The sequence below is a fragment of the Paenarthrobacter sp. genome, from assembly GCF_031180005.1.
Lineage (GTDB): Bacteria > Actinomycetota > Actinomycetes > Actinomycetales > Micrococcaceae > Arthrobacter.
This window is the reverse complement of the sequence record NZ_JAPSHI010000007.1, coordinates 111034-167212: the sequence shown is the minus strand read 5'-3', so window position 1 is coordinate 167212 and position 56179 is coordinate 111034. Positions and strand designations below refer to the sequence as shown.

General features: G+C 62.9%; 55 protein-coding genes, 1 pseudogene and 1 riboswitch (1 of these 57 cut by a window edge). Of the genes and pseudogenes, 15 read left to right on the top strand and 41 right to left on the bottom strand.

The genetic code is table 11. The features are described from left to right. Nucleotides 1-216, top strand: a pseudogene (locus tag RIF72_RS07815) (cardiolipin synthase A); the annotation flags it as partial. Nucleotides 217-250: 34 nt separating this feature from the next. On the opposite strand, the gene RIF72_RS07810 reads toward RIF72_RS07815, so the two are convergent. Further along, nucleotides 251-895, bottom strand: coding sequence for a VTT domain-containing protein (locus RIF72_RS07810; RefSeq protein WP_309074268.1), 645 nt, complete (start codon nucleotides 893-895; stop codon nucleotides 251-253). Between the two features lie 81 nt (nucleotides 896-976). On the opposite strand from RIF72_RS07810, the gene RIF72_RS07805 reads away from it, so the two are divergent. Beyond that, nucleotides 977-3613, top strand: coding sequence for a LuxR C-terminal-related transcriptional regulator (locus tag RIF72_RS07805; protein ID WP_309074267.1), 2637 nt, complete (start codon nucleotides 977-979; stop codon nucleotides 3611-3613). Between the two features lie 229 nt (nucleotides 3614-3842). Here RIF72_RS07805 and RIF72_RS07800 read toward each other — a convergent pair whose 3' ends face one another. The 13 genes from RIF72_RS07800 to RIF72_RS07740 form a co-directional block, all read right to left on the bottom strand. Then, the gene (locus RIF72_RS07800) at nucleotides 3843-4103 is read right to left on the bottom strand and encodes a GlsB/YeaQ/YmgE family stress response membrane protein (protein ID WP_011776589.1); all 261 of its coding nucleotides are present in this window, start codon (nucleotides 4101-4103) and stop codon (nucleotides 3843-3845) included. A gap of 73 nt (nucleotides 4104-4176) precedes the next feature. After that, a complete protein-coding gene (locus tag RIF72_RS07795) occupies nucleotides 4177-5100 on the bottom strand; it encodes a serine/threonine-protein kinase (RefSeq protein WP_309074266.1) in 924 nt (307 codons plus the stop codon). After that, nucleotides 5097-5498 carry a hypothetical protein gene (locus RIF72_RS07790; protein ID WP_309074265.1) on the bottom strand — a complete coding sequence of 134 codons (402 nt, stop codon included), beginning with the start codon at nucleotides 5496-5498 and terminating at the stop codon, nucleotides 5097-5099. The genes RIF72_RS07795 and RIF72_RS07790 overlap by 4 nt, the downstream gene beginning before the upstream one ends. Before the next feature lie 79 nt (nucleotides 5499-5577). Further along, nucleotides 5578-6075 (bottom strand): MarR family transcriptional regulator, encoded by a 498-nt coding sequence (locus RIF72_RS07785; RefSeq protein ID WP_309074264.1) that lies wholly within the window; start codon nucleotides 6073-6075, stop codon nucleotides 5578-5580. 96 nt (nucleotides 6076-6171) lie between these two features. Continuing rightward, nucleotides 6172-7236, bottom strand: coding sequence for an FUSC family protein (locus RIF72_RS07780; protein ID WP_309074263.1), 1065 nt, complete (start codon nucleotides 7234-7236; stop codon nucleotides 6172-6174). Between the two features lie 264 nt (nucleotides 7237-7500). Further along, nucleotides 7501-7950, bottom strand: a complete 450-nt coding sequence (locus RIF72_RS07775) for a hypothetical protein (protein ID WP_309074262.1) — start codon at nucleotides 7948-7950, stop codon at nucleotides 7501-7503. Nucleotides 7951-7995: 45 nt separating this feature from the next. Then, nucleotides 7996-9003, bottom strand: coding sequence for a lipoyl synthase (gene lipA, locus RIF72_RS07770; RefSeq protein WP_011774451.1), 1008 nt, complete (start codon nucleotides 9001-9003; stop codon nucleotides 7996-7998). Between the two features lie 106 nt (nucleotides 9004-9109). Then, nucleotides 9110-10510 carry an L-serine ammonia-lyase gene (locus RIF72_RS07765; RefSeq protein WP_309074261.1) on the bottom strand — a complete coding sequence of 467 codons (1401 nt, stop codon included), beginning with the start codon at nucleotides 10508-10510 and terminating at the stop codon, nucleotides 9110-9112. A 443-nt stretch (nucleotides 10511-10953) separates the two neighbouring features. Continuing rightward, nucleotides 10954-12273 carry a serine hydroxymethyltransferase gene (gene glyA / locus RIF72_RS07760; RefSeq protein ID WP_309074260.1) on the bottom strand — a complete coding sequence of 440 codons (1320 nt, stop codon included), beginning with the start codon at nucleotides 12271-12273 and terminating at the stop codon, nucleotides 10954-10956. Next, nucleotides 12270-12653 carry a glycine cleavage system protein GcvH gene (gene gcvH, locus RIF72_RS07755; protein ID WP_309074259.1) on the bottom strand — a complete coding sequence of 128 codons (384 nt, stop codon included), beginning with the start codon at nucleotides 12651-12653 and terminating at the stop codon, nucleotides 12270-12272. The genes glyA and gcvH overlap by 4 nt, the downstream gene beginning before the upstream one ends. Nucleotides 12654-12783: 130 nt before the next feature. Then, nucleotides 12784-13920 (bottom strand): glycine cleavage system aminomethyltransferase GcvT, encoded by a 1137-nt coding sequence (gcvT, locus tag RIF72_RS07750; RefSeq protein WP_309074258.1) that lies wholly within the window; start codon nucleotides 13918-13920, stop codon nucleotides 12784-12786. Nucleotides 13921-13931: 11 nt separating this feature from the next. Further along, a complete protein-coding gene (gcvP, locus tag RIF72_RS07745) occupies nucleotides 13932-16784 on the bottom strand; it encodes an aminomethyl-transferring glycine dehydrogenase (RefSeq protein WP_309074257.1) in 2853 nt (950 codons plus the stop codon). Nucleotides 16785-16931: 147 nt separating this feature from the next. Beyond that, nucleotides 16932-17030, bottom strand: a riboswitch (glycine riboswitch). Between the two features lie 74 nt (nucleotides 17031-17104). After that, entirely contained in the window at nucleotides 17105-18634 is a 1530-nt protein-coding gene (locus RIF72_RS07740; protein WP_309074256.1) for a PucR family transcriptional regulator, read from the bottom strand. A 186-nt stretch (nucleotides 18635-18820) separates the two neighbouring features. Here RIF72_RS07740 and speB point away from each other — a divergent pair, with 186 nt between their 5' ends. The 6 genes from speB (at nucleotide 18821) to RIF72_RS07710 (ending at nucleotide 25847) form a co-directional block, all read left to right on the top strand. Beyond that, nucleotides 18821-19843: an agmatinase gene (gene speB / locus RIF72_RS07735; protein ID WP_309074255.1), complete on the top strand. Its 1023-nt coding sequence runs from the start codon at nucleotides 18821-18823 to the stop codon at nucleotides 19841-19843. Then, nucleotides 19840-21276: a cytosine permease gene (locus tag RIF72_RS07730; RefSeq protein ID WP_309074254.1), complete on the top strand. Its 1437-nt coding sequence runs from the start codon at nucleotides 19840-19842 to the stop codon at nucleotides 21274-21276. The genes speB and RIF72_RS07730 overlap by 4 nt, the downstream gene beginning before the upstream one ends. 42 nt (nucleotides 21277-21318) lie before the next feature. After that, nucleotides 21319-22836, top strand: a complete 1518-nt coding sequence (locus RIF72_RS07725) for an aminobutyraldehyde dehydrogenase (RefSeq protein ID WP_309074253.1) — start codon at nucleotides 21319-21321, stop codon at nucleotides 22834-22836. Nucleotides 22837-22865: 29 nt separating this feature from the next. Then, nucleotides 22866-24158, top strand: a complete 1293-nt coding sequence (locus tag RIF72_RS07720; RefSeq protein WP_309074252.1) for a D-arabinono-1,4-lactone oxidase — start codon at nucleotides 22866-22868, stop codon at nucleotides 24156-24158. A 192-nt stretch (nucleotides 24159-24350) separates the two neighbouring features. Further along, nucleotides 24351-24803: a large conductance mechanosensitive channel protein MscL gene (gene mscL, locus RIF72_RS07715; RefSeq protein ID WP_309074251.1), complete on the top strand. Its 453-nt coding sequence runs from the start codon at nucleotides 24351-24353 to the stop codon at nucleotides 24801-24803. Nucleotides 24804-24956: 153 nt separating this feature from the next. Next, a complete protein-coding gene (locus RIF72_RS07710) occupies nucleotides 24957-25847 on the top strand; it encodes an amino acid-binding protein (RefSeq protein WP_309074250.1) in 891 nt (296 codons plus the stop codon). Nucleotides 25848-25892: 45 nt separating this feature from the next. Here the strand turns inward: RIF72_RS07710 and RIF72_RS07705 are convergent, their stop codons facing one another. The 4 genes from RIF72_RS07705 to RIF72_RS07690 all read right to left on the bottom strand — a co-directional run bounded on the left by RIF72_RS07705 (nucleotide 25893) and on the right by RIF72_RS07690 (nucleotide 29318). Next, on the bottom strand, nucleotides 25893-26240 hold the full coding sequence (locus RIF72_RS07705) for a hypothetical protein (RefSeq protein WP_309074249.1): 348 nt from the start codon (nucleotides 26238-26240) through the stop codon (nucleotides 25893-25895). Between the two features lie 116 nt (nucleotides 26241-26356). Next, entirely contained in the window at nucleotides 26357-27730 is a 1374-nt protein-coding gene (locus RIF72_RS07700) for an NAD(P)(+) transhydrogenase (Re/Si-specific) subunit beta (protein WP_309074248.1), read from the bottom strand. Continuing rightward, a complete protein-coding gene (locus RIF72_RS07695) occupies nucleotides 27727-28092 on the bottom strand; it encodes an NAD(P) transhydrogenase subunit alpha (protein WP_309074247.1) in 366 nt (121 codons plus the stop codon). Before RIF72_RS07695 ends, RIF72_RS07700 begins: the two co-directional genes overlap by 4 nt. Beyond that, a complete protein-coding gene (locus tag RIF72_RS07690; RefSeq protein ID WP_309074246.1) occupies nucleotides 28092-29318 on the bottom strand; it encodes a Re/Si-specific NAD(P)(+) transhydrogenase subunit alpha in 1227 nt (408 codons plus the stop codon). Before RIF72_RS07690 ends, RIF72_RS07695 begins: the two co-directional genes overlap by 1 nt. A gap of 186 nt (nucleotides 29319-29504) precedes the next feature. On the opposite strand from RIF72_RS07690, the gene RIF72_RS07685 reads away from it, so the two are divergent. Beyond that, on the top strand, nucleotides 29505-30116 hold the full coding sequence (locus RIF72_RS07685; RefSeq protein WP_309074245.1) for an NADPH-dependent FMN reductase: 612 nt from the start codon (nucleotides 29505-29507) through the stop codon (nucleotides 30114-30116). A gap of 85 nt (nucleotides 30117-30201) precedes the next feature. Further along, a complete protein-coding gene (locus RIF72_RS07680; protein ID WP_309074244.1) occupies nucleotides 30202-30585 on the top strand; it encodes a hypothetical protein in 384 nt (127 codons plus the stop codon). 18 nt (nucleotides 30586-30603) lie between these two features. On the opposite strand, the gene RIF72_RS07675 is transcribed toward RIF72_RS07680, so the two are convergent. Together RIF72_RS07675 and RIF72_RS07670 are read right to left on the bottom strand one after the other, a co-directional pair. Then, complete coding sequence (locus RIF72_RS07675) at nucleotides 30604-31305, bottom strand: HAD family hydrolase (RefSeq protein WP_309074243.1); 702 nt, start codon at nucleotides 31303-31305, stop codon at nucleotides 30604-30606. Continuing rightward, a complete protein-coding gene (locus RIF72_RS07670) occupies nucleotides 31295-31618 on the bottom strand; it encodes a hypothetical protein (RefSeq protein ID WP_309074242.1) in 324 nt (107 codons plus the stop codon). Before RIF72_RS07670 ends, RIF72_RS07675 begins: the two co-directional genes overlap by 11 nt. 82 nt (nucleotides 31619-31700) lie before the next feature. On the opposite strand from RIF72_RS07670, the gene RIF72_RS07665 reads away from it, so the two are divergent. Together RIF72_RS07665 and RIF72_RS07660 are read left to right on the top strand one after the other, a co-directional pair. After that, a complete protein-coding gene (locus tag RIF72_RS07665; RefSeq protein ID WP_309074241.1) occupies nucleotides 31701-32342 on the top strand; it encodes an NAD(P)-binding domain-containing protein in 642 nt (213 codons plus the stop codon). 209 nt (nucleotides 32343-32551) lie between these two features. Beyond that, the gene (locus tag RIF72_RS07660; protein WP_309074240.1) at nucleotides 32552-33331 is read left to right on the top strand and encodes a VOC family protein; all 780 of its coding nucleotides are present in this window, start codon (nucleotides 32552-32554) and stop codon (nucleotides 33329-33331) included. Nucleotides 33332-33356: 25 nt separating this feature from the next. Here RIF72_RS07660 and RIF72_RS07655 read toward each other — a convergent pair whose 3' ends face one another. Further along, complete coding sequence (locus RIF72_RS07655) at nucleotides 33357-34241, bottom strand: PaaX family transcriptional regulator C-terminal domain-containing protein (RefSeq protein WP_309074239.1); 885 nt, start codon at nucleotides 34239-34241, stop codon at nucleotides 33357-33359. A 102-nt stretch (nucleotides 34242-34343) separates the two neighbouring features. Beyond that, nucleotides 34344-34724: a hypothetical protein gene (locus RIF72_RS07650; protein WP_309074238.1), complete on the bottom strand. Its 381-nt coding sequence runs from the start codon at nucleotides 34722-34724 to the stop codon at nucleotides 34344-34346. A 136-nt stretch (nucleotides 34725-34860) separates the two neighbouring features. Here RIF72_RS07650 and RIF72_RS07645 point away from each other — a divergent pair, with 136 nt between their 5' ends. After that, nucleotides 34861-35394 carry a hypothetical protein gene (locus tag RIF72_RS07645; protein ID WP_309074237.1) on the top strand — a complete coding sequence of 178 codons (534 nt, stop codon included), beginning with the start codon at nucleotides 34861-34863 and terminating at the stop codon, nucleotides 35392-35394. Between the two features lie 79 nt (nucleotides 35395-35473). Here the strand turns inward: RIF72_RS07645 and RIF72_RS07640 are convergent, their stop codons facing one another. The 7 genes from RIF72_RS07640 to RIF72_RS07610 are packed head-to-tail and all read right to left on the bottom strand — an operon-like array spanning nucleotide 35474 to nucleotide 43638. Then, nucleotides 35474-35881, bottom strand: a complete 408-nt coding sequence (locus tag RIF72_RS07640) for an acyl-CoA thioesterase (protein ID WP_309074236.1) — start codon at nucleotides 35879-35881, stop codon at nucleotides 35474-35476. Between the two features lie 7 nt (nucleotides 35882-35888). Beyond that, entirely contained in the window at nucleotides 35889-37247 is a 1359-nt protein-coding gene (locus RIF72_RS07635; protein WP_309074235.1) for an aromatic acid/H+ symport family MFS transporter, read from the bottom strand. 2 nt (nucleotides 37248-37249) lie between these two features. Next, nucleotides 37250-39640 carry a bifunctional salicylyl-CoA 5-hydroxylase/oxidoreductase gene (locus tag RIF72_RS07630; protein ID WP_309074234.1) on the bottom strand — a complete coding sequence of 797 codons (2391 nt, stop codon included), beginning with the start codon at nucleotides 39638-39640 and terminating at the stop codon, nucleotides 37250-37252. A gap of 15 nt (nucleotides 39641-39655) precedes the next feature. After that, entirely contained in the window at nucleotides 39656-41335 is a 1680-nt protein-coding gene (locus tag RIF72_RS07625; RefSeq protein WP_309074233.1) for an AMP-binding protein, read from the bottom strand. A gap of 57 nt (nucleotides 41336-41392) precedes the next feature. Continuing rightward, a complete protein-coding gene (locus tag RIF72_RS07620) occupies nucleotides 41393-42265 on the bottom strand; it encodes an acyl-CoA thioesterase domain-containing protein (RefSeq protein ID WP_309074232.1) in 873 nt (290 codons plus the stop codon). A gap of 3 nt (nucleotides 42266-42268) precedes the next feature. Further along, entirely contained in the window at nucleotides 42269-42751 is a 483-nt protein-coding gene (locus tag RIF72_RS07615) for a cupin domain-containing protein (protein WP_017197360.1), read from the bottom strand. A 32-nt stretch (nucleotides 42752-42783) separates the two neighbouring features. Continuing rightward, entirely contained in the window at nucleotides 42784-43638 is an 855-nt protein-coding gene (locus tag RIF72_RS07610) for a fumarylacetoacetate hydrolase family protein (protein WP_309074231.1), read from the bottom strand. A 137-nt stretch (nucleotides 43639-43775) separates the two neighbouring features. On the opposite strand from RIF72_RS07610, the gene RIF72_RS07605 reads away from it, so the two are divergent. Both RIF72_RS07605 and RIF72_RS07600 read left to right on the top strand, forming a co-directional pair. Continuing rightward, nucleotides 43776-44174 carry a RidA family protein gene (locus tag RIF72_RS07605; protein ID WP_309074230.1) on the top strand — a complete coding sequence of 133 codons (399 nt, stop codon included), beginning with the start codon at nucleotides 43776-43778 and terminating at the stop codon, nucleotides 44172-44174. 40 nt (nucleotides 44175-44214) lie between these two features. Then, entirely contained in the window at nucleotides 44215-44559 is a 345-nt protein-coding gene (locus tag RIF72_RS07600) for a DUF1801 domain-containing protein (RefSeq protein ID WP_309074229.1), read from the top strand. Between the two features lie 82 nt (nucleotides 44560-44641). Here the strand turns inward: RIF72_RS07600 and RIF72_RS07595 are convergent, their stop codons facing one another. The 12 genes from RIF72_RS07595 to RIF72_RS07540 form a co-directional block, all read right to left on the bottom strand. Continuing rightward, nucleotides 44642-45463 (bottom strand): IclR family transcriptional regulator C-terminal domain-containing protein, encoded by an 822-nt coding sequence (locus tag RIF72_RS07595; RefSeq protein ID WP_309074228.1) that lies wholly within the window; start codon nucleotides 45461-45463, stop codon nucleotides 44642-44644. Nucleotides 45464-45641: 178 nt separating this feature from the next. Then, nucleotides 45642-46310 carry a 3-oxoacid CoA-transferase subunit B gene (locus RIF72_RS07590; protein WP_309074227.1) on the bottom strand — a complete coding sequence of 223 codons (669 nt, stop codon included), beginning with the start codon at nucleotides 46308-46310 and terminating at the stop codon, nucleotides 45642-45644. A 2-nt stretch (nucleotides 46311-46312) separates the two neighbouring features. Next, nucleotides 46313-47017 (bottom strand): 3-oxoacid CoA-transferase subunit A, encoded by a 705-nt coding sequence (locus RIF72_RS07585; RefSeq protein ID WP_309074226.1) that lies wholly within the window; start codon nucleotides 47015-47017, stop codon nucleotides 46313-46315. Between the two features lie 14 nt (nucleotides 47018-47031). After that, on the bottom strand, nucleotides 47032-48246 hold the full coding sequence (locus tag RIF72_RS07580; RefSeq protein WP_309074225.1) for a thiolase family protein: 1215 nt from the start codon (nucleotides 48244-48246) through the stop codon (nucleotides 47032-47034). Between the two features lie 102 nt (nucleotides 48247-48348). Then, entirely contained in the window at nucleotides 48349-48810 is a 462-nt protein-coding gene (pcaC, locus tag RIF72_RS07575; RefSeq protein ID WP_309074224.1) for a 4-carboxymuconolactone decarboxylase, read from the bottom strand. Further along, a complete protein-coding gene (locus RIF72_RS07570; RefSeq protein WP_309074223.1) occupies nucleotides 48807-49610 on the bottom strand; it encodes an alpha/beta fold hydrolase in 804 nt (267 codons plus the stop codon). Before RIF72_RS07570 ends, pcaC begins: the two co-directional genes overlap by 4 nt. After that, entirely contained in the window at nucleotides 49603-51033 is a 1431-nt protein-coding gene (locus RIF72_RS07565; RefSeq protein WP_309074222.1) for a lyase family protein, read from the bottom strand. Before RIF72_RS07565 ends, RIF72_RS07570 begins: the two co-directional genes overlap by 8 nt. After that, nucleotides 51030-51644, bottom strand: a complete 615-nt coding sequence (gene pcaG, locus RIF72_RS07560) for a protocatechuate 3,4-dioxygenase subunit alpha (RefSeq protein ID WP_309074221.1) — start codon at nucleotides 51642-51644, stop codon at nucleotides 51030-51032. The genes RIF72_RS07565 and pcaG overlap by 4 nt, the downstream gene beginning before the upstream one ends. A gap of 4 nt (nucleotides 51645-51648) precedes the next feature. After that, the gene (gene pcaH / locus RIF72_RS07555; RefSeq protein WP_309074220.1) at nucleotides 51649-52521 is read right to left on the bottom strand and encodes a protocatechuate 3,4-dioxygenase subunit beta; all 873 of its coding nucleotides are present in this window, start codon (nucleotides 52519-52521) and stop codon (nucleotides 51649-51651) included. A gap of 40 nt (nucleotides 52522-52561) precedes the next feature. Next, complete coding sequence (locus RIF72_RS07550; protein ID WP_309074219.1) at nucleotides 52562-54433, bottom strand: TIM barrel protein; 1872 nt, start codon at nucleotides 54431-54433, stop codon at nucleotides 52562-52564. Continuing rightward, the gene (locus tag RIF72_RS07545) at nucleotides 54433-55341 is read right to left on the bottom strand and encodes a shikimate dehydrogenase (RefSeq protein ID WP_309074218.1); all 909 of its coding nucleotides are present in this window, start codon (nucleotides 55339-55341) and stop codon (nucleotides 54433-54435) included. Before RIF72_RS07545 ends, RIF72_RS07550 begins: the two co-directional genes overlap by 1 nt. Nucleotides 55342-55626: 285 nt before the next feature. After that, on the bottom strand, nucleotides 55627-56179 hold the 3' portion of the coding sequence (locus tag RIF72_RS07540; protein WP_309074217.1) for an IclR family transcriptional regulator. 218 nt of this gene lie beyond the right edge of the window; 553 of the gene's 771 nt are visible here — the last part of the coding sequence; its start codon lies off the right edge, out of view; it ends in the stop codon at nucleotides 55627-55629.

The window sequence follows — 56179 nt, the reverse complement described above, 5'->3', positions numbered from 1 at the left end:
AGTGTGGGCTACACGGGTTCACAAAACCTGATCGACGCTTCCTACAACAAGAAAAGCAACATGAGGCGGGGCCTTCAATGGCACGAATTGATGGTGCGTTTGGAAGGCCCAGTGGTGCGGGAGCTCGATGCAGTGTTTGTCACTGACTGGTACAGCGAGTCCGAAACCCTGTTGCCATTGGATAACCTGGCCCGCCTGACTTCATCACTTCAGTAGCGGGCCATCCGTCCAATGGCGCAGCTGGATTAAGTCAGTCATCCAACTGCAGATACCACGTCACTCCGGCACTGATTGCCCGGCCCAGCAGCAGCGAGAAGGCTATGGCGATGACCACTGCGAACTCGGTGGACAACCCAGGCAAGAGACCGGAGAGGGCGCCAATGCCAACGGAGTACACAGACCACAAAATGCCGGCAGCAAGCGAGTAAAGGATGAACCTGCCTCGTGGAACCGGTGTGATGGCACTGGCCACGTTCATGGTCAGCCGTCCCATGGGAACGAACCTGGACGTCAGGACCCACGAGGCCGCGTGCTTGGCCAGGCGCTCCCGGGAGGCGTGCAAAGCCTTCTCCGCGCGCGGACCACGGAGTAGCTTCCAATTGGCCATATCCCGACGCCGAACCAGCTCATAGGCGCCGAGGTCTCCCCCCACGGCACCGGCCAGCATAGCCACCACCAACAGGAACCCGTTCGGAAGATTATCTGTGGCGGAAAGAGCACCCAACGCCACGAACAAGGAGGTAGTGGGAATCGGAGGGAAGAGGGCCGACAAAGCCACGAAGATCGCTCCGAGCGGGTAGACCCACCCCGAATCCGCAGCACTCATGATGTCCTTAAAAGCCTGCACGGTGAAACCCCTCTCCCGGGCCTCGTCCAAGCGTCTCACGGCCGCCATGTTCATCCTTACGTCCTATGGCCGCCACGCGGATCGCCTTTACCGGGTGAATCCTCGATGGCCCGCCCCTACACTGAAGGAGTGGACGACCAAGGTGGTACCCGCCCGGACCTCTTGAGCCTGAAGCCAACCGTGGTCCCCCGGCCGCCCTTGGCACTATTGGCTCGATCCCGTCTCATGGCCAAGCTCGATTGCACGGCCGACACCGTCCTCATCTGCGCCCCCGCCGGGTACGGAAAAACAGTGCTCTTGAGCCAGTGGCTGGAGAGTCAGGCCCACAAAGTGGCGTGGGCCAGCCCCAACCAACACAACAGGGAAGCGCTGTGGCCCGCGATATTGCAGGCGCTCAGGCACTGCCCGGCCATCCCGCCCGGTGCACTCAGGCAATTTTCCGGAGACGAAGACAATGCAGTGGACGTCCTTGGAGATCTGGCCCAGGAGCTGATCGCTATCGGCTCCACTGTTCGCCTGGTCATCGACGGAGTGGACGGCTTCGCCCGGGATGAACGGGACCGCTGGATTCCGGCGCTGCTAAACCAAGCCGGCCTCACCATTCAGCTGGCGTTGGCGTACCGGGACAACATTGCGGTGGACCCCGGTCCGTTTCGTCTCGGCGGACGCATCGTGGAACTACGCGCGAAAGATCTCGCCTTCACTCTGGACGACACCAACGTACTCGCAGCAAAGACAACCACCCTGATGGGGATGCATCAACTGCGCGAGCTGTTCAGGCAGACCGCTGGCTGGCCGGCGTGTGTGGTCCTGGCCTTGCGTTACCTGCGCGAAGCCGCGGATCCCGATGCCCCGTTGGGAGACCTCGCGGCCAACAGCCGGGAGCTCTCCGACTACTTGAACCACCAGATCTTCCGCACGCTTTCCGATGAGGAACGGCAAGTCCTTTCCAGTACCAGCGTGTGCCGCGTAGTAGTCGCAGCCCAAGCCAACACCTTGGCTGGTCATCGGTATGCCGGAGGCATCCTCACAAGCTTGGCGGATGACCGTGATCTTGTGGAGTCGGCAGGCAGCGGACGGAAAGTCTTCGTGGTCCATCCCATGATCCGGGCGTTCTTCAGGGCCGAACTGGCCCGCAAGGAGCCCGACGCGCTGCTCAGCTACAACCGGATAGCTGCGCAGTGGCATGAACATGCCCGCGAACCCGAAGCGGCGCTTAGGCATGCCATGGACTCCACGGACGTCGGCCTGATCGTTGGAGTTCTTGAAAAGCACGGCGCAGCTCTCCTGGGATCCGGGGAAGTTTTGCAGGTCCGCCGTGCGATTGCGGTCTTGCCTGATACAGCCTTCGCCGGAAGCCAGAAGCTCTGCGTGGTTGCCGCCCTGGCCCACGTGGAAAGCCGTCAGCCCACCACCGCCACCCGCTACATGGTCGCAGCCAATCGAAACCAGGCCGAAGATTCACCTCCCGAACTCCGCGAATTGCAGGCGTTGGCAAGAGCACGCCTTTCCTGGTTCAGCGATGGGTGGGAGGACCAGGACCCGCAGGCCACGGCGGACTACGCTGCCCTACGTTTCTCGAGGCAAAGCGGTATCCGCATCGAGGCGAGGATGGTTAAAGTCACTGCCGCTCTGGTGGAGGGGAAATATGGAACGGCGGAGAACGAGGCTGCCGCAGCCCTGATCGACGCCACTGAGACCGGTAACGCCTACCTCACGGGCAAGATCTACCTCAAACTCGCGGCCACCCACTCGTTGCAAGGCCAGTTACGCCGTGCCAGTGGCTTCCTGCAGCTCGCGGAGGACAAGCTTCCGATGCAAGCGTGGACAGCGGGAGCCGGAAGATCGGTTGGAGCCCTCATGCACGCGTCGGCGGCTCTTCTCCGCGCTGAACCGGTCGAAGCCCTGCAGTTCGCCGCAACGGGCATTTCCGAACTCGGACAACTCGGGTCTTCCTCCAAGGGAGCCGGATCTGCCATGCGTGCCACCTTGGAAATAGTCACCGCTTGCGCCCACATGGATTCAGGAGACAGGCGGAACGCCCTCGAGGGCATGCGCCAAGCCAGGCTGCGCATCGGCAAGGACCACCTCTTTGCACAGCCACTAGCTGCTTGCATATCCGTCATTGAGCACACGGCCGCGCTGGCGCTGGGCCACTCCGACCATGGCCGTGAGGTCCTGGAATGGGCCGAGGATCGGATTCAGGGCACGGGGGAGCTTTGCCTCTTGCGCGCTCAGGGACCAGCGGGGATCAGCCGCTTCGACGCAGCCGTCGACCGCCTGCGGCCACTCCACACCGGCGCGGTGAAGCCAGTGCTGGAATGGACCCGGCTACACGTGAACGTCTTGGAATGTTTCATGGCCATCCGGACGGGACGGAGGACGCTGGCCGGCAAACTCCTGGAGGAAGCCCTGCATATAGCCGACGAATTGGACGTCCTGCGGCCGTTGGCAATCGCTCCCCAAGAGGTCATTGACCTCTTGGTGGAAAGGGTTGGTACCTTCGGCCCCCAAGAGGCACTAGCCCAACGACTGCTTGCTTTGCACCCACCGGCTGACGCCCGGCGAGCGCAGTCCTTGACTCCGAGGGAACGTGAGGTCCTCACGCTTCTGCCGTCCCATTTATCGCAGGAACAGATGGCAGCGGAACTCCACCTTTCCGTGAACACTGTGAAGACTCACATTCGCCTTATTTATTCGAAGCTGGGAGCCGGTTCACGGCATGACGCTGTTGCAGCAGCCTACAAGACCGGATACCTACCGTAGCCGTGGCCTCGGAGAACGCCCATCACTCACCCTAATGAGGTGACCCTGCGGCAGGAACCCGGATCTAGGCTGAAGGACGTCGAACGGGCCTACTCGGGCCCTACGCCTCCATCACTGCCGCCCTGCTTCTGGCACTCGGCTACTCCGCCGGATAACGCTGGAACACAGCAAAGAGGCCCCGACCCTGCAGAACCTGCAGCAGCGTCGGGGCCTCTTGGCGTTCAGGCAGTTAGGCCTTCTTGCGCGTGACCAGTCCCCAAATGATGAGGACCAGCAGCGCGCCGCCGATCGCGAGCAGCCACGTGGACAGCGACCAGAACTCGTTGATACCCACATTGAAGAGAGCGCTGCCGATCCAACCGCCAAGCACGGCACCCACGATGCCGAGGAGGATCGTGGCGATCCAGCCGCCACCCTGCTTGCCGGGCTTAATGGCCTTTGCGATGGCGCCGGCAATCAAACCCAAAACAATCCAACCGATGATTCCCATTTTTCGTTCTCTCTTTCATAAGGAGGCCCCAGTTCGGCATAAGGACGCATGCCGCTATCGGCCTGATTGTTGGCTACCAGTTGAGCCGTCGGAGCATACCGACGGCGTGGCTGGCAGACGGCCTGCCGGCAGGATCGGGGTCTGTCATGGCATGAAGCACCATGGACCAGCGCCGCCGCACCGTGCCGGGAATTCGAGGTTCCCCCAGAGTCCTTGCCACCATGGACTCGAGGGGAGGGCCTGGGAACGCTTTGGTTCCGGTCAGGCATTCGAGTGCAACCAGGCCCAGCGAGTAGATGTCGCTGGCGGTTGTGGACGTTCCGCCGCACACCTCTTCGGGGCTGAGATAGTGCGGTGTGCCCGAGGAAGAGTTGGGCGCCGCGTGACGTCCGTTGAGTGCAATTCCGAAGTCCGCCAGTTTCGCGACTCCAAGACCAGGGTCCGACGCGAAGTCGATCAGGATGTTGCCGGGCTTGATGTCGTTATGGACAATTCCCCTGCGATGAACGTGTGCCAAGGCGCGGGCGATATCGGTCATCCAGGCTGCCGTTTGCTCAGGAGAAGCGGGATTTTCCTGCAGGAATCCTCGCAGGTCCTTGCCATCTACCAGCTCCATCACCACGAAGTTGCGGCTTTCCTGGCTGCCGACGGTTTTATCGCCTTCCATGTTTCCGGAGTCGAGGACCCTGACGATATTCTTGTGCCGCAACCGTCCATGGATTTCCAGCTCCCGCCGAAAAGGGGCATTGTCCATGGAGTCCGTTGACCTGAAAATTTTCACCGCTACCGGCTTGTCTGATAGCAGGTCCCAGGCCTCGTTGACATACGCTTCCGAACCTCCGCCAAGCTGGGCGCCGAGTCGGTAGCGTCCTCCAAGCACCACCTCAGGGAGCACAGCGCCGGCACTTGTTGTCCTGCGATCGGCTCGGGCCATCTGCCGACCGATTCCAGCGGCCCCGCGATCAGCGCGGACGGCCGCCCGGTCAAGGAGCGTCACTGAAGGAGGGCTTCGATTTCGGTGGCAGGCACTCCGGTCACGTTGGCCAGAGCGCGAGGATCGACACCGGCGTCGACCGCCTTTTTGAACGTCAGCTCGAGGGTGTTCTGGGCAACCGCCAGTTCATGCTGCAGGCTCTGGCGGCGGAGGGCCGCAATCCAGACACCGCTCACGGGGTCCAGGGAGTCAATATCCATCCGAAAGCCGCAACCGCAGGCCCACTCCGGCCAGATCGGCTCGACCGAGACCCACTGCATGGAGTCGTAGGATGGCCCGGCGGAGATTGCCATATGGGAACCGCAGTGCACGGGTCCCTGGGGGATAGCCTGTTCCGTGAACATGTCCACGGTGTTGTCAGCCACTGGTGTGGAGCTTGGTTCACGCAGCGCGACTGTCATCGTTCTCTCCCACACATTCCCTAGTAAGTAGCTTGGCTATCTAGTTATATGTGTACTTACTACTTAAGTCCAGTCGAGGTTAGATGGCGATGCCGTCAATCGCCCCACGCATACGCCTGAGAAAGTCCACCACTACCGCAGAATCCCGCGCATTAAGGGTGCTCGCCACCTCCATCATGCGGGCATGCATATCTCCCAACGTGTTGCGGACCTCCTGGTCCGATCCTGGAGTTGGCCGTAGAATGATTGCTCGCCGATCACTGGGGTGCGGCTCCCTGGTGACATAGCCCGACCTGACCAGCCGATCCACCAGCGAGGTCATGGAAGCGGAGGTCATTCCCAAGCGGACCGTCAGCTCCTTGGGGCCCACGTCCCGGCCCGCACGCTCGGCTTCCAGCAAGTAGCGGAGCGCCATGAGGTCCGTTTCACCCATCCCCATGGAAGCCTGGGTTCGCCGCCGCATGTCAGCTTCGGCTGAACGGTAGTCCCTGAGTGCATTCAGCACGTCCACGGCACCCATCTGCTTGCGACTCTCCAGCCCGTACCAATAGCCCTGGCGTTCACTTTTGTCACTCATCACCAGTCCTTTGATAGACATGTATCTCGCTTGTCTAAACAATTGATCCTAGGTGATTTGCTCAGGCGCTGCTGACCACCCTCGACGCTTCAGAGCTTAATCGCCCGGACCGCTTGCCCGCAGGCGGCGCCAAACAGCCGGAGCCACTACTACCGCAACTCCGACGACGGCGCCGATGACAGTCTCGACGATGCGGTCACGCAGCAGCAAAGCAGGATCCACCGGCGCCGCCAACAGCGTCGCGATCAAGGCCAGCGGCGTCACGAAGACCTGCGCCACCAGATACTGGCGCGCGATGAACATCTCCGCCCCGAACTGGCACGCGGCAATGACCAGCACCATGGCCCAAGGTGCCGGGTTGAGCCAGAGAATGCCAGCCATCAGCACTAGTCCGATCACCGTTCCCGCGATCCTTTGGATGCCACGGCTGACCCTGTGACGCGTCGAGTGACCAACCAACGGAACCACAGCCGCCACCATGGCCCAATAGGTATGCCCGAACCCGAGCCGTTCCCCTACCAACGTTGCGATGGTCCCCGCCAGGCCTGCGGCCACGAGGTAGCCACCGCCCTCAAGCCAGATCGCCTGACGTTCAGCTGCGGTGTGACGGATACGGGGCGGCCGTTTCCACGGAGTCCTGTGGCTCTTGAGCACGCGCGACGACATACCGATCAGCAGGCAAAAGACCGTAGTCCCAACCGCCACCAGCATCGCTTCCCAGAGGGGAGGTTGCGCTGCGATTGAGGCAATGGCAGCGAAGGCAAAAATGTGAAAGAGCGAGCCGCCTGGCCGGAGCCGCCAAGCAGCCACAACCACGGAACATGCACCCGCCACCACAGTGGTGGCTGCCGTCAGGAGCCAGGAATAAGCTGCACCTTCGATTCCCGCGGTTTGCGCAAAGCGGGCCATGAGTGTGGCCAGAAGAACGATCAAAAGCATGAAGCCGCCGGCGCGCAACTGGCTCCGGAAACGCACGCTGTGGGGCTCGTTCCTGCCATAAATTCCGGTGAACGCACCGAACGATGCGAACACTGCCAGATCCAGTCGTCCCAGCAGGGTCAACGTAATTAGCGGAACAAACACACCTACAGCGCAGCGGAATGCGGGATGGTGGTCCTTGTTTCCAGGACCCATCGTGAACATTTCCGCTACAGCCTTCAAGTGGCAGCTCGCCTTTCGTCGCAGGATCAAACGTACGACGGCGGCGCTGGCGTCCGCTTAAGGTTACGCCCGGGTTTTGGGGCTCCCCCTCCATAGGGCGCAGATAGTGCCCCTCATCACCTCATGGGGTAGCCCACAGGCACGTCAGGCCGGCTGTGGGAGGGCGTCCCGAGAGTTGAAGCTGTAGAGCTGGATGCCGTCGATGCCAGGACGTTCCGCCAGCTCGTGGATCAGCGCTTCCGGTGAGTAAGCACATCTGGGTGACTATCCCGCTGGCCAGTTCCTGCTTCTCCACCAACGCCTCCACGAGTTGGAGACCGGTGATGTTCGGGTGTCCCTCGGGTAGCCCGCCACTCCAACCCTCACCCGGCCGCTGGTGATGTCCACGATGTCCCTCAGCAGTTCGCCGCCTGTGGCATAGGGGCCAGTTGACTGCGTCGCGTCCCCACCAATGGCGAACACTTCGGTGATGCCCGCATTCTCGCGATTCCGCAGGATCCCTTGCAGCTGTTGTTCGCTTTCAACGCACTTTGCGGCCAAGTGCGGAACCACGGTGTAGCCAAGTTCGCTGAGCTGTACCGCGGCGCGGAGCGTTGGCACGATGCCGTGGTGCGGAAGGCAAGGGATGCTGATGGTGGTGTCTGTTGGTACTGCCTTGCCAACGGCATCAACAATGCCATCGGTGGGAACGATTTCAACACGGGTAGGGAGCATGGAGAGTCCCTAAGGTGCTCTGCGAGGCTGCTGTTGCGTGGCTGCTTAGCCGTGGGCGGCGAGGATGGTGGAGGCTTCCTGGCGGGTGGTGCCGGAGGACTCGATGTGGGCCAGGGCAGCCGGGATTTCCCAGCCCTTCTTCCGCATCGCGGTGGCCCACAGACGCCCGGCCCGGTACGAGGACCGCACCAACGGGCCCGACATCACACCGAGGAACCCGATCTCTTCGGCCTCGTGCTGGAGGTCCACGAACTCCTGCGGCTTGACCCACCGGTCCACCGGCAAATGCCGCTCGGACGGGCGCAGGTACTGGGTGATCGTGATCAAATCACAGCCGGCAGCATGCAGATCCCGCAACGCCTCGGAGATTTCCTCGCGCGTCTCGCCCATGCCCAGGATCAGGTTGGACTTGGTCACCATGCCAAGGTCACGGCCCTGGGTGATCACATCCAAGGACCGCTCGTACCGGAACGCCGGACGGATCCGCTTGAAAATCCTCGGCACGGTCTCCACGTTGTGCGCGAACACCTCGGGCTTGGAATCACAGATCGCCGCGATGTGCTCGGGCTTGCCGGAAAAATCAGGGATCAACAACTCCACGCCGGTGCCCGGGTTCAGTTCATGGATTTTCCGGACCGTTTCGGCGTACAACCACACACCCTCATCGGCCAGGTCATCACGGGCCACCCCGGTCACGGTCGCGTAGCGCAGCTGCATCGCCTGCACACTGCGGGCCACCTTGGTGGGTTCGAACATGTCCACCGGGGAGGGTTTGCCGGTGTCGATCTGGCAGAAATCACAGCGACGGGTGCACTCGGACCCGCCGATCAGGAACGTCGCTTCCTTGTCTTCCCAGCACTCGAAAATGTTCGGGCAACCGGCCTCTTCACACACCGTGTGCAGGCCTTCCTTCTTCACCAGGTTCTTGAGCTGGACGAACTCCGGCCCCATCTGGACCTTGGCCTTGATCCACTCAGGCTTACGTTCAACCGGGACCGCCGAGTTACGCTGCTCAACGCGCAGCAACTTACGGCCTTCAGGTGCGAGTGTCATGAGTTTCTTCCTTGTTGGTTGTTTCATTTTGTCCGTTGCCAGGCCCGCTATGCGCCCTTCAAGGGCGTTCAATCGCGCTAAGCAGGCCACGCAACGCAGGTAAGTGTCAGCATTCGACGACGTTGACGGCCAGGCCGCCCATCGCGGTTTCCTTGTACTTGGAGGACATGTCCTTGCCCGTTTCACGCATGGTCACGATCACCTCATCCAACGACACCCGATGCGTCCCATCACCCCACAACGCCATCTTCGCCGCGTTGATCGCCTTCGCCGCAGCAATCGCGTTCCGCTCAATACACGGAATCTGCACCAACCCCCCAATCGGATCACACGTCAACCCCAGATTATGTTCCATCGCGATCTCCGCCGCGTTCTCCACCTGACCCGGCGTACCACCCATCACCTCAGCCAACCCCGCAGCAGCCATCGACGACGCCGAACCCACCTCACCCTGACACCCCACCTCAGCCCCCGAAATGGACGCCTGCTCCTTATACAACACACCCACCGCACCCGCAGTAAGCAGGAACTTCACCACCACATCGTCCTTATCGGCCTGCGTGGCCTGATCCATCCCCGGCGCGTAATTCAACGCGTAATACAGCACCGCCGGAATAATCCCCGCAGCACCATTCGTCGGTGCCGTCACCACCCGACCACCAGAAGCGTTCTCCTCATTGACCGCCAACGCGATCAGGTTCACCCACTCCTGCCAATACTTCGGATCGTTCCGGTCCTTGTCCTCCTTCAACAACCGCTCCAACCAATCAGGAGAACGACGACGAACCTTCAACCCTCCGGGCAACACACCCTCACGCTTCAAAGACGTTTCAACACAGGCCTCCATCACGGACCAAATATGCAGCAAACCCTCCCGGATATCCTCCTCAGACCGCGACGCACGCTCATTAATGAACATGATGTCGCTGATACCCAAACCCTTCGAGGAACACCGGCCCAGCAACTCCGCCGCCGTCCTGAACGGCAACGGCAACTCCTTCTTGGACTCCTCCAACTCCTGCTGCGCAGCGTTCTCCTCACCCTCACGGACAATGAACCCACCACCGACCGAAAAGAACGTCGCCTCCCGCAGAACGCTCCCCTCAGCATCAGACACAACAAACTTCATCCCATTCGTATGCCGCGGCAACACCGTCAACGGATGCAACACCATATCCTCCACCGCATAGTCGAGGAGCGTACCGCCAGCGAGGTTGAGCTTCCCCGTCTCAGCAATGGATGCCAGGCGTTCCTCGACCTGGTCAGGGAGGATCTCCTCGGGATCGTAGCCCTCAAGCCCTAGCAAGACGGCCGTAAAAGTCCCGTGCCCCTTGCCCGTGGCAGCCAACGAGCCATACAGGTCAACCCGCAACCCGGTAACGGATTCGAGCACCCCGGACTCACGCAACTCCCGGGCAAACACCGCCCCGGCACGCATCGGCCCCACAGTGTGAGAGCTCGACGGGCCAATACCCACAGAGAACAGATCAAAGACCCCAACGGCCATGGTTTTTCCTAACTAAATGTGTGTGGTCGGGATAAGTGGGCTGGGTTGGCAGTGGTCCCCCACCGCCGTTTCGTGGGTTCCCAGCGGAACATGCCGCGCGCACGGCACGTCCCGCAGCCAACCCCCGAATCGGCCCAGAACACCCCCACGCTCCCAAACCAACCCGTCGCCCGAGGACCCCCCCGGCAGCTAGACCTAGTCACAACAAGCGAACCCGCCAGTCCCGCCCCAACCTGGCGACCCGAGAGCTGGCGCCTTGGGGTCGGCATCCAGGGCTGCCGACCCGAAAGCTGCCCCTTCGCGTCCGGGCTCCGGCAGCATGCGTCTAAGGGAGCATCACGTCCGCCCAGCGGGCGTCTACGCGACGGCGGTCCGAGCATGCAGAGGAAGTCGGCCCCGACAGGCGAACCGAACCCGACGGCGAACCGAACCCCGCGGTCGACTTACGAGAGGTTCGAAACACCCGGGTACAGCGGGTGCGCCTTTGCCAGCACGTCAACACGGTGCCGCAGCCCGGAAAGGTCCGCATCGGCGTCAGCGGTCAACACTTCGGCGATGATGTCCGCAACCTCGCGGAACGCCTCTTCGCCGAACCCGCGCGTAGCCAACGCAGGGGTGCCGATGCGGAGGCCGGAGGTGACCATGGGCGGGCGGGGGTCGAAGGGGACGGCGTTGCGGTTGACGGTGATGTCGATCGCTGCGAGGCGGTCTTCGGCTTGCTGGCCATCGAGTTCGCAGTTGCGGAGGTCTACGAGGACCAGGTGCACGTCGGTGCCGCCGGAGACCACGCTGATGCCCTTGGCGGCGACGTCGGGCTGGACGAGTCGCTCTGCGAGGATGCGGGCACCGGCCAGTACCCTTTCCTGACGCTCACGGAACTCCTCGGAAGCGGCGATCTTGAACGCAACGGCCTTCCCGGCGATGACATGCTCCAGCGGTCCGCCTTGCTGGCCCGGGAACACGGCCGAGTTGATCTTCTTGGCGATGTCGGCGTCATTGGAAAGGATGATTCCGCCGCGAGGACCGGCGAGGGTTTTGTGCGTGGTGGACGTGGTGACGTGGGCGTGCGGGACCGGCGAGGGGTGCAGGCCCGCGGCCACCAGACCGGCAAAGTGGGCCATGTCCACCATCAGGTACGCGCCAACGGAGTCGGCGATCCGGCGGAACTCGGCGAAGTCCAGCTGCCGCGCGTAAGCGGACCAGCCGGCCACGATGAGTGCCGGTTTGCGCTCTTGCGCCAAGGCCTCAACTTCAGCCATGTCCACGGTGTGGGTGTCCTCTCGGACGCCGTAGGGAACCACGTTGTAGAGCTTGCCGGAGAAGTTGATCCGCATGCCGTGGGTCAGGTGCCCGCCGTGGGCGAGGTTCAGGCCCATGATGGTGTCGCCCGGTTTGATGAGGGCGTGCATCACGGAGGCATTGGCCTGCGCACCGGAGTGCGGCTGAACGTTGGCGAACTCCGCGCCGAACAGGGCCTTGATGCGGTCAATGGCGAGTTGCTCGATCACATCAACGTGTTCGCAGCCACCGTAGTACCGTTTGCCCGGGTAACCCTCAGCATATTTGTTCGTCAGAACGGATCCTTGCGCCTGCATCACGGCAACGGCGGTGTGGTTTTCCGAGGCGATCATTTCCAGTCCGTCGCGTTGGCGACCCAGTTCGTCGTCGATCCTTGCAGCGATCTCAGGATCCAGCTCGGACAGTTGGGCGTCCAACGACGCCGAAACGACTTGCTGGTACTCAGTTACAGATACCGGGTTCACAGTTCTCCACCGTTCGTTGCAGCGTATTCTTCGGCCGACATGAGCGGCCCTTCTTCGGTGGTGGCCACCTTGAACAGCCAGCCGGCGCCGTAGGGCTCGTTGTTGATGAGGGCGGGATCGCTGACTACGGCGTCGTTGATCTCGGTCACCTCGCCTGTCACGGGTGAGTACAGGTCCGATACCGACTTGGTGGATTCCACTTCGCCACAGGTCTCGCCGGCGGTCACAGTGGAACCAACCTCGGGCAGGTCCACGTACACAATGTCGCCCAGGGCGTCAGCGGCAACCGCGGAGATCCCAATACCCACAGGACCGTCGCCATCGACGGCAACCCACTCGTGTTCAGCCGAGTACTTCAGCCCGGCAACTACTTTGCTCATTCCAATTCCTTACTTCTCGTGTGTTTTGAAACTTTTGTGTCGCACATCGTGGCTGGTTCGTGTGTCGGGGAACCGAACTCCTCCGCGTGCTCGGTCGCGAGGACGCGGAGGAGGTCGGCACCGCCGGGACTTACTTGACCCGCTTGTAGAACGGCAGGCCTACCACTTCGAACGGTTCGGCTTTGCCTCGGAGGTCGACGTCCACGATGGTGCCTGGTTCTGAATGCTCGACGTCGACATACGCCAAGGCGATCGGGTAGCCGAGCGTCGGGCTCGGCTGGCCGGACGTGACTTCGCCGATGAGCGAACCGTCTTTGAGCACCGAGTAGTGGGCGCGCGCCGCGCGGCGGCCGGCGCCCTTGAGGCCCACGAGCTTCTGGCCAAGAGTGGAGCCGACGCCGGCAGCCTTGATGGCTGTGAGCGCGTCGCGGCCAATGAAGTTGCTTTCCTTGGCCAGGGAAACCACCGGGCCAAGGCCTGCTGCGTAGGCGTTGACGTGGCGGGAGAGCTCGTTGCCGTAGAGGGGCATCCCGGCCTCGAGGCGCAGGGAGTCGCGGGCAGCGAGGCCAGCGGGGATGAGTCCGTGCCCTTCGCCGACCTCGAGCAGCGCTTCCCAGAGGCCAGCGGCATCGATGTTCGGGACGTAGATCTCGAAGCCGTCTTCGCCGGTGTAGCCAGTGCGGGCCAGCAGCAGGTCCTGCCCGTTGACCGAGACCTCAACCGCCGCGTAGTACTTCAGCTCGGTAACCAGCGCGTGCTGTTCGGCCGGGACAAGGGTCAGCAGGATGGCTTCAGCGTTCGGGCCCTGCACTGCGATGAGTGAGGTCTCCGCTGAGGAATCTTCCACCACGACGTCGAAACCGGCTGCGCGCTCCAGCAGCTCCGCAGCAACAACCTTCGCGTTGCCCGCATTAGGGATCACCAGGTACTTGTCCACGCCTTCTTCCGGAGTAGGGCGACGGTAAGAAATGAGGTCATCGATGATGCCGCCGTCGGCGTTGCAGATCAGCGAGTACTTGGCCTTTCCCACGGCCACCGCGGACAATTTACCCACCAATGCGTAGTCCAGGAAAGCGGCAGCATCGGGACCGGTAACCCATACTTCACCCATATGGGAGAGGTCGAAGAGTCCCGCGGTCTTGCGGACTGCGTGGTGCTCGGCGAGCTCGGACTCATACTTCAGGGGCATCTGCCAGCCGCCGAAGTCCGTAAACGATGCACCGGCCTTTTTGTGTTGCTCGTACAGGGCTGTGTAGTTCTCAGACATGTCAGGAGTCCTTAGTTTTCGAAGTCCGTGAGGGGAGGGCAGGAGCACACAAGGTTCCGGTCACCGGCGGCGCCGTCCACCCTGCCGACCGGCGGGAAGTACTTGTCCTGCTTGAGATGGTGGACCGGGAACGCTGCCTGCTCACGCGGGTAGTCGCGGTCCCAATCAGAACTCACGACGGCGGCAGCCGTGTGCGGTGCGTTGCGCAGCGGCGACTTCTCAACAGTGAACTCACCGCTGGCCACCTGCTCGATCTCCGCACGGATGGTGATCATCGCCTCGATGAAACGGTCGATCTCGGCCAGGTCCTCGGACTCTGTAGGCTCCACCATCAAGGTGCCGGCAACCGGGAACGCGAGGGTGGGAGCGTGGAAGCCGAAGTCGATCAGGCGCTTGGCCACATCTTCGGCCGTAACACCCGTGCGGGCCGTCAGCTCACGGAGGTCGAGGATGCATTCGTGGGCAACGAGTCCGCCTTCACCCGTGTACAGGATGGGGAAGTGCTCGTCCAGGCGGGAGGCAACGTAGTTGGCTGCAAGCAACGCGGACTTGGTGGCTTCCGTCAGTCCCTGGCCGCCCATGAGCTTCACGTAAGCCCAGGAAATCGGCAGCACACCGGCCGAGCCATAGCGCGAAGCCGAGATGGCTACACCGTGCCCTTCCTCATGCGCCGCTTTATTGGCGTCGCCCGGCATGAAGGGAGCCAAGTGCGCCTTTGCAGCAACAGGGCCAACGCCGGGTCCGCCACCGCCATGCGGGATACAGAACGTCTTGTGCAGGTTCAGGTGGGAAACGTCGCCGCCAAACTTACCCGGCTGCGCCAAACCAACCAACGCGTTCAAGTTGGCACCGTCAACGTACACCTGCCCGCCGGCGGCGTGGATCGCGTCGCACACCTCGCGGACATCGGCGTCGTAAACACCGTGCGTGGACGGGTAGGTGATCATGATGCAGGACAGGACGTCCTTGTTGGCTTCGATCCTGGCGGCCAGGTCTGCGTGGTCGATGGTGCCGTCAGGAGCCGTGGCCACAACCACAACCTTCATTCCGGCCAGCACAGCGGACGCCGCGTTGGTGCCGTGCGCTGATGCCGGTATCAGGCATACGTTGCGTTGCTCGTCGCCTCTGGAGAGGTGGTAGCCGCGGATGGCCAGCAGACCGGCGAGCTCACCTTGGGAACCGGCGTTCGGCTGGATGGAAACCTGATCATATCCAGTGATCTCAGTGAGGTCGGCTTCCAGGTCCTCGATCAGTTCGCGCCAACCCGCTGTCTGGTGGTCCGGAGCGAATGGGTGGATGGAGGCGAACTCGGGCCAGGAAATAGCTTCCATCTCGGCGGTGGCGTTCAGCTTCATGGTGCAGGAACCCAGCGGGATCATGGTGCGGTCCAAGGCGAGGTCCCGGTCAGACAGCTTGCGGATATAGCGCAACAGCTGCGTCTCGGAACGGTGCGTGTTGAACACCGGATGCTGCAGGAAGTCGGAGGTACGGACCACGTCGGCGGGCAGCTCGAACCCAGCGGCATCCCCTACCGGACCGGCACCAAAGGCGACGGCCACCGCGGAGAGGACCTCCGGCGTCGTGGTTTCATCAACGGAAACGCCAACGGTGTCCGCATCGATGAGACGCAAGTTGATGCCACGGGCTTCTGCGGCCGCAATGACTTTGTCGGCCTTGCCGGGTACGCGGACGGTGAGGGTGTCGAAGAAGGCCTCGGAGACGAGTTCGCGGCCGGCCTTCTGCAGGGCCGAAGCCAAAACACGGGCATGCCCGTGAACGGTTTCGGCGATCGCTTTCAAGCCCTCGGGGCCGTGGTAAACCGCATACATCGAGGCCACGATCGCGAGCAGTGCCTGCGCGGTGCAGATGTTGGACGTCGCCTTCTCGCGGCGGATATGCTGCTCGCGCGTCTGGAGGGCCAGGCGGTAAGCGGGGACGCCGGCGTTGTCCTTGGAAACTCCGACGATGCGGCCGGGAAGCGTGCGCTCCATTCCTTCGCGGACAGCCATGTACGCCGCGTGCGGGCCACCGAAGAACAGCGGAACGCCGAAGCGCTGCGCGGTTCCGACGGCGATATCCGCACCTTGTTCGCCCGGGGGCGTGATGAGGGTGAGCGCCAGCAGATCCGCAGCCACGGTGACCTGCGCACCGCGTTCCTTGGCGTCTGCGATCACGCCAGAGTGATCAAAAACCCGGCCCGAAACGCCGGGCTGCTGCAGGACGATACCGTTGATGTCGCCGTCGGGAAGGCCTGCCGAAAGGTCAGCAATCTGTACCTCGAAGCCCAACGCCTCGGCCCGGCCCTTCACGATGGCGATGGTCTGCGGAAGGAGGTCCGCGTCCAAGACAGTCTTGCCATCCTTGGCCGTCTTGTTCTTGTTGGCACGGCGCATCAACAGCACGGCCTCAGCCACAGCGGTGGCTTCGTCCAGTAAGGAGGCGTTGGCTACGGGAAGTCCCGTGAGGTCCTGCACCATGGTCTGGAAGTTGAGCAGTGCCTCAAGGCGGCCTTGGGAAATTTCCGGCTGGTACGGCGTGTAGGCCGTGTACCAGGCGGGGGCTTCGAGGATATTGCGGCGGATCACCGGAGGCGTGACGGTGTCGTAGTAGCCCTGACCGATCATCTGGACGGCGGTTTTGTTCTTGGACGCGAGCTTACGGAGCTCGGCGAGGACCTGCACCTCGGTGAGGGCATCCTGCAGCTTCAGGGCAGTTTCCTGGCGGATGGAATCGGGGACGGCGACGTCTACCAGGCCGTCGACAGAGTCGTAGCCGATGGCCTTGAGCATGGTGTCAACGTCGGCTTGGCGCCGGGCGCCGATGTGCCGGTCCGCGAAAGCGGTGGGGGTTGATTGAACAGTCAAGAGGAACTCCATGATTCAGGCGCCCGTTGAGCGCCACGATGATGTGGGTTCCTCCCCGCTCTGTATTGGACCTGAGAGATTCCGCAGGAATGTTGCCTGCTTGCACCGTCGGTGAGCCCGGTTACCCGGACTGCTTTCCAGAGTTGCCTATCCGCGGCGGTACATGGGCCTGAGAGATTCCTGGGGAGGATTTGCTCCTACGGCGCCTGACTGGATGTACCGGCAGGACTCTCCCGCCGCAGATCAAAAGCGTCGCGCCACCTGAGTGACACGCTTCACACCATAGCTGGTCGTTTCGAAAAAGCGCAAGCAAGGCATGGCTATTGATGCATCGCTTCATGGATCTGAAGCGCAAACCACAATTGGGCAACGGTGGACGTTTCACCCATGTCCAGCCCCGTCAGCTCGCCGATTTTCCGCATCCGGTAGATGATGGTTTGTCGGTGCGCGAACAACGCTGAAGCAGTCTTCTGCCACGACCGCTGCGAGTCCAAATACGTCCTCAAGGTGACAATGAGATCACCTTCCTGGCTCTGCTCGTAGTCGAAAATTGGGCCCAAAAGACGCCGGACCAGCGCTGCTCCTTCCTCGAAACTGGTGAGTCCAAGCCACGATGGCCCCTCTGCATAACGGATCAGTCCCAGGTTGTTGGCACGCGCCGAACCTAGCGCCCAGAGGGACTCCTGCAGTGCGCGCTGGATGTTGGCGACGGCCGCCGGCGCACTGATTCCAATGGCGGCGTCCGGCCCGGCGCAGTGCATCAGGACGTCGTCGGAAACATCGGCCGGGACCACCACGTGGAGCCTGTTGTTCCGCTTCAACGTCGCCGACGCAACCCCGTGCCTCCACAGCTCGACATGAACGTTAGCCAGCCTGCCGCCGTCGTCCGCTGAGGGAGTGTCCGCTGTTTTATCGCCGGCGTTAGCTGACATGGAAGCGATGAGGAAATTTTGGGGCGGAACCTCGAAAGCTGCCAACCGGCTCTCCATCTCGGCTGCACCCAATCGTCCATCCATGGCCTGCAGGAGGAACTCGCCGGCAAGGCGGTGGCGACCTTCCAACGACAAAACGATGCGCGAAAGCTGCAGCCCCAGCACGGTTGCGGCGTGGAGAAGTACGACGGCGTCCGGGTGCGGTTCACTGTTGGGCAGCACCACCAGGAGCGCGTTGGCATGGGTGGGAATATCCATGGTGAGCACGTGCCTGCCGCGGATACGGTGCCATTGGAAGTTCTTCCCGGCGAGGGATACCTGCCCGGACAGCGGAGCCCATTCCTCGGCGAGGAACACCGGGAGCGGTTGCCCGTCGGGATGCCAGGGATGGAGGCAGCGGCGGTCTACCACGAACAGGTCCGCATCGAGCTCGGTGGCGAGCCTTTGGACGAGGCTCTGCCAGTGGTCCTCGGAGGCCCCCGCGGTGCGGAGAAGGTCGTAAACACGGGCCGTTTGCCGTAAACGGCGCGACTCTTCCAGCAGCGAGGATTCGGCCACCGAACGGGCGATCGCGATGAACGGCAGCGGATACGGAATGTTGATCAGTGGCAGCGGGAGCTGGTCGCACGCCTCCAGGAATTCCGTAGTGAGCGGCGGCGCGTGCATCTTCTCGCCGATCGCCAACGCGCTGGCGCCACTGTCCATCAAAGCTTCGGCAAGCGCTACCTGCCCTTCGGCGTCGGCGGGAATGGAGAGGCCATTGGTCATCATGAGCTCTCCGCCGGTTACCCACTCCCACAGCCTGGGCAGGTCCGAGGTATGCGCCCAAGTGATGCGGTTGTCCAAGCCGGCCGGTCCCGCCATCAGGGTGAGTCCAAGCTGCGGCTCTGCGATGAGTTCGGCCACCGTGATCGCCATTTTGCGCCCCGATTCCTGTTCTGTTCGGCTGCCGTGCCGCCTTATTCAGCGGCACTTAGACATTCGTCTAAACGTCTCGGCCATTTGTAGTCAATGTAGCGCTATCCGGGGTGATCCGCGTCACGAACAATGGAATTACTTACTTCCCGCTCAACGGCGAGCACCTCTCAACCCAAGGATCCGTCAATGACAACGCACAAGCCCATCGGCCCTGTCGACGCAACCAGAGTCCCCCGGTATGCAGGCCTCGGCACCTTCGCCCGCCTCCCCCAAATCGACCGCGTCCCGGATTACGACATCGCGATCGTCGGCGTACCGTTCGACGGCGGAACTTCCTTCCGGCCGGGCGCCCGTTTTGGCCCTGCAGCAGTCCGCGAGGCCTCACGACTCCTGCGCCCGGGCTACCACCCGGAGCTCGACGTTGAACCGGTGTACGAAGCCCAGGTTGTGGATGCCGGCGATATCGCCTGCACTCCCTACGACATCACGCGGGCTGTCCGTGAGATCGAGGAGCAGGCATTGCCCCTGATCAGCGGGGGCAACGGGCTCAGCGCGGACAAGCGGCTCATCTCGATCGGCGGCGACCACACCATTGCCCTTCCCATGCTGCGGGCACTGAACAAGGTCCATGGCCCTGTGGCCCTGTTGCACTTCGACGCGCATCTGGACACCTGGGACACCTACTTTGACCAGCCCGTCACACACGGGACCATCTTTCGCCGGGCGTTCGAGGAAGGACTCCTTGTGGAGGACAAGTCGATGCACGTGGGTATCCGTGGGCCTGTTTATGACCGCAACGATTTCCTTCGCGACCACGAATTCGGATTCCAGATCATCCGTTGCTCGGACCTGGACGTCATCGGCGTTCCGGCAGCTATTGAGCGCGTGAAGGAGAGGCTCGGCGACACCCCCGTCTACGTCTCCATCGACATCGACGTCCTGGACCCTGCCTTCGCACCCGGCACCGGAACACCTGAAATGGGCGGGCTCCACTCCCGCGAACTCCTGGCATTGCTCCGCGGACTGGACGGCATCAACATCGTGGGCGCCGACGTCGTGGAAGTCGCTCCGGCGTACGACCATGCGGACATCACCACTGTGGCCGCGGCCACCTTGGTATTCGATCTGCTCGGCCTCATGGTGAACCGCAGCAAAGCAGACAACACAGTTGTTCGTGAACTCGCTTCGGCATCCCGGAGTGCGTCATGAGTGCGCCAGCTACGGACGTACCCCGGCTGGAAGACAAAACCATCCAGCCCATCCCCTTGAATGAGCGGCACGGCAAGGCCCGGGACCTCTTCACCATCTGGTTCGGCTCCAACATCATGATCATGACTATCGTGACCGGCGGACTCGCCACCACGGTGTTCGGCCTGGGGTTCGTTCCAGCGATCGTGGGCATCATCATCGGCAACGTGGTGGGCGGCATCTTCATGGCGCTGCACTCCGCCCAGGGCCCGCAGCTCGGTGTGGCCCAGATGATCCAGACTCGTGGCCAGTTCGGTTCCTTCGGGGCACTCCTGATCGTGGTGATCGTGGTGATCATGTACGTCGGCTTCTTCGCTGCAAACCTGGTATTCGGCGGCGAAGCAATGGCCGCGGTCAGCCCCGGCATCAGCGTTGACGCGGGCATCATCATCATCGGCGTGGTCAGCGTCATCGCCACGATCTTCGGTTACCGGCTCATCCACGCCTATGCACGCGTCCTCAGCGTCGCGGCCGGCCTGGCCCTGTTGCTGGCGTTCGGTTGGATCCTGATGGTCCACGGACTGCCCGGCAACTTCCTGGAGACGGGCAACTTCAACTGGGTCGGCTTCATGGGGACCATCTCCGTCTCCGCCCTGTGGCAACTGGCCTACGCGCCGTACGTCTCTGATTACTCCCGCTACATGCCGCAAGGCACAGGTTCATCCCCGGCTTTCTGGGCCTCCTATTCAGGCTGTGTACTGGGCACCCTGTTCCCCATGATCCTCGGCGCCCTGGTGGGCACGCTCGCCGTCTCCATGAGCACCGGCGACGTCGAAATTGTCGGCAGTCTGGGTGAGCTGCTCCAACCCTGGACGCTGATCATCGTCGGGATCTTCTGTCTGGGAGTCGCGGCGTCGAACGCCATGAACCTTTACTGCGGTGTCCTGTGCACCCTCACCATCGGCCAGACGTTCAAGCCAAACTGGTTGCCCCGCGCCAAGACCCGCAGCATCGCGGCAGTCATCATCTTCGTCGTCGCCGTCTCCATCGCCCTCTTTGCCCGCGACAACTTCATCCTCTTCTACACCAACTTCCTATCCTTCCTGATGTACGTCCTGGTTCCGTGGACGGCCATCAACCTGGTGGACTATTACCTGCTGCGCCACGGCGAGTACCGGGTTGAAGACTTCTTCAAGCGCGACGGCGGCGTGTACGGGCGGTTCAATTGGGTCGCCATCGGCTCCTACGTAGCAGGCGCCCTGATCCAGGTTCCCTTCTCGGCAACCGCGGTCTACACAGGCCCGCTCGCCGCCGCGATGGGTGGAGTGGACATCTCCTGGATCGTTGGCCTCGTCGTCGTCGCTCCCCTCTATTACTTCGTGGCCCGGCTGTTCGGCAAGAAAACAGAACCCGCACACTTTCCCGCAACTGCACTCACCCCAGACCTCATCTGACCTGGCTTCATCTGACCCGGCCATATCTGAAAGCGAATCATCATGACCACCACCCAGACCGAACAGTTCACCGTCCGACGCGCATCCACTGACGCCCATAACCTGGCTCTCCCGCTGCAACTGCCGCTGCCTCCGGCTGGACACTTCATCAACGGCTCCTTCATCGCCGGCTCCTCAGGACAGACCATCGACGTCGTAGATCCCACCACGGAACAGGTCATCGCCTCAGTGCAGGCCGGCACCGCCGATGATGTCGACGTCGCTGTTGCCGCCGCCGTCGTGGCCCAAAAGACCTGGGGTTCCACCACTCCGAAGGAACGCGCTGATGTCCTGAACCTCATTGCGAACATCATTGAGGAGAACCGCAAGGTCTTCGAAGTCCTGGAATCGGCTAACACCGGTAAGCCGCAGGCCGTATCTGAGGACGACGTCTCCAGCACCATCGACACCTTCCGGTTCATGGCCGGCGCCTCACGGACTTTGACCTCCATGGCCGGCGGCGACTACGCCACGGACCACACTTCAGTGATCCTCCGCGAACCCGTGGGCGTGGTGGGCGTCATCACCCCTTGGAACTATCCGCTGCTGATGGCTGCCTGGAAGATCGCGCCCATCCTCGCCGCCGGCAACAGCATCGTCATCAAGCCCTCCGAGCAAACTCCCTTGTCCACGCTGAAGCTGGCCGAAGTGCTGGCCGGACGTATCCCGGACGGGATCCTCAACGTGGTCACCGGCCGCGGCCGGACAGTGGGACAGCGCCTGTCCGAGCATCCTGACATTGCCTTGGTCGCCCTGACGGGCAGCGTCGTCAGTGGCCAGGCAGTTGCCGAAACCGCAGCGAAATCCGTCAAGCGCGTTCACTTGGAACTCGGCGGCAAGGCTCCGGTTGTGGTCTTCCCCGACGCCGACCTCCGCGCCGCGGCTGCCGGTGTACGCAACGCCGGCTTCTGGAACGCAGGCCAGGACTGCGGTGCCGCCTGCCGCGTGCTGGTCCACGAATCCGTCGCCGAGGAATTCACGGAGCACCTGGTCCGGGAGGTCAGTACCCTGGTCCTCGGGGCGCCGGACGCCGGAGACGACGTCGAAATCGGCCCCATGATCTCCCTCCCACACTACGAACGAGTCAAGGAGTCGCTCGCGGAAGCCCGGGAAGCAGGCTTTACCGTGGCTATCGGCGGCTCTGCGCTGGAAGGTCCCGGGTACTTCATCCAGCCCACCGTCATCAGCAATGTGCCGGCAGGCGCGCACATCGCCACGCACGAAATTTTCGGCCCAGTGGTCACAGTGGAAACCTTCAGCACCACCGAAGAAGCTGTCATGCGAGCCAACGAGAGCCCGTACGGCTTGTCAGCCTCGGTGTGGACCCGCGACTCAAGCCTTTCCCTCCGGATTCCCAAGCAGTTGGACTTCGGCACCGTGTGGGTCAATGCTCACCTCGTCCTCGCATGCGAGGTACCGTGGGGCGGATTCAAAGGTTCCGGCTACGGCCGCGACCTCTCGCTCTACGCCCTGGACGATTACTCGCGCACCAAGCACGTCATGATCAACCACGGCGCGTGAGCGTTCAGACAAGCAACGGAGCTTTAGCCATGACCACTAATGTTTCCCGCCCTGCCTCCATGGCAGGTGCCGCTACCCCGCCCGTCCCTTTTGCCACGGACTCCACATGGACCAACTGGGGCGGAAACCAGAGCGCGACGCCCGCCTTTACCGTGCGGCCCCGGAACGAACAAGAAGCGCTCGACGCCGTCCGTTTCGCCATTCGGGAAGGCCTGCCTGTTCGGGCAGTCGGCTCAGGACATTCGTCGTCACCCTTGGTTCAAACCGGCGGCGTCCTGATGGACATGGCCGGCCTTTCGGCCATCACTGGAACTGACCGCTTGGGGCGCCGCGCCCGGGCCTTGGCCGGCACCACCATCCACGCTTTCGGGGACGCATTGTGGGAGAAGGGGCTGGCGCTCAGCAATCAGGGTGACATCGACAAGCAGCAGATCGCAGGCGCGCTGGCCACCAGCACCCACGGTTCCGGCAAGGACTTGGGCAGCTTCTCCTCCAAACTGCGCTGGGTAAAGCTGATCAACGGTTATGGCGAGATCGTGGAGATCGGAGAGGGCCAGCTGCGGGAACTCCGCGCCGCCCAGGTTGCCTTGGGCACGCTGGGGATCTTCCTGGAGGTGGAGTTGGCCGTTGAGGACAGCTACTACCTGCAGGAGCAGATCACGTACCCTACCTGGGCAGAAACCACCGCCACGTGGCAGGTCGATATCGATTCCAATAGGCACTACTCTTTCCTCTGGTGCCCTGAGGACGACTCCTGCGAACTGCTGGACCTCCCCGGCTCGCCGGACCACAGCATGGCAGGGCGCAGCTACACCAAGCGTTACAACGTTGCCTCGGTCCAGGACGAAAACCAGATCTCCAGCGTTGAAGGTGCGCGGCTGGACCGTTCCTACCGGATCTACCCGGGCGGTTTCACCACCCAATTCCATGAACTCGAGTACTTCGTCCGAAGCGAGGACGGTTTGGTGGCCGTCGAGGCTATCCAGGACCTTATCCGCAGCAAGTACCCCGAGCAGAAGTACCCCGTGGAGGTCCGCTGGGTGAAGTCCGACGACGCCTACATGTCCCAGTTCCAAGGACGCGATAGCACCGTCATCACACTCACCACCGAACCCGGAACCGACTACTGGCAGTTCTTCCGCGACGCCGATGCCGTTCTACAGGAGTTCGAGCCGCGAGCCCACTGGGGAAAGATCCACTTCATGACCCGAAGCCGCCTGGAGCGCCTCTATCCGGAACTGGACACCTTCATTCAGGTCAGGCGCGAATTCGACCCCCGCGGAATGTTCCTCAACGACCACACGAGGTCGCTCTTCGCCTGATTGACTGGCTGCCTGACCGGGGAGGGCCGGGATCCTCTCCCACATCCCTAGCCCTTCCAGCAGGCCCTCTCTCACCTCCCGAGCCCTTCCAGCAAGCCCTCTCTCACATCCCTGTGACAACTCCCTGAAACCTCGGAGTGGTAGTTTGATCTCTGCTGAGGCAGCCACCCGCACCCAATCGGAGGAACATCCATGCTTAAGGGTTTCAAGGACTTCATACTTCGCGGCAACGTCATTGAGTTGGCCATTGCCGTCGTCATTGGCAGTGCGTTCACCGCCCTCGTTGCTGCCTTCACCACCAACATCATCAACCCGGTGATCGCCGCCGCCGGTGGCATGAACGCTGACGGACTCGGCTTCAAGATCTGGGAAAACAACCCCGCCACGTTCGTCAACTTCGGTGCTGTGCTCACCGCGCTCGTAACCTTCGTGATCACCGCCGCCGTGGTGTATTTCATCTTCGTGGCGCCCATGAACAAGATCAATTCCCTGGTCAAGAACCGCCTCTCCACGGAGGAACCCGAGGAAGAGCCGCTCCCTGCAGACACTGCGCTGCTGGCCGAAATCCGGGATCTCCTCAAGGATGCAGCGGCCCATCGCAACGCAGGCCAGACCACGGACCTCGATTCCGGCCGCACACGCTAGGGCCGATCGCTCTCCGCGAGCGCGCCTCCCAGTTGCTTAGCCGAACCCGGCATCCTCACCGCGAGGATGCCGGGTTCGTACGTTCACAGGCCCGTCCCCAGAACGTGACGCGCAGGCAACGGGCTCGAAACAGGGGCGGGGCAGCATGAAATCATGAAGCCCAATCCGAGCACTCCCGTCACCGCGGATCTTCTCTGCGACGTCTGCGGTCAGATGCCCGAAGCGCCCAAAGCCCGGCTTACCGTCGCGAACATCGCGGTGATGCTTCCCATCGAACTGCTGGTTCATGCGGCCGTTGTGGAAACGAATTTGCCCTACGTAGCCAAGGTCCTGCTTCTGGCGGTCACTGCCACGGTGCTGGTCATCTGGGTAGCCGAGCCCTCAGCCGCCAAAGTGCTCAGGCGCTGGCTGCATGCCCCCGCTCTCCGCCAGCGGCACAAACTGCAGCTGGCACCTGCCTTGTGGCGGGCGCGGACCGTGCTGATGAACCAACCAGGGTCCTTGGAGAAAATTACCCATGCCCTCGCCAAGATGGACGCCAACATCCTCAGCTTGCACGTCCACCCGATGATCGGGACGGGTTCAAGTCCCACAGGCCCCGGCGACAGGGTGATGGACGAGTTCGTTCTCTCCACGCCGGGCGACGTCTCCGAACAGGAACTGCTGAAAGCACTGCACGACGGCGGCGGGCATGAGTCTCACGTTTGGCCCACTACTGCTTTGGCCATGGCCGACGGCCAAACCAAGGCCCTGAGTCTCGCCACCCGCATCGCCGGGAACCCGGAGGAACTTCCGCATGCCGTCGCTGAGCTTCTTTCGGCCAAAGTTGTCCCGCTCGATCCGGAACGCCCGGCACCCCACACGGGTGCAGTTCTCGGTCCTTCCCCTGACGTCCTCAAAATCCCGACGGCGTGGCACGGTCCGCTGGTCTTTTCCCGATTCGGCGAGCCATTTTCTCCCGCAGAATCGGCACGCGCGCACAGGTTGGCGGAGCTCGCGGAAATCCTGGCGCACAGTCCTGCACACGAGCCATCCACCACCTGAGGGCAGCGCGGCAACGTCAGGTCAGCACGCGGTACCTCAGGAAAGTCAGTCCTCGTCAATCTTTTCGAGAAGCTTCCCCAAAGCCTCACGAATGTCGTCGTAGTCGTATTGGCCCGCCCGGCTTTCAGCGGAGATCACACCGCAGCGGTGGATCTTCTTGAAGTCGCCGATGGGGAACTTGTAGTGGCCCTTCTGGTCGTCGGGGTGTTCGTCGTCCACGCCCAGGAACCACTTGGAGTAGTCAGCGTGCCCATGCCTGTCCAGAAACGTGTTCTCCTCCTTCGTGGATGGGGCGTGCTCGCTCCAATCGTCGCGGCCGTCCTTGACCACCTTGCCGTCGCGGATCAGATGCTTAGCGTGGTCAAAAGCCTTCTTGTTGAGTTTTACGGTCATGGCGCACCTCGCTTGGATGTGGCGGTTCGGCATGGGTAGGGCAACACGTAGGTTTCAGCATAGGACCACGCCGAACCGTCCGGAAGGCCCTGCAAGATGCTTCCAAGTGGTCAGTCCTAGAGCGCCTTAACGGCCCCCAGAACCTTGGTCAGCGAGTCCTTGGCGTCACCGAAAAGGAGCGTGGTCTGCGGTTCGTACAATAGTTCGTTTTCAATCCCTGCAAACCCGGGACGCATGGAACGTTTAAGGAACACCACCTGGCGGGCGTCGGCCACCTCCAGGATAGGCATTCCGTAGATCGGTGATCCCGACGTGGTCTTTGCGGCGGGATTCACAACATCGTTGGCACCCACTACCAGAGCGACATCGGTGGTCCTGAACTCTGAGTTGATGTCACTCATTTCCTTCAATGACTCGTACGGTACATTTGCCTCCGCAAGCAGCACGTTCATGTGGCCGGGCATGCGCCCGGCCACGGGATGGATGGCGAAGTCCACTTCAATCCCCCTTGCTTCCAGGGCTAGGGCAAGCTCCGCGGCGGTGTGCTGCCCCTGGGCCACCGCAAGGCCGTATCCCGGGACGATGATCACCCGCTGCGCATAACCGAGCAGTACAGCAACGTCCTCCGCACTGGAGGAACGCACGGGCCTTTCACTCACGGCCGTGGATCCAGCCGTGGATCCACCCTTGAAGGCGCCGAACATGATGCCTGCAACACTGCGTCCCATAGCGGCAGCCATGGCGCGGGTAAGGATGGTACCGGAAGCTCCCACCAGCGTCCCCGCAACCACGAGGAGGACATTGCCCAGCACCAGCCCAGACGCCGCTACAGCCAGCCCAGTGAAGGCGTTCAGGAGCGAAATGACAATCGGCACATCAGCACCACCCACCGGGAGCACCAACAGGACTCCTGCAACCAGCCCCAAAATCAGCAGGACCAGCGCCAACACCAACGAGCCGTTCAGGATCACCACGGTGCCGGCCCCGGCGGCGGCCAGCAGCACCACGGCCATGAGCGCGGGCAGGCCAGGGAACGTCACCGGACGGGTGGTCATGAGCCCCTGAAGTTTGGCGAAAGTGACACCGGAGCCAGCGAAGGACCCTGCACCCACCAGCAATGTGAAGACGATTGCCAATCGAACCCACGGATCATCCGCGTGAGAGAGTTCCAGCAAAGCGACAAGCGCCGCAGCCCCACCACCCACACCATTGAAGAGGGCGACGAGTTGCGGCATCTGAGTCATTTGCACGCGACGGGCCACAGGCGCAGCAACACCCGAGCCCACAGCTATGGCCCCAAGAATCCATGGAATGTTGTCCAGCTTGACCGAGACAAACACTGTCACTACAGCCAGCAGGGCGCCAAATGCTCCGATCAGGTTGCCGCGCCGCGCAGTCTTTGGCGAATTCAGTCCCTTCAGGGCAAGGATGAAACAGGCAGCGGCGGCGAGGTACAGGAGCGCCGTCCAGGTGGGATTGAGAAGCGTCACTGCCGACGCTCCTTATGGGCCGTCTCCACGGCGCCGGAATCTCCCGGACTGCCTGGAACTCCCGAGCCAGCGTTCGACGGCGGCCGTTGCCGTCCGCGGAACATTTCCAGCATCCGGTCGGTCACCACGAACCCGCCCACGAGGTTAATTGTGGCAAGGACGACAGCCAGCAGGGCGACCGCCAACACCAACGGGTCGGCGGCTTGGCCGGCCACGATGATGGCGCCCACCAGGATGATGCCGTGGATGGCGTTGGCCCCTGACATAAGCGGCGTGTGCAGAGTGCTCGAGACCTTGGAAACCACCTCAAAGCCCACGAACACCGCCAAGACCGTGATCGTTAGCAGGCTCATGCCGTCCATCAGCGCACTCCTTCGCTGCCGGTGTGGGAACTTCCGGTGTGAGAACTTCCGACCTGCCCGCTACCAAAGGGGGCTGTCTCCCCTGCGAGCGCCGTTAGTGCTTCCGCAGTTGGAGCGTGCCGGACCTCGCCGTCGTGGGTGAGGCACGTGCCGGCAACAACTTCATCCTCAAAGTCCGGAGCAACAACGCCGTCCTGCGTCATCAGCGCCAACAGGTTGGACACGTTCTTGGCGTACAAGCGCGAGGCGTCAGCGGGCATTGCCGAGGCAGGGTCCTTGATTCCCACCAGTGTCACCACACCCTGACCGTTGCCGGTAGGGACGGGAATGTCCTGGCCAGGGATGCTGCCCTCCACGTTCCCGCCGGATTCCGCTGCCAGGTCCACGACCACTGATCCCGGGCGCATGCCTTGGACCATCTCGCGGGTTACCAGGAGCGGCGCGCGCCTCCCGGGTACTGCGGCAGTAGTGATCAGGACATCGGCTTGGGCCACGTGTGGCGCCAAAAGGGCCCGCTGCATGGCGCCGCGGTCTGCGCTGAGTTCCCGCGCGTATCCGCCGGACGCCTCGGCGGTTTCCAGGTCCAGCTTGATAAACGTGCCTCCCATGGATGCCACTTCGTCGGCCGAGGCCGGGCGGATATCATTGGCGGAAACCCGCGCACCGAGCCTTTTGGCGGTTCCGATCGCCTGCAAACCAGCCACTCCAGCGCCGAGCACCAGGACGCGGGCGGGCGGAATGGTCCCTGCTGCCGTCATATAAAGCGGGAAGAACCGTGGGAGCCGCATGGCCGCCTCGAGGACGCAGCGATAGCCAGCCACCAGGGCCTGCGAGGTGAGCGCATCCATGGACTGGGCGCGCGATATACGCGGAACCAGTTCCAGTGCAAAGGAGGTGATTCCTCCAGCGGCGAGCGCCCGCACAGTGGGCAACTCCGAGGACGGCGACCCCAAACCGACGGTGACCGAACCTCGGCGGAGAGCTCCCGCCGTCGACGGTTCCATGGGACGCACGTGGCAGTAAACATCCAGCGATCCGAGAACCAATGACTGCACCACAACGGCACCAGCCGCCCGGTAGTCGTCGTCGCTGTGGCCGGACGCCATCCCCGCGCCGGACTCGATCTCGACCTCAAGGCCCAAAGCCACCAGTTGCTTCACCGTTTCCGGCGTTGCGGCAACACGTCGCTCGCCTTCGAGCGTCTCACGCGCTATGCCTGCTCTCACCCGTCACCCCTCTTCCGGAACTCTCCAGAACTCAGTTGGCATGAGTCTATGACCGCAAGGGTCCCTGCGGGAGTAGGGGCTGCGCTATGTGCATAAGTCAACTAGGGTCGGTGGAAGCTGGGGGCAACCAGCCACCACACCGTCGACGAGCCGGTTCCGGCCGCGCCGTCGGAAAGGAAAGCCGCTATGGACACGTTCAAAATCGGTTATTTCGTCGGAAGCCTGGCAAGCAATTCCATCAATCGGGTCCTCTCCAAGGCCCTCATCAGCGTCGCTCCGCCGGAACTCGAGTTCCATGAAATCGCCATCAAGGACCTCCCTCTGTACAGCTCGGACTACGACGCTGACTTTCCGCCGGCAGGCCGGGAATTGAAGGATGCCATCGCCGCGTCGGACGGCATCCTTTTCGTCTCCCCCGAGTACAACCGCTCCATTCCAGGCGCGTTGAAGAACGCCATCGACTGGGGTTCGCGCCCGTGGGGCAGCAACTCGTTCGCGCGCAAGCCCACCGGGATCATCGGCGCATCGCCTGGCGGTATCGGGACAGCGGTGATGCAGTCGTCCATGCGCAGCGTTTTGAGCTTCCTGGACGCGCCGCAACTGAACGCACCTGAGGCCTATATCCGCTTCGTCGCAGACGCGTACGACGACGACGGTTCAGTTAAGGACGAAGGAACCGCCGGGCTGTTGCGGCACTACATGGAGGAGTACAGTGCGTTCGTCCAGCGCGTCCTCGCTGCCAACGCGCCGGGCCACATCGGCGACCAGGAACCGGATTCCGCCAAGCTCACGCGCTAAGGCGCCCGCTAAAAAGCATCCACAGCCGGGGCTTAGTCAGTATGCTTACTATATGAGGAATCATGCTAGTAACCCAGGAGGAACGATGCTTCGCAGATTAGCCATGACCACCCTTGCTTTGACCCTTTTCGCCGGGTCCATGCTTTCCACTGCCGTTGCAGCCAACGCAGCAGTCGGTGTGCAGGGCAGCGTAGCTGCCACCACCACCCCCTCGCCGGAACCCAGCAACCCCTCAGGGCCATCCACGGCGACGCCCACCGCGGAGCCGACCACGGACGTCTCGAATCCCGCCGGCACCGGCCCCGCCAACCCTGGCACCAGCGAGACCGAACAGCAGGAGCAGACCCGCACCGACGTCGTTCCTTGGATTCTGGCGGGCGTTGCGGCGGTGATCATCATCGCGTTGATCATTTGGACCCTGCGGAACCGGCGCGGGCGAGACAAAGGAATTAGCGACGAGCCGCGATAGACGCGCAGGCAACCGCTACTAGGCGTCCCGTGAACCAGACATCAACTTGCCGATCAGGCTGGTCTCCAGGTGCTCCAGCAGGTGCCGCGGATTGTCATAGACTTCCGCGGCACCGGCGTCCCGCAGTTCGGCTTCACTGATTCCACCGCAGGTGAGTGCGATGACGGGAACGCCGATCGCGCCGCCGGCCTTCACATCCCATACCGCGTCGCCAACAAACACCACGTCCTCGGGGCTAAGCCCGAGCTTCTCCAAGCACGCCTCAAGGATGTCCGGAGCGGGCTTGCTTTCCTTGGCGTCGTTGGAGCTGGTCCACGCATCAATGGACGACGCGGCGTCCAGGAGGTGCCTGCTCACTTCCAGGTCGCGCTCCTGCGCCGAGGACGCCAAGCCCACCGCCAAGCCGGCGTCGGAGCACGCAGCCAGAAGGTCCCGAACCGAATCGAAGGTACGCAGAGTCGGCCAAAACGTGGAGAACACCGCACCATGCGCGGACTTCAGATCTTCCTGCATATCCTCAGGGCAGTCCGGAACCAGGCTCTGGATGAGCCGGTCGCCGCCCATGCCTACTCGACGATGAATGGCGGACATCTCAATGTCCAACCCTTCGCGCCGGAACGCCTGCCACCAAGCCATGGCGTGGAAGTAGCTGGAATCGATCAGCGTTCCATCAACATCGAAAAGAACACCGCGCTTCTTTTGGGTCGTATCAGCTGCCATAGTTGACCACCTTAGCTTGGGCTTGCGCACCATGCGCACCGTGCGCTGCGAGCGCAGAATCGATCACAGGTTCCTCCAACATCAGAACGGCATACCGTTCAGCCGAAGCCGGGCGAAGCAAGCCTGTCCCTGCCACCTCCCGGATGGCCGCGACTCCCTCAACAGCCTCATCCATGGTGGGAAACTGCTTTGACAGACCCATCAACACGTCATCGCCGTCCACCATCAAAATCCGAAATTCCCCATCAGGCGTTTCAACCAGTTCCAAATGCCCGGCCATCCGTACCTCCTCGCCTTCGATGCCAACCAGCATAGTAAGACTACTTAGTATAAGTCTCTCAGAAATATTGCGTAACGCGGGAAATAGGCCCCTGCAACTTCTTGTTGGCCCAAGCATGACAACAATCGGAATCATCGGTGCAGGACACATTGGCAGCCAAGTCGCCCGCAAAGCGGTAGAACTTGGCTACGACGTAGTCATCAGCAACTCCCGGGGGCCCGAAACCCTCAGCGAGCTGGTGGCGGAACTGGGGCCACGCGCCCGGGCTGCGACGGCAGCCGAAGCAGCAGCGGCGGGTGATTTCGCCGTCGTGACCGTTCCCCTCAAGAACTATCAGGACACCCCCGCGGAGCCGCTCGAAGGCAAGGTCGTCATCGACACCAACAACTATTACTGGGAGCGCGACGGCCGCATTCCCGAGCTGGATAACGGAGAAGCCACCACCTCCGGCCTGCTCCAGAAGCACCTCCCAACCTCCAAGGTGGCCAAGGGCTTCAACCACATCTTTGCCAAGGACATCACCACCGATGGCACCCCCGCAGCCACCGTCAACCGTCGCGCCCTGGCCACCTCGAGTGATTTCCCCGAAGCAACCGAACTAGTCACCAAGCTCTATGACGAGTTCGGCTTCGACACCGTCAACATCGGCCCACTGGAGGACAGCTGGCGCGTTGAACGTAACCGCCCGGCCTACGTCATCCGGCAGAACGCTGACGAGCTCCGCGGGAACCTCGCGAAGGCGACGCGCACGGTCTAACCCGAAACGCACGACGGCGGGAAGTTGGCTCCGGCATTCGGGCCGCCAATCTTGGGCTGGCAGTTTAGGGCTGGCACAAATTGCCGGATCGAAATCGAGTCACGAATCGGGATAACGGCGCACTTTATAGTGGCTGCCTCTCCGCCGCTCGGCGCATCGGGCGTTCGGGGAGGCAGTCACCCCCTGAGCGCCCTACCCCGAGGAGTCCCATGTCCACCAAAATATCGAGCTGGCCGGCAGCAACGCCCATGTGGGTGGACCTGGGCGTGGACAACCTCGCAGCCGCGAAAGTCTTTTACACGGATCTCTTCGGCTGGGAATACGTATCCGGCCAAGACTCCGGGGAATACCTTCTGGCACACCTTGGCGGGCGCGCCGTCGCGGGCGTGGGGCCGAAGCAGGCACCGGGCATGCCCACCGTGTGGACAACGTTCCTGGCATCGGACGATGTGGACGTTACTGCCAAGAAGATCAGGGCAGCCGGCGGTGAAATGATCGCGCTTCCTTTCGACGTCATGGAATCCGGCCGCATGGCATTGGCCGTTGACACCGTGGGATCGGCCTTTGGCATCTGGCAGGCCGGCACCCATATCGGAGCGGAACGCGTCAATGAGCACGGCACATTATGCTGGAACGAGCTCCATACCCGGGACTTCACCGCCGCCAGGTCCTTCTACGCTGAGGTCTTCAACGTCAGCTACCAGGACGCCAGGGAGGACGGCCTTGTCTACTCCACCCTTCGCAGGCCGCTGGATGGCCGGGAAGTGGGGGGAATCCAGCATGACACCGACATCCCCGACGCCACCCCCAACCACTGGTTGACCTGGTTCGCCAGCGACTACGTCCAAGGCACAGCGGAACGCGCAGTAGAGCTCGGTGCCACCCTTCTCATGCCCGTAACGGAGAGTCCCTTGGGACGCATCGCCATCATTCAGGCGCCGCAGGGTGAAGTATTCGGCATCGTCGACGCACCCCGCATCAACGAGTAACTGAACAGCCCCACGCCCAGGCGATTCAGGCAGCAGCCGGATTCAGGGCCTCAGCGATGACCTCATGCGCGTGGGCGGCTGCAAGGGGCGCCGCCAAGCGGTGTACCGCCAAGAAGGTCTTGCGCACCGCTGGCCCATGCCACTCGGGGGGAAGGTAGTCGGCGGGAAGGTTCGGGTCCCGGTACGGGAACTTACGCCACATGGTGAGCATGGGAATGTAGTAGCGGAATGCGTCGCGCCGCAGCTCTTCGGTGGACGTGGCCAGGGCAGCTTCCGGATCATCGCCCACCTGCCCAACCCACTGCTGCTCAGCACCGTCGTACACCTCGAGGAACTCGGTGAATTGCAGATCGAGTTCCTTAAGGTCCCACCACTCGGATATTTTTGGCCGCATGGGTCCATCGAACACGTAGTCGCTCCGGAAAAGATCAACAAACTCGATCAGCCCGCTCGCGGTGAGGCGTTCCCTGGCTTGCTCCAGCTTATGCGCGGGCGCGATCCACACACCGTTGGCCACGGAACCAAAACCAAGCCCTAGCAGTGCAGACCGTAGTTGGTGCCTGCGGTTACGCATTGATTCCGGCACTGAGAAGACGGCCAGCACCCAGGTATCCACCGGCGCAGGCTGCTCCGGCGCGAAGATTCTCCGGTCACCTTCACGGAACACGTCGCTGACAGACTCGGAGATCTTGTACTTGGCGATTCCGCCCTCACGGACACTCTTCAGTACGCCCTTGGCCTTAAGCCTGGAGACGGACGACCTCACACCCGGAGCGTCGTAACCGAGCGAGCCCAACATGGAGATCAGCGCAGAAACCGGCAAGGCGTCGCCCGCATTCCGCCCGTAAAGACCGAAAATCGTGACGAGCAGTTGCTGGTGGCGCACCGGGGGTGCCGGGACGGCGAACATCTAGAGGCCCTCATTTCCGCGCCGCAGTTCCGGCGCCAGTCCAGTTCATCATAGGTGCGGCGTTTGTCCGCGCCGCTGCCCCGAATCAACCTGGCGTTCGGATCAACCCAGCGAAAGAAGCAGGAAGAGGATGGCGAGAACCAGCGCCACCGGAGTCATCACGAAACGCTCGGGCTTGCTACGGGAGATCGCATTCATGGCAACGCCCAAAGTGAAGTAGGCGGTAAGTACCCACATGAAAATATCGGTGAAGGGTTCACTGACCAGCACCGGCACCAATCCCGCTTTTGCCAACGCCGTGTAGCCGAAAAGGACGTACAGCACAATGGAGACCACGCTGCCCACCCGTAGCTTCTGCGGCAGGACGTCATGCTGCCCACCCCAAGCGAACCGCCCTAGGGGCGCGCGAGCCACCAACGCAACCTGGAAAATGGCCAAACAACCAAGAATTGTGCATGCGAGAATCGCCCAGAGCTGCTCCACGGGCTAAGCCTAACCGCAAGGCGTCGCTCTACCGACTGGCCGCACCTTAGTAAGCATGCTTACTATAGAGGCGCGCTGTTTCGAGGCTGACACGGCCTCAAAAAGTCCTTTCCGTATCAACGATAGGAAGCACATCATGGCAGGAAATCTCGTAGCCCGTTCCCTTCACGACCTAACCGCCGCAGCCTGGTTCGGCGGCTCGCTGATGGGGGCCATAGGACTCAATGGTGCCGCAGCGGAAGCCAAAGACCCCACCGAGCGAACCCGCCTCTCAAGCAAAGGCTGGGGTAAGTGGGCCCCGGTTCAGACGGCAGCTTTCGCCGGACACCTGGCCGCGGACCTGGCCATCGCCTGGGAAAACAAAGGCCGGATCGCCAAGCAGGACAGCGTCGCCGCCAACACCGTCTACAAAACAGTGGTGACCTTGGCTGGTGCAGCTGTCACCTTGTATGCAGGTGTTGTGGGCAAGAAGGTGGATGAGCTCTCCGACGAAGGCGCCGAGGGTGCCACGGAACCGCGGCCCGGCGCATCGGACGAGTTGAAGGCCGCTCAGACCCAGCTGAAAGCACTGCAGTGGGCCATTCCCGCCTTCGCTGCCTGGGTGATCGTTCTGGGCGCCAAGCACGGTGAGATGCAGCGACCAAAGAACATCCTCAAAGGCCTACGCTAGCCACCAAACCCGTCGTCGAGATGGCAGCAGACACCAATCCCAGGCTTCAACATTGGTGTCAACTGCCATCTCGGCGGAGCTATTCGGCTGCCGGCACACCCTTTACGGCGCGAACCAAATGCTCCGGCCACGGCTGTGCCGAAGTTGCGCCATGGGGGACGTGCACCGTGGTGACCGTCCCGTACGCGGCGACCTCACCGGCGTCGGATGTTACATCGAAAGCCATGGTCAGCGAAGTCCGGCCGAGCGCGTGAATCTTCACCGTGGCGGTGATGCGCTGGCCGAACCACAGCTTCGCCTTGTAATTGATCACTTGCTGCACCCGCGGAGCGCTGGGGAAGTAGTCCGGCAGCTCCAGCGAGCGGAAGAGCTCAGCTTCCGCGGCCTCAACCCAGCGCAGGATTGCCGAGTTGTGCTGGTGTCCGGAGGCGTCGGTGTCTACCCACTCCACCGTTCGCTCGACGCACGCCTCCGGAAACCTGTCCATGATTCTCCTAGCGGGCGCTGACGGCGACGTCGTCAGGATCAACGTCGACGACGGCGACCGGCACCTCAGACTGTGGCTTGGGAATCATTGCCACAGCACCTGCTGCAAGTACGGCAATGCCCGCGAAGATGGCGAAGTTGGCCTCGAACGGCAGCTTGGAGCCTGCGATCCAGCCGCCGATCAACGGCCCGGAAATGGCGCCCAGACGGGCGAAGCTCAGTGCCCAGCCCGTTGCAGTGCCACGAACCTTCGCCGGATAGTAGTCGGCGATGTAGCCGGTCAGGACCAGCGATGTGGAGATGGAACCGACACCCGCGAAGGCCACGAACAGCAGGTTGACCACCATGGTGTTGGGGAAGACCAGGAGCATAATGCCCAAGCCGCCCAGGATGTAGAACACCACCAGGATGAGCTTCTTCCCGTACTTGTCCGCAGCGCGCCCTAGGAGCAGGCCACCAATCGCGGAAGCAAGGCTGAAGACCAGGAGGAACGTCAAGGACGAGCCGAGGTCGTAGCCGGCCTTCTTCATGATGCTCGGCAGCCACGTGTTCAGGCCATAGACGAGCACCAAACCGCAGAACAGCGAGATCCAGAAGAAGACCGTAGAACGCAGGTACTTCCGGGAGAACATGGTGGTGATGGTCTTCCACCAGGGGTCCGCCTGCACACCGGCCGCAGGAGCCACTGGCACCACAGGCTGGTAGCCGGCGATCCGCAACTTGGAAGCCAGAGCCTTGGCTTCCGTGCGCCGGCCCTTGGATTCAAGGAATTCCAAGGACTCGGGGAGGAACTTCCAAATGATCGGTATCAGTACCACCGGCGCGGCACCAAGGGCCACCACGGCGCGCCATCCACCCATGGGCAGGACGAACAGGGCGGCAAGAGCAGCGGCGACGATGCCCAACGAGTAGCCGGAGTACATGAGGCCGTAGTTGTACGAGCGCTTGTTCGGAGCCGAGTATTCAATGGTCAGGGCCGCTGCCACCGGGATGACACCGCCCATTCCCAAGCCGCCAATGAGTCTGAACAGGCCGAAGATCTCCGGTGTCGGGGCCCACGCGGCGCCAGCCTGGGTAAGCGTGAAGATTGCCATCGAGGCCAGGAGCATTTTCTTGCGTCCAACGAGGTCGCTGAGCGTACCGATGAACAGGGCGCCAATAAGCATGCCGATCAGGGCATATGAGCCGAGTCCGCCAAGTGCCAACGGGCTAAGGTTCCATTCCTTGTACTCGGCAAGGGCAGGAAGGATGGCCCCGAGTACGCCCACGTCATAGCCTTCGGCGAGGATCGCGAGCCAGCAGCAGAACAACACCAGTCCGGTGGTCTTCCTGGGCACATTCCATGTGTTGAGGGGTGCGGTTGCCATGGCTACTTCACCAAAACCGATGCCGCGGCGGACTCAGGAGTCCAGCGAAGGTGGGTGTTGTTCACTTCGATATCCGTTTCCTTGAGCAGGGACAGCCGGGGACGGACGGCGTCGGTGCGCGAGCTCGGCGGCTTGCGCCGACCAGCGCGGAACTGCGGGATCCACTGGGCGCCGGGGCCCTGGTATTCCTGTTCTGCGGCAGCGTGCAGTGTCCACTGGGGATCGTAAAGGTGCGTACGGCCCAGCGCGATAAGGTCCGCGCGGCCTGCCAGGAGGATGGAGTTCACGTCGTCGTAAGTGGAGATGGCGCCGACGGCGATTACCGCCACGCCGGCCGGTGCGGCAACTTCCTGACGGATGCGGTCGGCGAACGGCGTCTGGTAGCTGCGGCCGAAGGCGGGCTTCTCTTCTTTGGCGACCTGTCCGGTGGAAACATCCAGGCCGGCGGCGCCGTGTGCAACAAAGGCGCGAGCAATGGCCACGGAATCGTCGGAGGTGTTGCCGCCTTCGATCCAGTCCGTCGCGGAAATGCGCACCGTCACCGGCTTGCCGACAGGCCAAGCCGCGCGAACGGCGTCGAACACTTCCAAGGGGAACCGCAGCCGGTTCTCAAGGCTGCCACCGTACTCGTCGGTCCGCTTGTTGGACACCGGCGAAAGGAAGGAGGAGAGCAGGTAACCGTGGGCGGCATGGATTTCCAGGAGGTCGAAGCCAGCCTCCTCGGCCCGGACTGTCGAAGCGACGAACTCCGCTTTGATGGCATCCATGCCGGCGCGGTCCAACTCCACGGGGGTTTGGTTCTCAGGGCTGTAGGGAAGGGCAGAGGGGCCGACGGCGGTCCAGTTGCCGGAGTCGAGCGGCTGGTCGATGCCTTCCCACATGAGCTTGGTGGAGCCCTTGCGGCCGGAGTGGCCCAATTGCGCGCCGATCTTGGCGGTGGAGCGGCTGTGAACGAAGTCCACGATTTCCTTCCAGCTGTCACGCTGGCCATCTGTGTAGAGGCCGCTGCAGCCCGGGGTGATGCGGCCGGCTTCGGAGACACAGACCATTTCGGTCATGACCAGGCCAGCGCCGCCGAGGGCCTTGGAGCCGAGATGGACCTTGTGGAAGTCACCCGGGATGCCGTCCACAGCGGAATACATGTCCATCGGGGACACCACAATGCGATTCTTCAGCTCCAGCCCGCCAATGCGGAAGGGCTGGAACATGGCCGGAGCTACTTCTGTCAGTCCTTGCGACGAAGCGAAGCCACGGTCCACGGCATCGGCGAATTCAGGATCGCGCAGGCGCAGGTTTTCCTGGGTGATGCGGCGGCTACGGGTGAGCAGGTTGAACGCGAACTGCGTGGGGTCCTGGTCCTTGTACTGGCCGATCCGCTCAAACCACTCAAGGGAGGCCTGCGCGGCACGCTGGGTAGAGGCGACCACGGGCCGACGCTCAGCCTCATACGCGGCGAGGGCTGACTCCACATCAGAGTGCTCGTGCAGGCATGCGGCCAGCGCCAACGAGTCTTCCATGGCCAGCTTGGTGCCGGAACCGATGGAGAAGTGAGCCGTGTGGGCGGCGTCGCCCAGCAACACTACGTTGTTGTGGCGCCAGCTTTCGTTGCGGACCGTGGTGAAGTTGATCCACTTGGAGTTGTTAGTGAGGACCTCGTAGCCGTTCAGTTCCTCGGCAAAGATCTCGCGGATCTTGACGATTGCCTTCTCATCCGAGACGCCGGGAGGGAAGACCTCGTTGGCGGTCTCGTCGAAACCTGCCGCGTGCCATACGTCCTGGTGCATTTCCACGATGAACGTGGAACCTTCATCCGAGTAGGGGTAACCGTGGATCTGCATGACGCCCCACTCGGTTTCCTTCACGAAGAACTTGAAGGCCTCAAACACTTGGTCCGTACCAAGCCACATGAACTTGTTGGTCCGCGGGTCCAGGTTTGGCTTGAACGAATCCGCGTACTTGGCGCGGATCTGTGAGTTGATGCCGTCCGCGGCAAGAACCAGATCGTAGTTGGCTTCAAGTTCCTCTACGGCCGGGGCCAGAGTGCTGAAGCGCACGTCCACGTTCAGTTCGATGCAGCGCCGTTGCAGCAGCTCCAGCAGTTCCTTGCGGCTCATGGCAGCGAAGCCCTGGCCGCCCACTGTCATCATTTCGCCGCGGAAGTGGATGTCGATGTCGGACCAACGGGCGAAGCGGCGGCTCATGTATTCAGCCACCACCGGATCAGCATTGCCGATGCCCCCGAGCGTCTCATCGGAAAAGACGACGCCGAAGCCAAAGGTGTCGCTGGCAGCGTTGCGTTCCCACAGGGTGATGTCGTGCGACGGGTCCAGCTGCTTCATCAGTGCTGCGAAGTACAGGCCGCCGGGGCCGCCTCCAACGATTGCGATTTTCATGGGTGTTGCTCCTTCTCAGGCCTGGCGCTGGCCGGCAGGGGTAAGTTGTTCGGTGTTGGCTTCGCTTTGAGCAGCGTCCTTCAGGAGGCCGTCGCGGAGCTTGAAGTGTTGGAGTTTGCCGCTTGGATTTCGCGGCAGTTCATTGACGAAGCGGACGTCCCGAGGGTACTTGTACGGGGCGATGGCCTGCTTCACGAAGTCTTGGATTTCCTTGCGCTTCGCGGCGTCGCCGGGGACGCCTTCGCGCAGCACGATGAAAGCGCAGACGATGCTGCCACGCTCTTCATCCGGAACTCCGATGACCGCGTTTTCCACCACGTCCGGATGCTGGTCGATAGCCGTTTCAACCTCGGGAGCACCAATGTTGTACCCGGAGGAAACGATCATGTTGTCCGAGCGGGCCTGATAGGTGAAGTACCCGTCCGCGTCCATGGAGAACGTATCGCCGGTGACGTTCCATCCCCGGACCACATAGTTGGCCTGCCTGGCGTCATCGAGGTAGCGGCACCCGGTAGGGCCGATCACGGCCAGGCGGCCGATGCTGCCCGGGCCGAGTTCGTTGCCATCGTTGTCCAAGATGGTGGCCCTGTAGCCCGGCACAGCACGGCCCGTGGTTCCCGGACGGATGTCATCGCCGGCAGCCGAGATGAAGACGTGCAGGAGCTCGGTAGCGCCGATTCCGTTGACCAGACGCAGGCCGGTAGCCTCCCGAACAGCTTCCCAAGTCTCCTTGGACAGGTGCTCTCCGGCAGAGACAGCAACGCGAAGGCCGCGGAGGAGGTCCCCACGCTTTTCCTTCAGGATGGCCCGGTACGCAGTGGGGGCGGTGAAGAGGATGCTGGCACCGACCGCTGCGGCGTGCTCTGCCAGTTCCACGGGCCCGGCCTTCTCAGTCAGGAGCGAAGACGCGCCGAAACGGAGCGGAAAGACCACCAAACCGCCAAGACCGAACGTGAACGCCAACGGCGGGGAACCCGCGAAGACGTCATCCGCTGTTGGCTCCAGGATGAAGCGGGCGAAGGTGTCCGCGTTTGCCAGGATGTCCCGGTGGAAGTGCATGGTCACCTTGGGCACACCGGTGGTGCCCGACGTCGGGCCCAGCAAGGCAACGTCGTCCGCAGAGGTGTCCACAGCAGTGAACTCGCCGCTCTTTTGCCCGCAGCGGGAGGTGAGATCGTCGTCGTCGTGCGCTCCGTAGCTCAGGACCTTTACCTCGTCCCCCGCGGCGACCCTAAGTTCGTCCACGAAGCGGTGATCAGAGATGGCCACCACCGGTTTGGTAAGGCCGATCAAGGTAGCGACTTCATTGGAGCGCAGCATGGGCATGGTGGTGACCACCACGGCGCCGGCCTTGAGCACGCCCAGCCAGGCAGCGACAATCCAGGGGTTGTTTGGCCCGCGCAGCAACACGCGGTTGCCTGGAACAACGCCGAGGTCTTCGGTGAGGACCTGGGCCACCTGGTTGGAACGCCGCTGGAGCTGACCGTAGGTCCAGACAACGCCGTCCGGAGTCCGCAGGGCCGGGCTGTCCGCGCCGTGCTGTTCGACGCCGTCGTCGATCAGCACCGCAGCAGCATTGAGCCGCTCCGGGTAGTGGAGTTCGGGGAGGGTGAATTCAAGCGCAGGCCAGGTATCGGCGGGCGGCAGGTGGTCGCGGGTGAACGTGTCCACGTGGGCCGATGGCATCATGCTCATGGCCGTTCCTTTCAGTGATGCGTCGTTGAAGCTGGGGGTTGGGGGTTTCCAAACTGACTAGGAGCCGGCTCGGATCATGCCCTCTTGGGCGACCGTGGCCAGCAGCCTTCCTTGCCGATCAAAGAAGCGGCCCATGGCCAGGCCCCTGTTGCTCTGAGCGGAGATAGCGTCCTGGGCGTAGAGCACCCAGTCGTCGGCGCGACAGTCACGGTGGAACCACATCGAGTGGTCCAGGCTGGCGGTGGCGAGTCCCGGGCTGGACCAATTGAGTCCGTTCACCCGGAGCAGCGGCTCCAAAATCGTGTAATCGCAGACGTAAGCCAACGCTGTGCGGTGGAGGTCGGCGTCGTCCGGCAGGGCGTCGAAGGCCTTGACCCAGATCGCTTGCTGCGGGACGGCTCCACCTTCCAGCTCGACATATACCGGACCAGGAATATGACGCATATCGAAGCTGCGGCCCGCAGACCAATAGTCCGCGGCGGGACCATCAGTTCCTTCCAGCGCTTCCGCTGCTGACCGCAGCGATTCAGGCTCGACGACGGCGGGAGCCTCGGTTTGAAAGTCCGGACCGTCCTCGGACACCTGGAACGAACCCATGGCCGCATAGACGGGCTTGCCGTTCTGGAAGCCCCGGACTGTTCGAGTGGAGTACCCGCGGCCGTCCCGCAGACGCTCCACTTCGTAGCGGACACCGGAACCGATATCCACCGGACGCATGAAGTAGCTGTGCATCGAATGCAGCGTCCTGTCAGCATCAACGGAGCGCATCATTGCGGCCGCAGCCTGTGCCACCATGTCTCCACCATAGGCTTTTGGCCACGGCACGTACTGGGTGGTGGCTTCATAGGCTTCGTCGAAAACCTCGGCCGTTGTGGGCGTGAGTTCAACGGCCTTGAGGAAAGTCTCGGATGTCAGGGTTCCAGTGATCATGGCTTAGGCCCGGCGGTAGTCGGCGAGGGTTTCGTCGGCGACGTCTTCGAGGTTGACCACGAGGTTCTCGGGCGTGCGGGCGGTGAGCCAGACGAGTTCTTCCGTGACGGACATGTTGGCCTCGACGTGGGGCATGAACGGCGGCACGAATACCCAGTCGCCGGCCTTCATGTCGATGAACTCTGAGTAGTTCTCGCCGAAGTAGATCCGGCCGTGGCCGCGGAGCACATAGCCGCCGGTTTCAGCCTCGCCGTGGTGGTGCGGGAGCGAGCGGTACCCGGGGGTGTTGGAGACCTGGCCGAACCAGATCTTGGTTGCCGGGGTGTGCTGGATGCTCACGCCGGAGACGCGAATGCAATCGCCGGACTGGGCAGTGTTTGTGTCTTCGGCACCAGCGCGGGTGACTACAGGAACAACCTTCCCGTCAGCCTGGGCGTAGATGGAGTTGTCGCCTTCGAGGCGGTATTCGGTGGTGGTCTGGCTCATCGGGTCTCTCCTTGTATTAGGGTGTAAGGCTTTTAGGCGTTTGCCGGGACTGGTGCGTGGATCCGGAACTGGTTCTCCAGCCGGCCGATCCCTTCGATTTCGGTGGTGAGGACGTCGCCGTCCTGAAGGAAGCGCGGCGGGGTCATCCCCATACCCACTCCCCCGGGCGTTCCGGTGAGGACGAGGTCGCCGGGGCGCAGGATGGTGAACTGGGAGATGTAGGACAGGAGCTGCGCCGGGCCGAACACCAAGGTGCTGGTGTTTCCCTGCTGGACGAGCTCGCCGTTGACGTAACCGCGGACTTCGAATGCCTGACCAGCCTCGTCCGCCGTCAGCATGACCGGTCCCACAGGCGTGGTGCCGTCCCAGGCTTTGCCCTGGAACCACTGCAGCGTCCGGCTTTGCCAGTCGCGCATGGAAACGTCGTTGGCAACCGTGTACCCGGCAATGGCTTCACGGGCTTGGTCTTCGTCCGCATGGAACAGTTCAGAACCGACGACGACGGCGAGCTCGGCTTCCCAGTCGACGCGGCCGCTGCCGTGGACTTCTACAGCGTCGTTTGCTCCGGCCAGGGTGTCCGCGTACTTGGCGAAGAGGGTGGGGTACTCCGGGAGTTCGCGGCCCATCTCTTGAATGTGGTCACCGTAGTTCAAACCGCAGCAGATGACTTTGCCCGCGCGGGGAAGGAGCGGTGCGAGGTCGGCCTCGTCTGCCGCGATGACTTTCTGCTCCTTGGACGCTGCGGCTTCCTTCACCACGGTCCGCCACTCCGGCTGGTCCAGGAGGGCCCCGACATCAGTGGCGGGCAACGTGAGGTAAGAGCCGGCGCCCGTGGCGAGTGCCGCCGTCGTACTTCCTCCGGCCGTACGCAAGGTGGCTAGTTTCATTGCGGGTTTCCCTTCGAGATTTTGTGATGTGTCGACTTTTTTACGATCGTCACATATGCTCAACGTAGCACGGCGGAAATGATCTGCACAGAGGCTTTCCAAAAGTTTTTGCAGTTGCCACAACGAGGAGGAACAGCATGAGCCACACAACGATCAACCCGGAATCGCTGGCCAAACCATCCGGCTACGCACACGGCATTCTGGCCGGCAACACCGTCTTCCTGGGCGGGCAGACAGCCTTGGATAAGAACATGAACATCGTTCCCGGCGGGATCGTGGAGCAGTTCACGCAGGCGTTCTCCAACGTAATCACCACACTGAGTGAAGCCGGCGGAGAGCCCGAAGACTTGGTAAACGTAACCATCTACCTCACCGACGTGGACGACTACATGGCCAACGGCCGCGAAATCGGACGAATCTGGCGGGAAATGGCGGGCTCGCAGTACCCCGCAATGGCCGGCATCGGCGTCACGCGCCTCTGGCAGAAAGAGGCCCTGATCGAAATCCAAGGCATCGCGGTGATTCCGGAACGCTAACCCTCTGGCCCTCGTGGTGCAGGTGGTGAAGCATGTCCATATGGGAACCGTCACCGAATATCTTGAGGGCGTCAGCGAGGCCAACCGCTCGATTCTGGAGAGGATTGTGGGGATCGCCCGCGAGTTGGCCCCCGACGCCGAAGAAGGCGTCAGTTACGGAATGCCCGCGCTGCTAGTTGATGGCAAGGGCTTCCTGAGCGTGCAGGAAACCAAGAAGCACCTGGCACTTTACCCGTTCAGCGGGCAGATCCTGCCGGAGATGTCAGAAGAGCTTGGGGGTTATTCGTGGTCGCCGGGGACGCTGCGGTTTTCCGTGGATAATCCCGTGCCGGATTCCATGGTGCGGCGGATCCTGGAGACGCGGCTGGCTTCGATCCGGAAGTAGCCCCGTTCGGACCCAACTGAGTCGCAGTTCAGGTCGTTCTGACAGCTGGAAACGACCTGATCTGCGACCTACTTGGGTGTGGTTAGTGTTTGGCGGAAACATCCTGCGATATGGCGTTGGCCGCGGCCACTACTTCCTGACGCACGGCGTCGAGGTACTTCGCCGGGTTCGGCTGGGACGCGACCGCCTGAGCTTGCAGGGACACGTTAATGGCCGCGACGTTGTCGCCATTGTTATGGTTCCACACCGGCGCTGCAATGGACATCAACCCGATCTCCAGCTCCTGGTCCAGAAGGCACCACCCTTGTGAACGGACCTGCTCGACGGCGGCCCTCAAGTCGGGAACGCTGGCGACGGTTCGCGGCGTGATCGGCGTAAGTTCCGCCGTCGAGAGGTAGGCCTCGAACTTGGCCTGCGGCAAACCGGCCAGCAGGACACGACCCATGGACGTGGCGTACGCCGGGAAGCGGGTGCCCACTGTGATGCCAACATTCATGATCCGGCGAGTGGCAACCCGGGCCACGTAGAAGATGTCCGGACCATCCAGGACCGCGGCGGACGTCGACTCCCCCAGCCTCAGGCTTAGCTGTTCCAAGTGCGGCTGGGCCAACTGCGGCAGGGACAACGCGGACAAATACGAGTAACCAAGCTGCAGCACCTTAGCCGTGAGCGCGAAGGTCTTGCCATCCGTGCGGACGTAGCCGAGCTCAACCAGGGTGTGCAGGAAACGGCGTGCCGTGGCCCGGGTAAGGTCCGTGCGGGCCGCCACTTCACTGAGGGTCATCACGGGGTTGTTCGCATCGAACGCCCGGATCACGGCCAGCCCACGCGCCAACGACTGAACATACTGGTCGCTGGCCTGCGGGGTTACCGGGGAATTGGGGGTAAGCGCGGAATCGGTCATGATTACCAATCCTAGATTGCGATGCGGGGCCTGCTCTGCGGGCTAAGTTCGCGAAATACCACGCAGAGCGGGCCCCACAACGGGGAGGGCGCAACTTGCGGGGCCTACTCTGCGGGCTAAGTTCCCGAAATACCACGCAGAGCGGGCCCCACAACGGGAGGGACGCAACTTGCGGGGCCTACTCTGCCTTCTTCAGGGGCAAGGGTACGAGCTCCTGGATTTCCTCGAACGTGCAGCCGAACGTTTCCCGCACCGTGACGCCGTCGGGTCCGGTGAGGAAGACGGCTTTGTCCGTGTACACGCGGGTGACGCAGCCGACGCCGGTGAGGGGGTAGGTGCACTGTTCCACGAGCTTGGATGCGCCCTCGCGGGTCAGGAGCGTCATCATCACGAAGACGTCCTTGGCCCCGGTGGCGAGGTCCATGGCGCCACCAACTGCGGGGATCGCGTCCGGGGCGCCCGTATGCCAATTGGCGAGGTCGCCGGTGGCGGAGACCTGGAAGGCCCCGAGGACGCAGATGTCCAGATGGCCGCCACGCATGATCGCGAACGAGTCGGCGTGGTGGAAGTACGAGGCCCCGGGCAGTTCGGTGACGGGGATCTTGCCTGCGTTGATGAGGTCGCCATCGACGTCATCCCCAAGAGCTGCCGGGCCCATGCCGAGCATCCCGTTCTCCGTGTGGAGGGTGATGTTCTGTTCCTCGGTGAGGTAGTCGGACACGAGTGTCGGCTGGCCAATGCCCAGGTTCACGAAGGATCCGGGGACGATGTCGCGGGCCACCAATTGGGCGAGTTCGTCGCGGCCCAGCGGCTTCTCGGAGGTTTGGATGCTGGTTTGGGTGCTCATGATCACGCCACCTTTTTGTTTGAGTCGGCAGAATCGACTGGTCCGGCAGAATCGACGCGGACCACACTGTTGACGTAAATCCCCGGGGTCACCACGTTCTCCGGATCCAAGGAACCCGTGGGCACGATCTCCGAGACCTGCACGATGGTGTGCTTGGCAGCGGCGGCCATGATGGGGCCGAAGTTGCGGGCAGTTTTGCGGTACACGAGGTTGCCCTTGCCGTCGGCCTTGAGTGCCTTGATGAGGGCGACATCGGCGTGAATGGGAGTCTCGAACACCTGCCACTTCCCATCCAACAAACGGGTTTCCTTGCCCTCAGCCAGGGTGGTGCCGTATCCGGTGGGCGTAAAGAAACCGCCAATGCCGGCGCCGGCAGCGCGGATGCGCTCGGCCAGGTTGCCCTGCGGGACGAGTTCCAGCTCGATCTCGCCTGCGTGGAACTTGCTATCGAAGTGCCAGGAATCGGACTGCCGCGGGAAGGAACAGATCATTTTACGGACCCGTCCTTCCTTGATCAGCAGCGCGAGGCCTTGATCGCCCTGACCGGCGTTGTTGTTCACCACGGTCAGGTCCTTCGCACCGCAATCCATCAGGGCGTCGATCAGTTCGAACGGTTGCCCGGCGTTGCCGAACCCGCCGATCATGACCGTGGAACCGTCCTTGATGCCGGCGACAGCCTCGCCAACAGTGTCAATGAAATTCAGCATGATCCTTTACCCTTCTATGCCGATGCGCCGGCAGTGACGTTTTCGAGCACCACAGCAAGGCCCTGACCCACGCCAATGCAGATCGCCGCAACACCCCAGCGCTGGCCGGAAGCCTGCAGTGAGCGGGCGAGCGTACCGAGAATGCGGGTACCCGAGGCACCGAGCGGGTGGCCCATGGCGATCGCGCCGCCGTGGCGGTTCACAATGGACGGGTCGATCCCCCAAGCGTCAACGCACGCCAGCGATTGCGCGGCGAACGCTTCGTTAAGTTCGACGGCGCCCACCTGGTCCCAGCCGATGCCCGCCTTCGCGAGGGCCTTGTTCGCGGCCTCCACCGGCGCGAACCCGAAGAACTGGGGATCATTGCCATGCGCACCACGGCCAGCGATGCGGGCCAGTGGTTCCAGACCAAGGATCGAGGAAGCGGCTTCCGAGCCGATCCACGCCGCCGAAGCACCATCAGACAACGGCGAGGCGTTCCCGGCGGTGACCGTACCGCCGTCGGGCCCCGAAGACTCAGCCCGGAACACAGTCTTCAACCCGGCGAGCTTCTCCGCCGAAGAACCGGCGCGGATACCTTCGTCGCGGACCAAGTCAGTTCCCGGCATCTGCGAGACCAGAGAATCGTAGAAACCTTCGTTCCACGCAGCATCAGCCAGGTTGTGTGAATCAGCCGCAAAAGCATCCTGCCGCTCACGGGTGATGCCGTACTTCTCGCGCAGCCGTTCCGTGGCCTCGCCAAGGGAGATGGTCCAGTCCTTGTTCATGGCCGGGTTCACCAAGCGCCAACCCAGAGTGGTGGACGCGAGCGTCATGTCACCGGCCGGGTAGGGCTTGGAGGTCTTCGGCAGGACCCATGGCGCACGGCTCATGGATTCGGCTCCACCCACCAGCATCAGCTCAGCATCACCGGCGTTGATCTGGCGGGAAGCGATGATCGCAGCGTCCAGGGAGGAACCACAGAGACGGTTCACCGTGGTGCCCGGGATGGAGACCGGCAGGCCGGCCAGCAGGGTAGCCATGCGGGCGACGTTGCGGTTCTCCTCGCCGGCGCCGTTCGCGTTGCCGAACACCACCTCGTCGATCCGCTCAACATCCAGCCCCGGCGCCCGGCGAACGGACTCGCGGACCACATGGGCTGCAAGGTCATCGGGACGGACAGCAGCAAGTCCGGAGCCAAACTTGCCGAAGGGCGTGCGCACGGCGTCGTACACGAAAGCCTGATTCATGGGTTTCTCTTTCGATCTGCCCAACCAGGTAGCAGTTCACGCCGTTCTGAGCACTGAAAACGACCTCAACTGCGACCTAGTTGGGTGGGTGGGGCGGGGAAACTAGTTGGGTTCGTTGGGCGGGGAAGCGGCGTCGATCTCCGCGAATACTTTCTGGGCCGTCTTGAAGGCGGAGTTGGCCGACGGCACGCTGCAATAGATGGCGGTCTGCAGCAGGATTTCCTTGATCTCGTCCCTGCTCAGGCCGTTGTTAAGGGCTGCCCGAATATGCATGGCCAACTCCTCCCAGTGGCCATGTGCCACCAGCGCCGTGAGGGTGACAGCGGAGCGCATTTGCCGGCTCAGACCGGGCCGCGTCCAGATGCCACCCCAGGCAATCCTGGTGATCATGTCCTGGTAGTCCTCGGTGAAGGAATCCATGCCAGCGTTGGCGCGGTCCACGTGGGCGTCGCCCAGCACTTCGCGACGGACCACCATGCCGGCGTCGTAAATGTCCTGCGCGGTTGCATCGGGCTGGACAGTACCGTTGCGTGCAGGGTCGTTATGGTCAGAAACAGTGCTCATTGTCCGTTCTCCTTCATGAAGGTCCGCATCAGCGCAGCCACGGCGGAGGGGGCTTCGGCAGGCGCAAGGTGGGCGACGCCGTCGAGCGTTTCCACTTCGGCGAAACCGCCGCCAGCAGTGATACCAGCGGCAACAGCTTCAGCCATCGACGGCGGCGCTACAGAATCTTCGACGCCGGCAATCAGCTGCGTGGGGACGGTAATGCTGCCGAGCTGCTCGCGGACATCGAACACGGCAAGGGCTTCGCAGCAGAATGCGTATCCAAAGCGGTCGGCGTCGCGCAGGGCGTGCAGGAGCCGGCTGCTGATGTCCGGCTGGCGGTCCATAAAACCGGGACCGAACCAGCGTTCGGCGGAGCCTTGGATCATGACAGGGGTGCCGAGTTTACGCACGGTTTCGGCCCGCTCCAGCCAGCCTTCCGGCGTGCCGAGCTTGGCACCACTGCACTGGACGGACAGGCTGAGCAGTCGGTCGCCGTGCTTGATGCCAAGTTGCAGGCCGGTGGCCCCACCCAGCGAGACGCCCGCGTAATGGAACCTTGCGCCCGGACTCACCGAATCCACAAGATCAACGACGGCGTCAGCCAGTTCCGCCACAGCAAAACCTTCGGTGACGGTCGGCGAGATACCGTGGCCGGGCAGGTCCCAGCCAATGACGTCAAAGTCATCGCCAAGGAGTGCAGCGGTTTCGGTCCAGAGAACAGTGGAGGTACCCAGAGACGGGCCCACCACCAGGAGCGGTTTGGTTCCCAGTTCACGCTGCGGGGAGAGCAGCACGGCCTTCACAGTTGGCTTAGCCACGAGCGGTTCCCTTCGTTGAAGTTCCAGTGTCTTCGGACAGCGCCGCGAAGCCCGGGTAGGCGGTGAGGATCCTGCGACTGATCCCGGATGCTTCACCGAGGTAGCTTGCGGGGTCCAGAAGCGCTTCGAGTTCGGCGTCGGAGAGCTTGTCCGTGGGGACGGCTTCACGAAGGAGTTTGGTGTAAATCCGGCCCTGCTCTGCGGCCGGGGCCTTGAGGGTTTCGTCGACCACGACCTGCAGCTTCCGCTTTCCGTCGTCACCGAGGAGAGGCGCGACGGCGGCCGTCACACCTTCGCTGAGCAGCAGCGGTCCCGAGAGCTCGAGGTTCCTGCGCATCGCATCGGGAAAGATGCGGAGGCCTTCGGAGAGCTCGCGGAGGTGTCCGGCAGCCCCGAGTGCCAACGCGAGCAACTGCCGCAGGGCCGGCCATTCGCTGTGCCAGGCGCCGTCTGGTCGCTCGTCGTTGAAGGTCGCAGCGGCCAGGTGCAACTGTGATGCCAGCCCCGGAGCCTGCAACGCCGCGCTGCGAATTAACACCGACAGCACCGGGTTCTGCTTCTGCGGCATGGCCGAAGAAACACCCCGGCCGGCGGCCAGGGGCTCGCCAACTTCCCCAACTTCAGGGCGGCTCAGGAACAGCAGGTCCGCGGCGATCTTCCCGAAGGAATCGATGAGGGCAGCGAGGCCATCCCCCAGCGCCGTGACAGCGAGGCGGTTGGTGTGCCAGGGAGCGGGAGCTGGTTCAAGGCCAAGCCGGGATGCCAACGAGTCAGCCAGCGTGAACGGCGTTGAGCCGGAGTCCGCCGTCAGCTTGGTTCCGGAAGCCAACGTCCCACCGGCCCCGCCGAACTGGACGGGCAACTCCAGCGATTCCAAGCGAGCAGCCGCAGCCGCGACGCCCTGGAACCACTGTGCAGCCCTAAGCCCGAACGTATACGGAAGAGCGTGCTGCGTCAGGCTCCTGCCCACGCACAGCGTTTCCGCATGTTCCCCTGCCAAGGTGGCGAGCGCCGTCGTCGTGCCTTTGACGTCAAGCAGCAGTGCAGAGATGGTGCGGCTGGCGAGCAGCATTAAGGCGGAGTCGAGGACGTCCTGGCTGGTCAGCGAGGTGTGGACAGCCGGTACCGCGCCCGGGTCCAGGGACTTCACTCGTGTCCGCAGGTCGCCGAGCAGCGGAATAACCGGGTTGCCGCCACCCTGGGCGCGTTCCGCTACAGAAGCGACGTCATATGAGCCGGCGTCGGCGGCTTCGGCCACCACAGCGGCGGAGCCGGCAGGGACCAGCCCCGCATCCTCGAGTACGGCAGCCCAGGCGGCCTCGACGTCGAGAATCGCCGCGATCACGGCACGGTCGCCCGTCAGCGCTGCCACAGCGGGCGACGCCGAGACGGGGCTCAGGAGGCCGAAGTCGCCGTCGGTCATGCCTGGTTTTCCCTGGCAGGATGGTCCGCGTTGACGCTGGTTTCCAGCGAGCCGTCCTGCTGGAAGTCCAGGAACACGGTCTCGTCGCCGCCCTGCAGGCGGATGTCCCAGGTGAGTCCGCCGTCGGCGTCGCGGCGAGCGATCAGCGTCTTACGGCGTTCGGGATCCAGGGAGCTCAGCAGCGGATCATTGGCCAGTGCTTCCTCGTTCTCCGGCAGGTAGACCCGGGTGAAGAGGCGGTTCATGAGGCCGCGGGCGAAAACGGCCACAGAGATGAAAGCGGCCGCGCCGGGTGCAGTGGGCCCGGGGTTGACCGTGGTGAACGTGTAGACGCCGGAGTTGCCAACAGAGCCTCGGCCCCAGCCGGTGAAGGTGTAGCCGTCGCGGACCAGGGAGCCGGTGCGCTGGATGATGTTGCCGTCGGAGTCGGGCTGCCAGATCTCCAGGATGGCGTCCGGAATGGTGTTGCCGGCGCCGTCGTACACGGTCCCCTGGAGGCGGATGCTGCCGGGGCTGCCTGGAGCAAGGAGTTCGTTGTCCTTGTTAAAGGGAAGCGCGTAGCCGTAGAAGGGGCCAACGGTCTGGCCCGGTGTGGGTGTCAGCTTGGTCATGTGCCTACTCCTCGTCCCCGGCGTCGCCGTATGCTTCGTTTTCCGTCCAGGTCCGCTTGGAGCCCGTCAGGATGATGTCCCACTTGTAGCCGAGCGCCCACTCCGGGCTGGTCAGCTCGTGGTCGTACTGTGCCACGAGGCGGTCGCGGGCGTCCTGGTCCACGATCGACTGGTAGATGGGGTCCAGCGGGAAGAGCTGGTCGCCCGGGAAGTACATCTGGGTGACGATGCGCTGCGTGAACTCCGAGCCGAACATGGAGAAGTGGATGTGGGCCGGACGCCACGCGTTCAGGTGGTTCTTCCACGGGTACGCGCCGGGCTTGATGGTGGTGAAGCTGTACGAGCCATCGTCACCGGTAATGCAACGGCCGACGCCGGTGAAGTTCGGGTCAAGCGGTGCGGGGTGCTGATCGCGCTTGTGGATGTAGCGGCCGGAGGCATTGGCCTGCCAGATCTCCACGAGCTGGCCGGCAACCGGGCGCCCGTCGCCATCAAGGACACGGCCCGCAACGATGATGCGCTCACCTTGGGGTTCGCCGTTGTGCTGGATGGTTAGGTCGGATTCCAGCGCGTGGACATCTTGGTGACCGAACGCGGGCGAGTAGAGCTCAATGGTCTCCGGGTCCGCGTGGTGCAGGCTCTTGGTGGGGTGGCGCAGGATGCTGCTCCGGTACGGCGCGTAGTCCAGGCGTGGCATGGTTTCCGGCCCCCGGCCGTTCTTCAGGGCCTCGGCGTAGCGGTCGCTGATGCCTTTCATCTCAGCACTGAGGTCCGCTTGGGTTTCCACCTTCTTGGGGGAAACGTGCGCGGCGTGCGCCTCTGCGGGCGGCACGAGTTCCTCGGATTCGAGCGCTTGTGCGGTCTGTTCTTGCGGCACGGCCGGCTCCTTTCGATGGGTTGAATTGTTGCTTCAGGTTTTATGACGGGTGGAGCGAGTCGTATTGGACGGCGTGGCGCACGGGAGCATTGGGCGCCCCGTAGCCGTCGTAGTTGCCGCGGCGTTCCACCATTTCGAAGAACACACTGCCCACGGTGGCTGTGTAGAAGTGGAGGAATTCGCCGTTGGCATCCCGGTCGTACAGGAGGTTCAGGTCCTTGAGGGTGGCCAGGAATCCGGGTTCAAGATCGAACCGGGCGTCCAAGTCCTCGTAGTAGTTGGCCGGTATCTGCAGGAACTCGAGGCCTCGATCGCGGGCAGACCGGGCAGTGGCCACGAGGTCGTCCACAGCGAAGGCGATGTGTTCCTGGTACGTTTTGCGGGCATTTTGGGCCTGCTGGGCGGGAGCCAGGTTGAGCACCAGCCTGACGGCACCGTTGCTGGTCTCCATGACCTGCGAGCGCACCAGTCCGCTGGGGCTGGGGACCTCGGCGAACGGCTGCGGTTCAAGGGCAAGGGCGCTGGTGTAAAAGAGGACAGCTTCGTCAAAGTGCTGCCAAGGCTGGGCGAGGTTCACGTGGTCAATGACGGCGTTCTGCTGTGCTGCAGAGTGTTCCAGCCCTTCGCCGAACTCGTGGGTCCACGCGGCGGTGCCATCCGGGCTGCCCTGGCAGAGGAAAATCTCGGTGGAGTCCGGGGCGGAGATGCCTTGAAAGACCTCCTCGTCAGCTTGAACCTTTCGAGCCACTACGGGCGCCTTGAGTTGCTGGGCGCGAGCGGAGGCAATCACTGGAGAGTCGACGTCGAACCCCAAAGCGGCGATAGCCGGTTCTGCGTGCGATGCCGCCTGCTCGTTGATGATCACGCGGGCCTGGCCCATGGTCCAGAGCTGGACGTCCTTGGTGCGGTGGCGGCCCTCGAACTCGAAGCCGAGCTGGCCCAGGAGCTTCTCCAACTGCGCGGTGTCGTCAGCCTTGACCTCGGCGAAGTTGAAGCCGGCGGGTTCGTTCACCTTGGGCAGGGTGGCAAGTTCCATGGGATAACGACGCCGGGACGCGGCTGTTGATTCGTTTCCAGCTTCAGCGGAGGTGCTGGCGAGCCACTTGGCGCTCTGCTCCTCCAGCCAAATCAGGGAGCGCATGGCATCCACGGCCGTGCGTTCGGTGTCCGACTGGCGGAAGACGTCGTTGAAAACTTCAAGTGACACCGGGCCCGTGTAGCCGGCGCGGACGACGTGGCCCATGAACTTGGCGAGCTCGAACTGGCCTTCGCCCGGGAAGACGCGGTAGTGGCGGCTCCAGGACAGAACGTCCATGGAGAGCTTGGGGGCGTCGGCCACCTGGACGAAGAAGATCTTTTCGGCGTCGATCTGCTCGATCGGCGCCGTGTCCCAGTCGCGGGACAGGATGTGGAACGAGTCCAGGCAGGTGCCGAGGTTGGGGTGGTCCACCATCTCCACCAAGCGGTACGCGTGCTCATAATCGTTGACGTATTTGCCCCAGGCCAGCGCTTCGTAGGCAACCTTGACGCCGTGATCCCCGGCCAACCCGGCGAGTTCGGCCAGCTGCCCGGCCCTGAGGTCGTCGTCGTCGATGGTGGCCGTTGCGACGTTGGAGCAGACCAGGATGGTGTCCATACCCAAGCGGGACATGAGCTTGAACTTGGCCTCCGCCCGGCGGAGGTTGGCTTTGAGCAGGTCCGGGGTGACGCCGTCGAAATCCCGGAACGGCTGGTACAGATCAAGGCCCAAGCCGAGATCTGCGGCCATTTTCCGTACGTCTTCGGGGCTGAGCGGCGAGGTGACCAGGTCCTGCTCGAAGATCTCAATACCGTCAAAGCCCGCGATGGCACAGGCCTGCATCTTCTCCTTCAGCGTGCCGGACAGGCAGACCGTGGCGATTCCGGTGCGCATCAGTGTGCTGCCTTCGCGAGGGCGGGGGCGGCCGCCGCGTCTTCCACCGCGATCAGTTCCAGGAAGTGTGCGCGCATACGGTCACGGTCTGGTTCGCGTCCCGTGATGAGCTTGAAGGAGTCGGCCGCCTGACCGACTGCCATGCGGCCGCCGTCGAGGACATCGCAGCCCTTGGCGCGGGCTTCGCGCACCAGTTGCGTCTCGATGGGGCGGTAGACGATGTCCGCCACCCAGTGGCGCGGCTCCAACAGCTCCACGTCGAGAGGCAGTCCCGGGTGGGCGGCCATGCCGATCGGTGTGCAGTGCACCAGGCCGTCGGCGAGGGGCATGATCCCACCGAGTTCCGTCGGAGTGCGCGGAGTGACAGTGGCCTCAGGGAAGAGCCCGCCGAGTTCAGCGGCACGTTCCGCAGCGCGAGCTGCATCCATGTCAACGAGGTCCAGCGCGCTGACGCCGGCTTTGAGGAGCGCGTACGCGACGGCGGAACCGGCTCCGCCTGCGCCAAGCTGGACCACGCGGTCCAACTTTGCGCCGGGAAGTCCGTCCGCGAGCGCCGAGCCGAAACCCGAAAAGTCTGTGTTGTGGCCGATGAACCGGCCGTCCTGGATCAGGACCGTATTGACGGCACCCAGGCGACGGGCGTCATCGGAAATTTCGTCCAAGTGCTCCAGCACCAGCTGCTTGCAAGGGTGCGTGATGTTCAGGCCGTTGAAGCCCATGCGCTGAGCTGCGGTGAGGAGGTCCCCGACGGCGGTGGCGGGCAAGGCGAGTTCCAGCAGGTCGACGGGGCGGTACAGCAAGCGAAGGCCCTGCACATCGGCTTCGCGTTCGTGCATGGGCGGCGTCAGCGAGGGCATGACGCCTTCGCCTATGAGGCCCACCAGAACGGACTCGGCTCGGTTGCTCATCCTAAAGCTCCTTTGACTTCAGCACCGCGGGGTTCAGGCGCTTTCTGGGGGCGCCTGCTCTCCCGGGTGTTTTTTAGATTACTACAACTGTTCATATTCCGCACGCCTGTTCTTATCGCGAACAATGTGCGTTGGGGCTGCTCGTTGCGGGGCCTACTCTGCGCCCTCCGCCGCGGGCTTGGCGCGCAGAGCGGGCCTCACAGCGAAGGCGGCCGAGGTTGCAAGGCCTACTCTGCGGTGCATTCCGGGAGTTTGCCGCGCAGAGCGGGCCACGCAACGAGGAGGTCATCGCTGGGGCAGCCGGGCGGCGAGTTCAGCCGCAGCTTCCTGAAGCGTGGGCACGTGCGCGATAAGTTCCTCCATGGACATCCGAAACACCGGCACTGCGGTGGCCAGCGACGCGAAAGCGTGCCCCTGGGAGTTGAGGACCGGAACCGCGACAGCACGCATGCCGATCTCGTTTTCTTCATCCATCACGGCGTAGCCCTGACGGCGGACTTGCTCGATTTCCTCCCGGAACTTGTCACGGTCGGTGATCGAGCGGTCGGTCAAGGGATCCAGGGGAAGCTCTTCGAGGAGCCGTTTCCGCTCAATCTCATCCTCGAACGCGACGATCGCCTTGCCCACCGAAGTGGTGTGGAGCGCGCCAAGATGGCCGGGGTCGCTCGTGACGCGAAAGGTCTTGGGGCCATCCACCTTGTTCACGGTGAGGTGATGATTGCCGTCACGAACGGACAAGATCGTGGCCTCATGCGTGCTTTCGGTAACTCGCTGGAGGACCGGCAGCGCGGTGGCCGCGAAGCCATGATGATTCGAGACGCGCTGACCGAGTTGGAAG

Bases quoted from the DNA above. Each gene is read 5' to 3' on its own strand.
- RIF72_RS07630 (WP_309074234.1), bottom strand. From the start codon at position 39,640: ATGAAAATCGCAATCGTTGGAGGCGGCCCCGGCGGCCTGTACTTCGCA.
- RIF72_RS07675 (WP_309074243.1), bottom strand. From the start codon at position 31,305: ATGGCAGCTGATACGACCCAAAAGAAGCGCGGTGTTCTTTTCGATGTT.
- pcaG (WP_309074221.1), bottom strand. From the start codon at position 51,644: ATGACCAAGCTGACACCCACACCGGGCCAGACCGTTGGCCCCTTCTAC.
- RIF72_RS07600 (WP_309074229.1), top strand. From the start codon at position 44,215: ATGGGAACCGTCACCGAATATCTTGAGGGCGTCAGCGAGGCCAACCGC.
- RIF72_RS07710 (WP_309074250.1), top strand. From the start codon at position 24,957: ATGAAGCCCAATCCGAGCACTCCCGTCACCGCGGATCTTCTCTGCGAC.
- mscL (WP_309074251.1), top strand. From the start codon at position 24,351: ATGCTTAAGGGTTTCAAGGACTTCATACTTCGCGGCAACGTCATTGAG.
- RIF72_RS07705 (WP_309074249.1), bottom strand. From the start codon at position 26,240: ATGACCGTAAAACTCAACAAGAAGGCTTTTGACCACGCTAAGCATCTG.
- RIF72_RS07765 (WP_309074261.1), bottom strand. From the start codon at position 10,510: ATGGCCGTTGGGGTCTTTGATCTGTTCTCTGTGGGTATTGGCCCGTCG.
- RIF72_RS07590 (WP_309074227.1), bottom strand. From the start codon at position 46,310: ATGAGCACCCAAACCAGCATCCAAACCTCCGAGAAGCCGCTGGGCCGC.
- lipA (WP_011774451.1), bottom strand. From the start codon at position 9,003: ATGACACTCGCACCTGAAGGCCGTAAGTTGCTGCGCGTTGAGCAGCGT.
- RIF72_RS07685 (WP_309074245.1), top strand. From the start codon at position 29,505: ATGGACACGTTCAAAATCGGTTATTTCGTCGGAAGCCTGGCAAGCAAT.
- gcvT (WP_309074258.1), bottom strand. From the start codon at position 13,920: ATGTCTGAGAACTACACAGCCCTGTACGAGCAACACAAAAAGGCCGGT.
- RIF72_RS07790 (WP_309074265.1), bottom strand. From the start codon at position 5,498: ATGACAGTCGCGCTGCGTGAACCAAGCTCCACACCAGTGGCTGACAAC.
- RIF72_RS07610 (WP_309074231.1), bottom strand. From the start codon at position 43,638: ATGAAACTAGCCACCTTGCGTACGGCCGGAGGAAGTACGACGGCGGCA.
- RIF72_RS07810 (WP_309074268.1), bottom strand. From the start codon at position 895: ATGGCGGCCGTGAGACGCTTGGACGAGGCCCGGGAGAGGGGTTTCACC.
- RIF72_RS07695 (WP_309074247.1), bottom strand. From the start codon at position 28,092: ATGGACGGCATGAGCCTGCTAACGATCACGGTCTTGGCGGTGTTCGTG.
- RIF72_RS07725 (WP_309074253.1), top strand. From the start codon at position 21,319: ATGACCACCACCCAGACCGAACAGTTCACCGTCCGACGCGCATCCACT.
- RIF72_RS07595 (WP_309074228.1), bottom strand. From the start codon at position 45,463: ATGACCGATTCCGCGCTTACCCCCAATTCCCCGGTAACCCCGCAGGCC.
- pcaC (WP_309074224.1), bottom strand. From the start codon at position 48,810: ATGAGCACTGTTTCTGACCATAACGACCCTGCACGCAACGGTACTGTC.
- RIF72_RS07645 (WP_309074237.1), top strand. From the start codon at position 34,861: ATGGCAGGAAATCTCGTAGCCCGTTCCCTTCACGACCTAACCGCCGCA.
- RIF72_RS07655 (WP_309074239.1), bottom strand. From the start codon at position 34,241: ATGTTCGCCGTCCCGGCACCCCCGGTGCGCCACCAGCAACTGCTCGTC.
- RIF72_RS07660 (WP_309074240.1), top strand. From the start codon at position 32,552: ATGTCCACCAAAATATCGAGCTGGCCGGCAGCAACGCCCATGTGGGTG.
- RIF72_RS07665 (WP_309074241.1), top strand. From the start codon at position 31,701: ATGACAACAATCGGAATCATCGGTGCAGGACACATTGGCAGCCAAGTC.
- RIF72_RS07720 (WP_309074252.1), top strand. From the start codon at position 22,866: ATGACCACTAATGTTTCCCGCCCTGCCTCCATGGCAGGTGCCGCTACC.
- RIF72_RS07545 (WP_309074218.1), bottom strand. From the start codon at position 55,341: ATGAGCAACCGAGCCGAGTCCGTTCTGGTGGGCCTCATAGGCGAAGGC.
- gcvH (WP_309074259.1), bottom strand. From the start codon at position 12,653: ATGAGCAAAGTAGTTGCCGGGCTGAAGTACTCGGCTGAACACGAGTGG.
- RIF72_RS07730 (WP_309074254.1), top strand. From the start codon at position 19,840: ATGAGTGCGCCAGCTACGGACGTACCCCGGCTGGAAGACAAAACCATC.
- RIF72_RS07800 (WP_011776589.1), bottom strand. From the start codon at position 4,103: ATGGGAATCATCGGTTGGATTGTTTTGGGTTTGATTGCCGGCGCCATC.
- RIF72_RS07775 (WP_309074262.1), bottom strand. From the start codon at position 7,950: ATGCTCCCTACCCGTGTTGAAATCGTTCCCACCGATGGCATTGTTGAT.
- speB (WP_309074255.1), top strand. From the start codon at position 18,821: ATGACAACGCACAAGCCCATCGGCCCTGTCGACGCAACCAGAGTCCCC.
- RIF72_RS07550 (WP_309074219.1), bottom strand. From the start codon at position 54,433: ATGCGCACCGGAATCGCCACGGTCTGCCTGTCCGGCACGCTGAAGGAG.
- RIF72_RS07625 (WP_309074233.1), bottom strand. From the start codon at position 41,335: ATGAGCATGATGCCATCGGCCCACGTGGACACGTTCACCCGCGACCAC.
- RIF72_RS07740 (WP_309074256.1), bottom strand. From the start codon at position 18,634: ATGGCGATCACGGTGGCCGAACTCATCGCAGAGCCGCAGCTTGGACTC.
- RIF72_RS07615 (WP_017197360.1), bottom strand. From the start codon at position 42,751: ATGAGCCAGACCACCACCGAATACCGCCTCGAAGGCGACAACTCCATC.
- RIF72_RS07670 (WP_309074242.1), bottom strand. From the start codon at position 31,618: ATGCTGGTTGGCATCGAAGGCGAGGAGGTACGGATGGCCGGGCATTTG.
- RIF72_RS07620 (WP_309074232.1), bottom strand. From the start codon at position 42,265: ATGATCACTGGAACCCTGACATCCGAGACTTTCCTCAAGGCCGTTGAA.
- RIF72_RS07640 (WP_309074236.1), bottom strand. From the start codon at position 35,881: ATGGACAGGTTTCCGGAGGCGTGCGTCGAGCGAACGGTGGAGTGGGTA.
- RIF72_RS07635 (WP_309074235.1), bottom strand. From the start codon at position 37,247: ATGGCAACCGCACCCCTCAACACATGGAATGTGCCCAGGAAGACCACC.
- RIF72_RS07580 (WP_309074225.1), bottom strand. From the start codon at position 48,246: ATGAATCAGGCTTTCGTGTACGACGCCGTGCGCACGCCCTTCGGCAAG.
- RIF72_RS07785 (WP_309074264.1), bottom strand. From the start codon at position 6,075: ATGAGTGACAAAAGTGAACGCCAGGGCTATTGGTACGGGCTGGAGAGT.
- RIF72_RS07605 (WP_309074230.1), top strand. From the start codon at position 43,776: ATGAGCCACACAACGATCAACCCGGAATCGCTGGCCAAACCATCCGGC.
- RIF72_RS07680 (WP_309074244.1), top strand. From the start codon at position 30,202: ATGCTTCGCAGATTAGCCATGACCACCCTTGCTTTGACCCTTTTCGCC.
- RIF72_RS07565 (WP_309074222.1), bottom strand. From the start codon at position 51,033: ATGACCGACGGCGACTTCGGCCTCCTGAGCCCCGTCTCGGCGTCGCCC.
- RIF72_RS07585 (WP_309074226.1), bottom strand. From the start codon at position 47,017: ATGCTGAATTTCATTGACACTGTTGGCGAGGCTGTCGCCGGCATCAAG.